The sequence below is a fragment of the Paenibacillus alkalitolerans genome (genome assembly GCF_016482785.1).
Lineage (GTDB): Bacteria > Bacillota > Bacilli > Paenibacillales > YIM-B00363 > Paenibacillus_AE > Paenibacillus_AE alkalitolerans.
On record NZ_JAEMXM010000003.1, the window covers coordinates 172,750 to 230,420 of the forward strand.

Genomic DNA, 57,671 nt, shown 5'->3' on the forward strand with positions numbered 1-57,671 from the left:
ACGTCGTTAGTCGGAAATGAAGTTTCGTCCTATCGTAAGCTTCCTCTGGTATTGTATCAGATCCAAACGAAATTCCGCGACGAGAGACGGCCTCGATTCGGATTGCTTCGGGGGCGCGAGTTCCTTATGAAGGACGCTTATTCTTTCCATGCGGATTGGGAAAGTCTCGATCATTCGTACTGGCGCATGTATGAGGCGTATACCAAAATCTTTACCCGATGCGGATTGAACTTTCGGGCCGTACAAGCGGATCCCGGAGCGATCGGCGGGGAAGGTGGTACTCACGAATTTATGGCGTTGGCGGACATCGGCGAAGATACGGTCGTCACATGCACGGATTGCGACTATGCCGCTAACTTGGAGAAGGCGGAAGCCGGTTACCGAAATTCGTCCGAAACGTTCGCCGATATTGAAGCACCATATGAAATGTTCAGCACGCCGAATATTAAGACCATTAATGAGTTGGTTGGCTTCACGGGCGTTGACGCCAAACACATTGTAAAGACACTTATTTATATGTCGGACGGAAACCCGGTTGCCGTATTGGTCCGTGGAGACCGCGAGGTTAACGAGATTAAATTAAAAAATGCCCTCGGCGCCGAACAACTCGAATTGGCCGATACTGCGACAACGGAACAGGTTATAGGCGCGCCGGTCGGTTTTGCGGGACCGGTCGGTCTATCCGTCCCAATATTGGCGGACAAAGAAGTGACAGCGATAGGTGCGGTTATTGCCGGGGCCAACAAGAAGGACCACCACCTGAAAAATGTCGTGCCCGGACGGGATTTTCAAGCAGACGCAGCGCACGATATTCGAAATGCCGCGCAAGGCGACCCCTGTCCGCAATGTTCCGGAACGCTGCAGTTTCATCGGGGAATTGAAATCGGGCACGTATTTAAGCTGGGAACGAAGTACAGCGGCAAGCTGGGAGCGGCGGTATTAGACGATTCCGGGCACAACCGAAGCATGATCATGGGATGTTACGGAATAGGGATTTCACGCATTTTGTCCGCGATTGTGGAACAAAACCGTGATCCGGACGGAATTGTTTGGACGGCTTCGATTGCGCCGTTTCATGTCCATATGATTGTCGTGGCGGTTGCCGACAATGGACAAATGCAGCTGGCGGAAGACATGTATGTGCGGCTCAAGCAAAGAGGAGTCGAGGTGCTGCTCGACGATCGGGAGGAACGTCCGGGCGTTAAGTTCAAAGACGCCGATCTGATCGGCATTCCTGTCCGAATAACGATCGGCAAGCGGGCAGGCGAAGGAATGGTCGAGTATAAGGAGCGCAGGAGCGGCGAACAGACGGTTATAAGTGTGGAAGAGGCCGTTTCGCGAGTTTGCGGGTATGTTTTGTAAAAAGGGGAGTGGAACCGGAATGAGAAATTTTTTGATCGGCCAATACTGTGACGGATAAAGTTGAATACAACCATCACCCCGTACTGCCGGAACAGAAGCCGAAAGACGGCTGGGCGCCGATAGAAGAGTATTTGGAGATCATTAGAGAAGAAAATCCCGGCATTAAAGTTATGTTCGAACACAGATCGGATGCTATAAGCGACGAAGAGCTGGAGCGGTGTTATAGTTGGGTGGAGAGTGTGTTGTGTTACCGTGAAAATTTTTAATTAACCAGCGCTCTTGGTCTTTCCAACTCGGCATTCTTAACCGTGCAGCAAACGGGCTACGGATTCGACGTCGTCTTCAAGCAAGACGCGAACAATGTATGGTGCGTGAGCATGAGTATTAGGGGCGTTATAATACCTAGGGTAGTTTGCGATATAGTCTTGTGAATATTCAACCAACTGACGTGCCAATTCGAAACGAAGTTCTTCAATGGTCTCTGAGTCCGCAACGATAAAATCGATCTCTTTGATGCTGCCCGCATACCGCCCGTCTTCATCCTGCTCATATTCGAAATTCAATTCATAGACGGAAAGAAAAAAACGCATATGTTCCCTAGATGCAGCGAAAATGATGTCACGGTTCCGGCGCACGGCTTGCGGCTTTTCGCGTACGACGGTATCAATAAAACTGCTCATATTCGCTCTAACTTCCGTCGCTAAAAGAGCTTCCATAATCATCCCTCCTACACCTCCAAAAAAACTCCTGATTTTTCAGTGAAATCAGGAGCCAATGTAGATAAAGTTACTTCAACACAAGAAGCCGGTCGTCCCCTTCCGATGGATTTCCTCTGCCGTCAGTATTGTTGGTGATCACGTAGATTTTTCCGTTGTGTATCTTTACATCGCGAAGCCTTCCTTCATGTTCGAGCAGCGCTTCCATCGTCTTGTCTTTCGGATCGTACCGGAACAGCTTTTGGCCCCGCAACGCGGCGACGAGAATACGGTTTTCCGAATCGATCGCGATCCCCGAAGGCGCAATGGCTTCGTCACCGGTATGGTATATGGGCGTTGTCATTCCCTCGCCTTGTTCGTCCCCGATAATGTTCGGCCATCCGTAGTTGCCGCCCGGTTCGATGACGTTCAATTCGTCATGACCGCCCGGAGTGCCGGAAGGGCCGTGTTCGGAACTGTACATGATCCCTTCGTCATTCCAATCGATTCCCTGAGAATTGCGGTGGCCGTACGAATATACGTAGGAATTCGGAAATGGGTTGTCCGCCGGTATTTTCCCGTCTAACGTCATACGGAGTATTTTGCCTGCCAAGCTGTTCCGATCCTGCGGCAATTCCCTAATCCCGGCATCCCCCGTTGTGATATAGAGGTGGTTGTCCGGCCCGATCGCCATTCTGCCCCCATCATGGATGTAGGAGCCGGGAATGTTTTCGATATATGCTTTGACCTCTTCCCATCCGTCGTCCTTTTCTTCTAACAGCACGATACGGTTGAGTATGCTTGCCGATTCCTCGTAGGAATGGTAAGCGTAGGCCTGCCTTGTCTTCGCAAAATCGGGAGCAAGCACAAACCCGAGAAAACCGCCTTCTCCTTCGTTTTTCGTGTTTTTCTTAAGACGCACCGGCTGCCGAGTCACAGCGCCTTCTTCGATTTTGACGATGCTTCCTGCCCGTTCACTGATATAGACCGTGTCCCCGTCAAAAGCAATGGCCCATGGAATGAGCAATTTTTCCGCTAACACGGTATATCCCCGACTTTCGGAACCGGTTTGTTCAGTCCCGTCCCCCGACTCGGCCCCGGTATCTGCTTCGGCTTTGCCATCGGTTTGAGTTTCGGCTTCGACATCGGCGTTGACGCCGGATGTGTCGTTCTGTTTCGAGCATGCAACCGATGCAACCATTGAGATGATCAAGATTAGAGAAAGAATATTGATTTTCATAGTACCGCTCATCCCCCCGCCGGAAATTATTACACAAAATTTTACACTAAATAATCGGCGACTTCGAGTGAAGTTCACCTTTTTCCCTTTCCAGAGTCGAAAGCGGTTGCAGGAAAATGCGGCATGCTCCAAGAAACTATATAGTGATCGGAGGCGGTGCGCGAATCATGTTACTTGAAAAATTGTTTCTTAACGTTCTGATCGTTCTTTCTCCCGTGTTAGTGAAAACCGCCTTCGCGGACAGATGGCCTCATGCTCAATCTCCGTATGCGATCGGATTGCTTCAAGGGGCCGCTTCCTCGCTTTGTTTGATTTTTTCCTTTTATGCTCTCGATTTATATTGGGACTTGCGGTACATACCGCTTATCATTTCTACCATATATGGGGGGATCATTGCCGGTGTCATTAACTTCGTCATGATATTGGCCACCCGGACGTATCTGGGCGGAAACGCGCTTTTGTTCGGATATGTCAGTATTTCATTGGCATTCCTCGGACCATTGTTGCTTGCCAAGAAAATACGCGCGTTAACGGGAGGGTCGAGAATAAGGTCCACGGTGCTGGTCTCACTTCTTCCTTCTGTAGTGATGTTAACCATTCTGGTTTCATACACGTTCTTAAATCAAGTCCAAGAAGCGGACGAACGCTTTCAAGTTATACCGGCGGTATTAATGTTTGCAGTGGTGCAAGTACTGGCCGTATGGCTGTCGTCGATGCTGGAAGAGTTGAATTATGAAAGATCCAAGATGAAAGCCGACATTCTAAGAGCCGAAAAAATGAAAACATTAGGAGAATTGGCCGCTTCCATTGCGCACGAGATTCGTAATCCGTTGACGGTTGTGCGGGGCTTTCTTCAACTTATGCGTCCGAACGAGGTCGGGAAAAATCAACAATACTTGGATCTCGCAATGGGGGAGCTTACGAGAGCGGAGTCCATCATTACCGATTATTTGAATTTTTCCAAACCAAACTTGACGAGAGTGGAATCGTTCGCTCTGTCGGATGTCTTGCATCACATCGTTACGCTGTTAACGCCGATGGCAGGCAACAACAATGTGAAGCTCGAGGGCAACTTTGAGGAAGGCTTATATTTATACACGGATCGAGGTCAATTACAACAAGCTTTGGTAAATGTAATAAAGAATGCTATTGAGGCTACCGAGTCAAGGGGCGAAGTCAAAGTCAATTCAACATGTGCGGGCGGTAAGGTCAAAATCACAATCTCAGATAACGGCAAAGGCATGACCGCCGAGCAGCTTTCCCGGATCGGAACCTTGTTTTTCTCGACGAAGGAAGTAGGCACAGGTTTAGGTACGGCCGTGGCAACACGCATAATTGAAACTATGAACGGCAAGATAGTCTATGAAAGCAAGGCGGGAACCGGTACGACGGTCACCATCACATTGCCGCTGCAAGCGAAGACGCATGACGGTTGATTCCGGAACGCAAATAGGACTGCTGGATGCCGACGGAAATAAGTATTGGATCACTTGGTATATTGGCGGCAAGGACTACCTTGGCGGAGAAATTCCGCCGGGCGGGAAAGTTCGTGGTGAGGTGGCTTTTGATGTCAAGAAATCTACGGAATATAAAGTTCTATTCGAAGTACCTCATAGCGGTCAAATCAGCTGGACGTTCAGACCTTAGGATTTGCTTGTGTACGCTTTGTACGGACGTTGGCGGCATAGACCTGAAAAAACGCAGCTTACTTGTGGTTGAGTTGAAAATCGAAGGAAACATGAGATAACTAAAGAAATTGTCAGACCGTGCACAACGCACCTCGGCCGCAACTCCGTTTTCAGGATTTTTCAAGCAAAGGCCGAGGAAAGGAGCCTTTACACCTTCGGATTTGAGGAGTAATATTCAATTCATGATTCGAACGAATCCGAAGTGAATAGCATCTTGATCGCTGAGTTTCCGCAATTGGAAAACGGGGGACCCAACCGCAAACCGCACCTCGATGTGAGAGTCGAGCGCTGCGGCAGGCATGGGGTGAATCGCTTGCGACCGACGACATCGGCTTGAGCAAGCGTAGGGCGACTCTCACCGCCCGAATCCGGCAGCTAACCTCGTAAGCGTGGATGGAGAGGATGTGTGAACTTGTGATCTTTCGTGACCGCAGGGCTGCATGCCTCTGCGGTTTTTTGTTGTCCAAAATGGCAGGCGATCCGGTGTATGCATGATGGAGGAAAGAATTTCAAAATGAAAACGTGGGCAAGTTACTATGTAAAGTACAGAGATCAGGCGATGGGAGGCTTACGGTTGGCGGCGATTACAAAATTTTTCACTCCGCCTCGAATATTGGTCTTTGGCTTCGCTTCGATCATATTGATTGGCGCTTTCCTGCTGTCGCTTCCGATGGCGTCGGCCACCGGGCAGCCTCTTTCGTTTATTGACGCGCTGTTTACGGCCACTTCCGCTACATGCGTAACCGGGCTGGTTGTGGTCGATACGGGGTCGTTCTTCACGACATTCGGACAGATCGTCATTATGCTGCTCATTCAAGTAGGCGGACTCGGTTTCATGACCATGGCGACGCTGTTTGCCTTCGCATTCAAAAGAAAAATCTCGCTTCGCGAGCGGTTAATCCTGCAGGAAGCGATGAATCAAGGGTCCATGGAAGGCATTGTAAGGCTCATACAGAAAGTTATCGTATATTCTCTCGTTATTGAGTTGACCGCGGCTATCATCTTTTCGATTCGGCTTTCTTTCGACCTGGGTTGGAAAGAGGGGATGTATTTCGGCATGTTTCACGCCGTCTCGTTGTTCAATAACGCAGGTTTCGATCTGTTCGGAGATTTTCGAAGCTTGACCGTTTACGCCGACGATGCGGTGATGAATATTGTCGCAATGTCGTTGATCATCCTTGGCGGCCTCGGATTTGTAGTCCTTTCAGACATTATCGACGTTAAAAGAAACCGCAGGCTGTCGCTCCATTCCAAAGTGGTTCTAAGCACGTCCGCCGTATTGATCATAGTCGGAGCGGTGGTTATTTTTATATTTGAATATACTAATCCCAGAACTCTCGGCTCATTGAACGGGTTGGGGAAAGTATTGGCTTCTTTCTTCCAGTCCGTTACTCCAAGAACGGCCGGCGCCAATACGTTGGATATAGCGGGACTCCGGCAGGCAACGCAATTTTTCATTATCATATTGATGTTTATCGGCGCATCGCCGGGTTCTACAGGCGGGGGAATCAAGACAACGACCTTCGCGACTCTTATCGGCGCATTGATAACAATGACAAGGGGAAAGGAAGACGTCGTGTTTTTCGAATTCCGCTTGGCGAAAGAGAGGGTTTATAAAGCGATTACCCTCACCATGATGGCGCTATTATTGGTTATTGGCGTGACGATGATTTTATCGACGACGGAAGATGTGCAGTTTCTGGTGATATTGTTTGAAGCGACTTCCGCATTCGGTACGGTCGGTCTCTCCATGGGGTTGACTCCGCATTTGACGACATTCGGGAAAATCATGATTGTATTGACCATGTTTGCGGGACGTCTCGGTCCGCTTACACTCGCTTACGCACTGGGCCCTAAGAAAGAAAAAGAATTGTACCAGCATCCGGAAGGAAAAATTATTATCGGATAGATAAGGAGTAAATGTAAGATGAAAATGAAACAATTTGCCGTCATCGGCCTTGGCAGGTTCGGTTCAAGCTTGGCGTTGACCTTGATGAAAGAAGGATATGAGGTACTGGGCATAGACAAAGATGAAGATATTATCAACGACGTAGCCCGCAGTCTCACGCATGCCATCGTGGCTGATACGACGGACGAAGAAGTGCTGCGTTCGATAGGGATCCGCAATTTCGATTGCGTAGTCGTTGCGATCGGAAACGACATCCAGGCGAGCATTATGACCGCTATTTTGTTGAAGGATCTCGGTGTGAAGATGGTTGTAGCCAAAGCGTTATCGCAATTGCACGGTAAGGTTCTTGACCGTCTGGGCGCCGACAGGGTTATTTTTCCGGAGAGGGATATGGGGGAGCGTGTGGCGCACCAGCTTATTTCGCCTAATTTGCTCGATTATATCGAATTATCCAAGGATTACAACATTGCGGAACTATCCGTGCCGGGAAAGCTGTCGGGGCACTCGTTGAAGGAAATGAACCTGCGCGCCAAATACGGATTCAGCGTGGTGGCGATCAACAGGAAAGAAGGCGTCACTGTCGCCCCTACAGCCGACGATAAAGTTCACGAGAAGGATATCATGGTGATCATCGGCACCAAGGAACAAATAGACCGATTCGAAAAAGAAGTTTACTAACATATGGAAAACCAAAGCATCCTTATTCATCATGTGTTTTTCTTACTGATATTTATCATCTCAGTCGGAATGGCGTCCGGTCGAATAGCCGGTTGGCTGAAGATCCCGGATGTTGCCGTCTTTTTGCTTGCGGGCATTATCGTCGGCCAAGGATTGCATTTGGTCCATGAAACCAGCACTTCATTTACGAATCAGTTTATTTTGATCCTGGGTTCGACATTGATTTTGTTTGACGGCGGCCGAAATATCCGTTTAAGCGGATTGCGGAAAGTATGGATGACGGTGGCGCTGCTGAGCGTTCCGGGTGTGTTGATTACAGCGGCGGTCGTTGGATTTGCGGCATATTACATCTTAGGTTTGCCGCTGCTATATGCCTTTTTATTGGCTGCCGTCATCTCGTCGACAGATCCGGCCACCCTTATTCCCGTGTTCAAACACGTAAAAATCGTTCCTAAAGTAAGAGAGACAGTTGAGAGCGAGTCCGCTTTCAACGATGCGACCGGTTCGATCTTAACTTTTACGATTTTGGCTGTCATCATGGGAGGGGCCAGCATTAATGTTGCAGGAAGTATCCGTGATTTTATGGTTGCTGCGGGCGGCGGCATTTTCACAGGGATCATTGTCGGTGCCGCCGCTGCGATCTTGGTGGGGCATAAAAAATTCGGTTTCTTAAGGGATTACGCAACGATCTCAATTATTGTTGCGGCACTGGGATCGTACTTATTGGGAGATGTGCTTCACGTCAGCGGGTTTATGGCGACTTTTGTGGCGGGATTAATGTTCGGAAACTCTCGTCTGTTCGGATTGCATGTGAAAGAAGAGCGGGAGGCGTCGCATTTCTCGGACAACATTACGACCATCATGCGGATGCTTATCTTCGTATTGCTGGGAAGCCAGGTGAATTTCCAAGCCATAGTCGAATATTTTTGGGCGAGCTTGGCTGTAATCGCGGTGTTTATGTTTATTGCGCGCCCGTTAACGGTGTTTGCTTCGGCCTTGCCCGACAGAAAAGCCAAGTGGACGTGGCGGGAAATGTTATTTATGTGCTGGGTGCGGGAAACGGGAGTTATTCCTGCGGCATTGTCCGGGATGATTGCCGCTTCGGGCGTTAAGTATGCTGACGTGATTTCATCCGTGACGTTTATGGCCATACTGTTGACGATCTTAGTCCAGGCAAGCACGACGGCATTTGTCGCAAAAAAGTTAGGGCTGGAAGCCGGCTGACTGAAAATAAAGGAAGTACAGGGTGCTATTTGCGCATTTTCTGCTCCACTAAAAATATTAAGGAACTACAGTCTCTTATTTCGGCGATTTCACCTGCCAGATCCCTATTTTCGCCGCAATAGCGTCCCCTAGTTCCTTTATTTCTTGGAGAGCTGCGAAATAACGCATATAGCGCCCTCTACTTCCGCTATTTTTATTGCCGCTCGTTTCCCCGTTTAAAATTGCCGGTCGCTTTGGCCAAAATCAATTGCACTTCCTTGGCGTTTTCCACCGAGTCAACCTTCTGCAGAAATTTTTCCGCATCTTTGCCTCTCAAGATTTTCACTTGCATACCCTCATTCTCAAGAAAAATTGTGCCGTCTTTAGTGACTCTATAGCTGAAAGGCTCCTCATCCAAACGATTTCTTTTATCTATATTACTCACAATAATCCCCCGAATGAAATATGTAATAGTCCGACTCTTTTTTATCATATCAGAACCGCGAGTCGCCTTTCCTGACTATTTGCCACGGAATAAGTTGCTTATTTCTGCAATCTGTACGCCAAAATCGTCCATTAGTCAGCGAATCCGTATAATTAGTCGGGTTAAGTATGATTAACAGTCGGGAAAGGCGACAAAACTGAAACGAGAATTGAACCACAGTGCAGCGCACATCGAACCGCATGAACAGGTTATCAAAACTGCTGAAATGTTTCATTCATAACATATAGCCCGGAAATCTAAACGCTTACAATGGAGGGGAGCGATTACACAGAGGGGGAATACGGTTTGAGGAAAGTAATAAGCGTATTGGCGGTATTCATCGTTCTATTATCGCAGATTTCCTATCACCCCGCCGCGGAGGTTCAAGCTGCCAATCCGGCGATTCCGGCGACATTCATCAGAGGTGCGGACATATCGACGCTTCAAGCAGTCGAAGATCACGGCGGCAAATTTTACGATAACGGCGTGGAAAGAGATCTGCTCGATATTTTGAAAGACCGCGGCGTGAACTACATACGCCTCCGATTGTGGAACGACCCGCGGGAGGCGGACGGCTACAACGATAAAGCGCATGTGATCGAACTTGCGAAGCGGGTGAAAGCGAAGGGCTTCAAGCTGCTGCTCGATTTCCACTATTCGGATTTCTGGGCCGATCCGGGCAAGCAGACGAAGCCGGAAGCATGGGCGAATCTTACGTATGATGAACTAAAGCAAGCGGTGTACGACTATACGAAGGAAGTGATAACCGAACTGAAGCAGGAGCGGGCGCTTCCCGATATGGTTCAGATCGGCAACGAAATCAACAGCGGCATACTTTGGCCGGACGGCAAATCCTGGGGTCAGGACAACGCCTTCGACAAATTGGTGCCACTGCTCGACAGCGGCGTTCAAGGCGTGAAAGACAGTCTCGATCCGGACGAAGACGTGAAGATTATGATTCATCTGGCCGAAGGAGGCAAAAACGGCACGTTCCGTTGGTTCTTTGACGAATTGACGAAGCGGCATCTGGAATACGACGTGATCGGATTGTCATACTATCCGTACTGGCACGGTACGCTCGACGAGCTTCAATATAATATGAACGACATCTCCGTCAGGTATGACAAACAAGTGGTGGTCGCCGAAACCGCTTATCCGCATACGCTTGACAACGGTGACAACCATGGAAACATTATCGGGCTTCCGAGCCAAATCGAGACGGGCGGCTTTCCGGCAACGGTGCAAGGTCAGGCGGCGGCGGTGAAAGCGGTGATGAACGCCGTGCTGCAAGTCCCGGAAGGGAAGGGAGCGGGCATATTCTACTGGGAGCCTGCATGGATTCCTGTGGAAGGCGCCGGTTGGAAATCGGGCGAAGGGAATGCATGGGAAAATCAAGCGATGTTCGACTTCCAAGGCAATGCGCTGCCGTCACTCGACGTATTCAGGCCTGCTCCGCCGGCCGCGCCCGAACAATTGACGGCGGAACCGAGCGGGAGAGCGGCGATCGATCTTCAATGGACGCAGGTCGAAGGCGCAACGGGATACAACGTCTATCGGGCCGACTCGAAGAACGAAGAGTATGTTCGGGTCAATGAATCGGCGCTAACCGAAGCCTCTTTCCATGATTCAAGATTGAACGCGGGCAGGGTGTATTATTACCGCGTCTCAGCCGTGAATGCGGGCGGCGAGTCGGAGCGCAGCGGCGCCGTCTCCGTGACGACCAACCCCGGCAAAGGAAACTAAAAAGTCGAAGCGGCGGATCCCCGTTCATAAATGAAGAACCGGGGGTCCGTTTCATTGCCATGAAAAACTAGTTTCTTAACTTGTCGCTAATATCCTACAATGGAGGTGTTATCGACATTTTCCGACAAGGCGTGGATGCCATGATGCCAAGAAACAATTTGTTCACGAAAATTCTTATACTGATCGTCATCATGCTCGTGCCGATTGTGGGCCTCTATTTTTATTCGAATAAAACCGGCACCGATGTGCTGAGGGACGAGCTCAACAAATCGAACATAAATCAACTGATCTTCTTCCAGGACCAAGTTAATACGGATATCGACCTGTTGGCGATGTGGACGAATTTGCTCATTCAAGATCCCGACATATCGAGTTTCAAGAATATATTCGAGTACAGCGAATATATGGACTTGGACAAGATCGAGCTTATTAAGCGGATCCAGACCAAAATCAGGATTCAAGAGAGCTCGTCCGACTGGAACAGCAAGGTATATATTTATTCTCCCAAATTACAAAGAGTCGTATCCGTAAACGATGTGAAGACGTATGACGACACCGATTTAAAGCAGGAGCTCGAACAAGGCTGGCAGGTGAAGAAGACGGGCGGCGATCCGGAATGGTTTCTGTTTTCCTGGTTTACCGTGACCCCGTACTCCTCGTTCAACACTCCAGAGAAAGCGAACTTGGTCATTGAAGTACAATTCGACAGCGTCAATATAACGAAAATGCTCGATAAATTTAAGAGCGACGGACGCAGGGATCCTTTGTACTATAAGAAAGAAACCGGCGTTATCTATAACCGAACGGCTGACCGGACGCTCGCCGGTCAATTGATCCAGAAATTGGAAGAACAAGAGCTGCAGAACATTGAGAACCGGACGGTGGAGATCGGCGCGGAGAAATATTTGGTCAATATCGTCCAATCCAACCGTACCGGCTGGTATTTAATCGATTACATGCCGTTATCCGATATCGTTCTGCCGATCGAAAAATCGAACCGCCTGTTCTATACTTCCGTTGCATGCTTGCTGTTGATGAGCAGTTTGGCCGCATATTTGTTATACGCGCAAGTACAGGTGCCGATAAAGAAAATGGTCGTCGCCTTCCAAAAGCTGAAGAACGCGGATTATTCGGTCCGGCTCGTTCCTAAGGGAAGCAGCGAATTCAGCTTTGTTTTTGCCAGATTTAACTCGATGGTGGCGCAAATTCAAGAGCTGTTCGAAAAGGTGTACATGGAGAAAATCCACGTGCGGGAAGCGAAGTTGAAGCAGCTGCAGTCGCAAATCAATCCGCATTTTTTCTACAATTGTTTCTCGTTCGTTTCAAGCATGGCCAAGCTGCAAAATCATCAAGCTGTTATCGCCATGTCCGAAAATTTGTCGAAGTATTACAGGTACACGACCCGGCAAGAACGGGATTTGGTGCACTTATCGGAGGAACTCGACTTCGTAACCAGTTACCTGGAAATTCAGAAGATGCGCATGAACCGGCTGCATTATTCGATCGAGCTGCCTTTCCAGATGAGAAAGCTGCCGATTCCGCCGTTAATGATACAGCCTCTGGTGGAGAACGCCGTCATACACGGGATTGAATCTCATGCCGAATCCGGCCGGGTTGCGATTACGGGCGAATGGGACGACGGCGAGGCCAGGCTGATCGTCGAAGATAACGGCAAAGGCATGAACGAAGATCAATTGCTGTCTTTGCAGCAAAAGCTGGAGCAGCCTATGGATGAACAAATGGGCTGCGGACTTTGGAATGTGCATCAACGAATGCAGCTTCGTTTCGGCGAAGGAGCGGGCATTACATTGACAACGTCGGCGTTGGGCGGAGTGAAGGCGGTTTTGCGATGGCCCAGAGATGCGGCTGATGCCGGTTAGTCAGGAGGCAACCGAAGGTTGTCCGCAAAGGCAACACCGAAGCTAGGAGGGATGAGCTTGATCGAAATATTGCTGGTGGACGATGAAACTTATGTCACGGAAAGCTTGGCCCGAACGATTCCTTGGGAGCAGATGGATATTCACAAGGTATACCAAGCAAGCTCGGCTGCCGATGCTTTACTAATATTGGAAGAGCAGTCCGTCGACATTGTCGTAACCGATATAAGGATGCCTGTAATGGACGGTTTGAAGCTGATCGAGACGATCGGACAGCGTTGGCCGCATATTCGCTGCATTTTGCTTACCGGACATTCGGATTTCGATTACGCCAAGAAGGCGATCCAATTGCAAGCGTTCGACTATATATTGAAGCCTGTGAACGACGACGAATTTATCGGCTGCGTGTCGAACGCGATCGAATCGTTGAAGGATGAGTGGAGCGAATCGGACAAATACCATCAATTGCTTTATAGCCGCAAATCCGATTTCACCGTGCTGCGCGCCAACTTGTTGAACGAACTTCTTCTCGGCCGCCGGCTATCCTCCAAGACCATAAAGGATAAGCTGAATCAGTATGAAATTCCTTTAAAAATGGAAGAAGAAGCGGTGATGATGCTGATCCTGCACGGCAAGCATTTCGCCGCCATGGATCACCACTCGGTTTCTTTGATGGAGTTCGCTGTCGGTAATATCGCGGAAGAGGTGTTTACGGACGATTTTCATGTGTGGCACAGCAAAGCTCCCCACGACTGTCTCGTGTTGATCGCGCAGGCCAAAGATCAGTTCATCCAGGAGCGCGTGCGGAAAGAGAAGCTGCAGGAGAATGTCCGCGAGCTGCAAAAGCATGTCGGCAACTATTTGAAAGGCGATATTTCCGTCATTATTACAAATTGGTTTCAGTTTCCGGACGAGCTCCCCTCGGCATACAGGTCCGGTTTGAGTTCCATGTTTGGAAACATGTTTGGGGACGAAGCGGTGGTTCCGGTGAAATCGATTGAAAGCTTATACAAGCCTCCGACGCTCATCCATCTGTTGGAATCGAAACAATGGGAGGCAGCCCGGCAAAAAATCAACGATGTATTGTCCGATATGGAGCAAACGGCATATTCGAGAGAACATTTATATGAAGTGCTGCTGTCGGTCACCAACGCGTTCATGTATATCGCTCACAAGCAGGGCCATTTCATCCATGAAATCGACCATGCCGGGATGGACTTTCTTATGGACCGGAGCATCATCCGTTCGCCGGATTCATTAAGGAACTGGGCCCTTAGCATGTTGGACAAGCTGAAAACCGAGCTGTCCGCCAACGACGAGCATACGAGAAGCTATATTATCAAGCAGGTGCAAGAGATCGTTTCCAACGATCTTGGTCACGAAACATCCGTCAAGACGATTGCCGACCGCGTATACCTGCACCCCGTGTACTTGTCTAAAATTTATAAAGCGGCAACCGGGGAAAGCCTGGGCGATTATATCATTCGGATCCGAATGGAAAGAGCTTTATACTTGCTGAAAAACACCAACAAAAAAATTTACGAGATCACCTCCGAGCTCGGATACCAAAATCCTCAATATTTTAGCAAAATGTTCAAAAAGCATTACGGGCTCACTCCTAACGAATTCCGGGACAACTAAGTGATTGCGAAAGGTGCAGAAATGTTCGATTAATGTCATAGGCCGCCGGTCCCATTCGTCCTATAATGAGCACGTAGACAAATTATTGGCGGGGGGTAATACGATTTGAAAGCCTTGACTAGAAAAGGACTGCTGCTCGCGCTCAGTATGATTATGGTGTTGACCGTGCTTGCCGCGTGCTCCGGCAAGACGGCCGAATCCGGCGGCGAAGCTCCTTCGGGGGAGACGCAAGCGGGAACGGAGACGGAAACGGAAACGGCAGGCGGCGAATTAAAAGAGAAATACGACCCGCCGGTTACGATTACGACGGTTTGGGGCATCGACCCGGCGCTGAAATTCAAGAACGGCGAAACGATTGAAAACAACGTAGCGACCAAGTGGGCATCGGACACGTTCGGCATCAATATCAAGTCGCTGTGGTCCGTAACCGACACGAACGGCGCGTTCGCGACGAAGATGAGGCTGTCGATGTCGTCGGTGCAAGAGATGCCGGATGTCGTCACGATCGGCGACGCGCAGCTGGCGCAAGACTTGATCGACTCGGGCCTCTTTATGGAAGTCGGCCCGTTGTTCGACAAGTACGCGTCGGACAAGTGGAAAGCGGCGATGGACTTGGATCCGAACGTATGGAATCCGTACATCCGCGACGGAAAGAAGATGGGTATTCCGGTATTGGATTACGCTTACAACCACGACTACTTGTTGTGGATCCGCCAGGACTGGCTGGACAAGCTCGGAATGCAGGCGCCGAAGACGCTTGACGAGCTGGAAGCGTTGATGGACGCGTTCAAAAACAAAAATCCGGACGGATTGGCTCCGGACAAAGTCGTTCCGCTGAGCATCGGCTTTAAGGACACGATGAATACTTGGATGGGCGATCCGTCTTGGGTGTTCGGCGCGTTCGGCACCATTCCGAACCAATGGAACTTGGGCGCCGACGGCAAATTGGAATACGGCTCGATCAATCCGGGCATGAAGCAAGGTTTGCAGAAATTGAACGAGTGGCACGGCAAAGGGTACATCCCGCAAGAGGCGGCGCTTTGGGACGCGAACAAGACGGCCGAACCGGCGGTCGCCGGCACGGCGGGCATTATCCCCGGTCCGTACTGGATGAGCGGCTGGCCGCTGCAGGACACGGCGAAGAATGTTGAGCATGCGGTATGGAAGCCGTACGCCATTCCGGCGGGTCCGGACGGAAAAGCGGGACGCCACGGAACGCATTTCACCAATGGCGTCACGTTGATCAACAAAAACATGAAAAATCCGGAAGCGCTGTTTACGTACCAAAACTACTTGTTTGAGAATATGGCGGATCCGCAGCCGGGCGGCCCGTTCGATCTCGGGTTGTTCAAGGGATACGATTACGATCTCGACGCGGACGGCAAACCGGTATACGGCGACAACGTTCCCGGCGGTTCCGTCAATGCGGTGCGCTACTTGTTGATCCGCGACGGCGCACGTATTCCCGATGCGCAGATGAAAGCGCTGATGAATTTGGCCGACGGCAAAGAGCCGGTAACGAAGCTGGAGAAAGAAGTGAAAAATAACTACGGTCCGGAAACTCCGGCCGCGGCGAAGGTCGTGCTTGAACAAGACGATATTTCGATGAAAAACTTGTTCACCGGTCCGCCTACGGAGACGATGAAGTCGAAGATGGATTACTTGAACAAGCTGGAAAACCAGACGTTCAATGAAATCATTTACGGCCAAAAGAACGCGGATGCATTCGATCAGTTCGTTCAGACGTGGAAATCGTCCGGCGGCGAGCAAATTACGAATGAAGCGAATGAATGGTACGCGAATTTGAAATGATGATCCGATGGGAGCGGCCTGTACGTCAGGCCGCTCCTGCTACTACAGGGGGAACAGCGAATGAGACAGTTGCGTAGAAATTGGCCTTTCCACCTTATGATATTGCCTTCCCTATTGTTTTTGGTTGTGTTCAATTATATCCCTATGGCGGGCATCGTCATGGCGTTTCAAGATTATAAGCCGTGGTTCGGCATTGCGGGCTCGGAATGGGTCGGATTCGACAATTTCCGATATTTATTTGAAAGGCAAGACAGCCTTCAGGTCATTATGAACACGCTGATCATCGCCGTATTGAAAATCGTGTTCAACCTGATCGTTCCCTTCACGTTCGCCATATTCTTGAATGAAGTCCGCAAGCGGTTTTTCAAAAGCTTCGTGCAGACGCTGGTATATTTGCCGCACTTTCTTTCGTGGGTCATCCTCGGCGGAATATTGTTGAACATTCTCTCGACCGACGGCGGCTTCGTCAACCGGGTATTGGTGTCGCTGTTCGGAATCGAGCCGATCTTCTTCTTGGGCGACGGCGATTGGTTCCGGTTCACGGTCGTCGTATCGGATATATGGAAGGAGTTCGGATACGGCGCTATCGTATTTTTGGCGGCGCTCGCCAATGTGAACCCTTCGTTGTACGAAGCGGCGGAGGTGGACGGCGCGAGCCGGTTGAAGCAGACGCTTCACATCACCGTTCCGTCCATGATTCCGATAGCGGTCGTCGTCGGCACTTTGTCTTTGGGGAACATTTTGAATGCGGGCTTCGACCAGATTTTCAACTTGTATAACCCTCTCGTGTACCAGAAAGGCGACATCATCGACACGTTCGTGTACCGTACCGCGATACTCAACGGGGAAATGGGCTTCGGTACGGCGATCGGCCTCTTTAAATCGGTGATCGGCATGATACTGATCGTCATCTCGTACAGGTTCGCATACAAGCTGGCGAACTATCGGATTTTCTAAAGAAAGGAGAGGGATTCGATGTATCACAAGACATTGTCCTACCGTGTGTTCACCGTGTTCAATACATGCTCTTTGTTAGCGTTGTCGCTGATCTGCATCATTCCGCTGCTCCACGTGCTGGCCGTCTCGTTAAGCGCCAAATCGGCGGCGGATGCGAACCTGGTCGCGCTATGGCCGGTGAACTTCACGCTGGAAGCTTACAACAAGACCATCTCGAACCCGATCTTCTTGAATTCGATATGGGTATCGGTCAAGCGGACGGTGCTGGGTACGGGTCTTACGCTGCTGTTGGCGTTTCTCGCCGCTTATCCGTTATCTAAAGAAGAGTCGGCGTTCAAGGGAAGAACGGTTTACGCTTGGATATTCGTATTTACGATGATTTTTAACGGAGGCCTTGTTCCGTTCTACACGGTCATCCGGGAGCTTGGTCTCGTCGATAATTTCTGGGTGCTGGTGCTGCCGGGGGCGGTCAACGTCTGGTTAACGATCCTGCTGTTGAATTTCTTTCGCGGGGTGCCGAAGGAGCTTGAGGAAGCGGCGCTGATTGACGGCGCCGGCCACTTGCGGACGCTGTTCAGCATATATCTTCCCGTGTCGCTGCCGGCAATCGCCACGCTGGCGCTGTTCAGCATGGTGTTCCATTGGAACTCTTGGTTCGACGGACTTCTGTATTTGAGCAAGCCGCAGGATTATCCGTTGGCTACGTATTTGCAGACCGTAATTATCGCGAAGGACATGAGCTCGATGAGCATCAATCCGCAGGAGATGGAGCTGCTTTCGCAGAAAACGATTAACGCGGCGCAAATTTTCATCGGGGCGCTGCCGATATTGCTCGTATATCCGTTCTTGCAAAAGTTTTTCGTCAAAGGCTTGGTGCTCGGTTCGGTGAAAGAGTGATTGTTGCGTGGAGAAGGGAGTGGGGTTTAGATGGCATTTTTCAAAGGGATGGACGTATCGTTCCTCGATGAAATAGAGCAGACGAGCGGCGCCGTGTTTTCCGATGGCGGTGGGCAGGCCGACTGCTTGGAAATTATGAAGCGAAACGGAGTGAACTCGATCCGGCTGCGGATTTGGAACGAGCCTCCCCGCATGTTCTGCAATTTGGACCGAACGGTCGCGATGGCGAAGCGCATCAAGGCGCACGGCTTTCATTTCCTGCTCGATTTTCATTATTCGGATATGTGGGCCGATCCCGGTAAGCAGAACAAACCTCGCGCTTGGGAGAATCTCGGTTTCGAGGAATTGAAGGATGCGGTTTATAAGTATACCGGGCAGGTCATGACCGCGTTGAAAGAGGCGGACGCGCAGCCGGATATGGTGCAGATCGGCAACGAGATTACTCCCGGCATGCTGTGGAACGACGGCAAGGTGGACGGCGAATTCGATACGGACGGGCAGTGGGGGAAATTGTCCGCGCTTGTGAAGTCCGGCATTGAGGCGGCGAAAGCGGTGCATCCGGATGTTAATATTATGATCCATATCGACCGGGGCGGAGACAATGCGTCGAGCGTGAAGTTTTACGACCAATTTGAGCGGCTCGGTGTGGATTTCGACACGATCGGTCTCTCTTTCTATCCGTGGTGGCACGGGACGCTGGAAGACTTGCGGATGAATCTGGCGGACTTGGCAATCCGGTACGGGAAAGATATTATCGTAGTAGAAACCGCTTACCCTTGGACGATCGAGCCGAAGGAAGGCTTGGGCTTTATCGTTGCCGCCGAAGATCAGCTGCATGCGGGCTATCCGGCTACTGTGGAGGGACAAGCGAACTACTTGAGAGATTTTATTGCCGTCGTTCAAGAGACGCCGGAAGGGAGAGGGATCGGTTTCCATTGGTGGGAGCCGTGTTGGGTTCCGGCGAAAGAGGATTGGTCGGTAGGGCATGCCAATAACTGGTCCAATCTCACGCTGTTTGATTTTGAAGGGCGAAAACTGAAATCGCTAGAGGCACTTAAGGAGTAAAAGGGGAGCAGCATACTATGACAGTGAAACGTTATCCGCCGATCAGCGGCAAACTGCCTGTATTTATGCACGGCGCGGACTATAACCCGGATCAATGGCAGCACAGACCGGATGTGCTGGAGGAAGATATCCGGCTCATGAAGCTGGCCAAGACGAACGTCATGGCGGTCGGCATATTTGCATGGGCGGCGCTCGAGCCGGAAGAAGGCGTGTTTACGTTCGATTGGCTGGATCGGACGCTTGACCGGTTTGCGGCGAACGGGCTTTATGCGTGGCTCGCGACTCCAAGCGGCGCAAGGCCGGCTTGGATGTCGGAGAAGTATCCGGAGGTGCTTCGCGTCGGCGCGAACCGCGTCCGCAATTTGCACGGCGCAAGGCACAACCATTGCTATACATCGCCGGTATACCGCGAGAAGACGGCGGTCATGAACGGCAAGCTGGCCGAACGATACGCGCATCATCCCGCGGTTGTCGGCTGGCACATCTCCAACGAATACGGCGGAGAATGCCATTGCCCGTACTGCCAGGACGCGTTCCGCGATTGGCTGAAGCGGAAATACGGCACTTTGGACGCGCTGAATCACGCTTGGTGGGCGGCGTTCTGGAGCCATACGTATACGTCCTGGGAGCAAATCGAATCCCCGGCTCCGCACGGCGAGAAGATGGTGCACGCGATGAATTTGGATTGGAGACGGTTCGTCACCGATCAGACGGTCGACTTCTGCCGCCACGAAATCGCCCCGCTGAGAGCAGCGAATCCGGAACTCCCGGTTACGACGAATATGATGGATTTGTTCGATGGGCTTGATTATAGGCGGTTCGCCGATGTAGTGGATGTCGTGTCTTGGGACGCGTATCCGATGTGGCATGATGCGGGTGGTGAAGGCGAGGGGAAGACGGCGGCATGGTTCTCGTTCAATCATGATTTGTTCCGCTCGTTGAAAGGCGGGCAGCCTTTCATGCTGATGGAGAGCACGCCCAGCTTGACGAACTGGCAGGCGGTGAGCAAGCTGAAGCGGCCGGGAATGCACAAGCTTTCTTCTTTACACGCCGTGGCCCACGGGTCCGATACGGTACAATATTTTCAATGGCGCAAGAGCCGCGGCTCGAGCGAGAAGTTCCACGGCGCGGTCGTCGACCATGCCGGCCATGAGCATACGCGGGTGTTTCGGGACGTAACGGAAGTCGGGGACACGTTGGAACGGTTGCGCGACGTGTTGGGTACGTCGGTGGATGCGCAAGTCGCGATCATATTCGACTGGGACAACCGCTGGGCGGTGAAAGACGCGCAAGGGCCGCGCAACATGGGCGTACATTTCGAGGATACCGTTGTGCAGCATTACAAAGCGTTCTGGGAACTCGGCGTTCCGGTGGATGTTATCGGTCGGCATGATGATTTGTCGAAATATAAGCTGCTGGTCGCGCCCATGATGTACATGGTGGATGAGGCGGCGGGGAAGCGGATCGAGCAATTTGTCGGCGGAGGCGGAACGTTCGTAACAACATATTGGTCCGGCATTGTCGACGAGAACGACTTATGCCATCTCGCTGGTTTCCCGGGGCCGCTTCGCAAGACGCTCGGCATCTGGTCAGAAGAGATCGACGGGCTGCACGATCATGACAAGAACGGTTTGGTATTCTTGGATGGGAATGCGCTCGGGTTAACCGGCGAGTTCGCGTCGCATGAGCTTTGCGACTTGATTCATCTTGAAGGGGCGGAAGCTCTGGCCGTTTATGCGGACGATTTCTACGCAGGCCGGCCCGCGCTGACCGTTCATTCGTTCGGGAGAGGGAAGGCGTACTATCTTACGACGAGAGCGAAAGAGCCGTTCTATGATTTGTTTTACAAGAGGCTTGTCGCGGAAGCGGGTATCAAGCGGGCGGTGGACGCGGATCTGCCTGCGGGCGTAACGGCTCAAGTGCGCACGGACGGAACGAACGATTATGTGTTCTGGCTGAACTTCAGCGGCAAAGAACAGAAGATTGCGCTGGATAATCTTCGGTACACCGATATGGAATCCGGCGAGGCCGTCGGCCCGGAAGTGACGATTCCGCTGCACGGGGTCCGGATTTTGAGACGGACGGCGTTATGATGCTGCGCTTCAACTGAAAAAAAGAAGGCTGTCGATTACATTCATTACGGTAGAAGTGTGAATGGTTCGAGAGCCTTTTTTGTTGATCAATCCCGCCGTGACATCCGTTTCGAACTCCTTTATGAGCACTATACCTATGGTTCAGATAAACCGATTGAGCGATTTGCTATGACCTCTATTTCGACTCCTCTTTGCAGGTCCTATCCCTATGTTCCAAATAAAGCACCGTGATTTCCCTCCAATAGTAACACTCTTGCGGGCACTATCCCTGACGTTCAGAAAATGGCAAAGGCCGCGGCCGAGATGCAGGAAGTGTGAAAAAATAACAGGATCTAGGTTCTCTCCGCATGGAAGACAATGCCAAACTAATGTTCGCATCATAACATATGTTAGGGATAAATTTACAACTTATGAGCTACGGGGAGAGTGTGCGCAAGAGGATACGAAACGTGAAGTCGGAACCGCTGCATTCGACGGATGGCGTGTGAAGGGTGGTTAGGTAAATGTACAGCGGTAAAAGATGACGCTCTGCATTCGGGATGGCTAAGCATGCTGACGCAGCCGCCTATCATCCTTGAACTGACTTAGACGTAGTCTCCTCCGATTTTGAAGCGGAGTCGCTTCTGAACAACATATCGAGAAAAGGATTCGAAACCCCATACCAACCGTCCGGATTCTTTGAATGGTGGCGAAGGTGCCATTTGCGCATGAATTTCCCCCAAGGAGTTAACGGTTTGACCGGGCTGTGCGCGGCGTAATGCTGCCACTGGTAAAACATCTGGCATACGCTCGCCCCAAAGACGACAGCCGAAGCCGTATATGCGTCTTGCGCGGCAACATAACTAACCCCGAACAGGATTGCATAACCGGCCAAGTCATACCGGACGGGACCGAACAAATATTTAGCGTCGTTGGGATAACGGTGATGCAAAATATGCCCTTCATAAGCGGAAGGCCAAACACCGGGAAACTCATGCAGCAGGAAGCGGTGGACGATATATTCAAGAGTCAAGAAAATTGAACCGCCCACGATGGCGCCGATCCATACGGAAGCTGTCGAGATCGAGCCGTACATACCGCAAAAGCTTACAAGCATGACAAAAGCCAGGAAAACAATTAAACGATGCCCAAAAAAATGTCGAACCCGGCCCATTATTCCCCACCTCATAAACATTAAAGATCGCTCATATTTAATGGTATGAAATGTAAGTCGCTTTGTCGAGAAAAAAATGAGCTGTTAGTTGGATTTTTTTAGTAGAATAGATGTAGAAGGAGGCGGCTTGCCAATGAGAAATCTTCTGGGCGCCATCCGCAAAGATTACGGCAAAAAGCTCGCGTCTCTCCATGCTTGGAACGGCTGGATCGTCGTTGTTCTTTCTTTGACCGGATTAGTGCTGCTGGCGGGGTTTTGGCGGGGAGTGCTCGGAGAGGGAAGAGTTTGGATCAAATGGCTGCACATCGCCGTCGGGCTCGTATCGATAGTGCCTGTAGTATACTATTTGTTCCTCGCGGGAAAGCATTGGAAGCAGCTCAAAGGCAAGCCTTGGCAGCGTTTCAATGTGCTCGTCGTGCTGGCGCTTTTGACGGGCTGGTTTGTCTCGGGCGTCGTCTTGTGGCAATACAAAGCTGCGGGACCGGCGCTGTCGAATTCCGCTCTCCTGATTCATGACTTGCTTACGTGGTTCGGTCTTCCTTATATCATATATCATGCCGTTACCCGCACGAAGTGGCTGAAAGAGCCGCACCGCCGGACCGTTGAATACGTTCGAAAAAAAGAGGAGCTTCATCCGGCGGCAGGAGCGCAACCGCTGTACACACGGAGAGCATTCATCCGTTGGATGGTCGGCGCAGGGCTGGCTGTCACGCTCGGCCCATCGTTCCTGAAATGGCTTGGAGGCATCATCGGCGGTGCGGTCGGGAGCGCCCCGACGATGGACGAACTGGTGCGCAACGACGCCAACAAACTCATTCCCGCTCCCGAACCGCTGCCGGCATCTTTGCCTCCGGCAGGAGGAGGCGCCAAAGGGTACTTCCGAGTATATACGGTTACTAAAATTCCTGCGTTCACGAATGAAAACTGGTCGTTTACAATCGACGGGCTGGTGGACCGCAAGCTCCAATGGGATTGGACGCAATTTGTCGAATTGAAGCGGAAGGTTCAGGTCAGCGATTTTCACTGCATCACAGGCTGGTCGGTATATAACAATACTTGGGAAGGGATTCCGCTGCGGGAGCTGCTCGAGCAAGCCGGTGTGCAGCCGAACGCAAAGACAGTCAAGCTTTATTCCGGCGACGGGGTTTATACGGATTCGTTAACGCTGGAGCAAGCGCATATGGAAGATGTTATGGTTGCCGTGATGCACGACGGCAAGCCGATTCCAAGCGATCTAGGCGGACCTGTCCGTCTCATCGTCCCGCAGATGTATGCGTACAAATCGGTCAAATGGTTGAACCGGATCGAGCTGATCGAAGACGATCACACGGGCTATTGGGAGCTGAGGGGTTACTCCAAGGATGCTTGGATTTAGAAATGTGTCGGGATTTTGATCAAAAATTGAATATTTAGTGAACAAACCGCCGGTTTTATGGTAATATAGGAGTAACAGTTGACGTTTTTGCAAAGGGAGTGCGGAATATGAGCAAAATGATGACCGGCGGGCAGTACCATTACGACGGAAGCGAAGAGAAACGGCTGTTTGCGGTAATGAACTTGATGGCTTGGATCGCGCTCTGTGTCGGGATCGTGATGAGCTTATGGAACGTAGGTCACTTCAGCGATGAGAATTTGACGCTGATGCTGGGTATCGGGTTTATGGTGGGCAGCGTGTTCATCTATACGATCGGTACGGCCATACGTTTGGCTCACAACAGGAAATAAGAAAAACTTTTATCGAAGTACATTCAAGGTAGCGGATACGTCCTTAAGCGGAAGTTTTTCTTGCAACATCAGAAAGATGTTTTCTCGTTAAAACTTATACTTTCTGATGTTATAAACAATCGAAAACACAATCCCTTCCAAGATCAATCGATTTTGGAAGGGATTTTTTTTGTTTGGCCGGAATATCGTCTAAACGGTTAACTTTATTTTACGGAAAATCGAACTTACATTGACTTCTTTGTTAACTGTACGGAAGATGAAGCGAACTTCTGCTATGGTTAAGTCAGAAGCGGTTTTTGTGAAGTACAAAGACCTCGGGGAGATGAGACCGTTGAAGAAATTACCTTATATGCGCCGCGCAGCCGCACTGCTCACATTGCTGTTGACGGTTGTCTTAACGTCCGGTTGCAGCGGACAGTTTGTCGTGCTCGACCCGAAAGGACCGATCGGCGATGCGCAAAGAGATTTGATCGTATTCGCTACGCTGCTTTGCGCTGTAGTCATCGTTCCCGTACTGATTCTAACTGCGATTATCGTGTGGCGTTACCGCGATAAGCCCGGCAGTAAAGCGTCATATAAGCCGGAATGGGAGCACAGCGCGAAGCTTGAAACGATATGGTGGGGTATCCCGGTTGTAATCATCATCATACTGGCGGCCGTTACCGTCAAATACACATACGCGCTCGAGCCGTCCAAACCGATCGTGTCGGAGAAAGATCCGATCACGATACAGGTGACGTCGCTCGACTGGAAATGGCTGTTTATGTATCCGGAGCAGGGAATCGCAACGGTTAATTACCTCAGCATTCCCGAAGACGTCCCGGTCCGGTTCGAGCTGACGTCGGACGCGCCGATGAACTCGTTCTGGATTCCGCAGCTCGGCGGCCAGATCTATACGATGTCCGGGATGGCGATGACGCTGTATTTGCAGGCGGACGAAGCCGGCGACTATTTCGGATCCGGCGCGAACTTCAGCGGGGAGCATTACGCGAAGATGAGGTTCGACGTAAAAGCCATGCCGCAAGAACAGTTTGACGCGTGGGTGAGGGAAGTGAAGGCGACTTCATCGGAGCTGACGAAGGACGGGTACGAGGCGTTGGCCGAACCCGGCGTCTCCGAACAGCAGTCGTTCTCCGCTTTCCCGGAGCAATTATTTCGCGAAATCGTGACCAAATATGCGCCTTCGGGCTCGCATCATCACGGCGGCGCACACGTAGAACCGCAGCCGCAAACGCAAGAGGAGCAGCATAGTCATCATTCGGCTCATTAATAGGCAGGAAGGGAGGGGACAGCATGTGGGAAAACATTAAACAATTCGCCTCGGAATTTTTCGTTACGGGCGATCCGTTAATTTACGGCGCGGACGTCAGCATCGCGCTGGCGACGATCTCGATCGTCTTCGTGCTTACTTATTTCAAGAAGTGGGGCTGGCTGTGGCGCGAATGGCTCACCACGGTCGATCATAAACGAATCGGCATCATGTATATCATCGCATCGATTCTGATGCTGTTCCGCGGCGGAGTCGACGCGCTCCTGATGCGGACGCAGCTTGCGCTTCCGAATATGGAGTTTTTGTCCCCGGAACACTATAACCAAATCTTTACGACGCACGGCGTTATTATGATATTGTTCATGGCGATGCCGCTCATGTTCGGTCTGTTCAATGTCGTCGTGCCGCTGCAGATCGGCGCGCGCGACGTCGCTTTCCCGTTCTTGAACGCACTCAGCTTCTGGCTGTTTTTCTGGGGAGCGATGCTGTTTAACATGTCGTTCGTTATCGGCGGTTCGCCGGATGCGGGGTGGCTCGCATATCCGCCGTTATCCGGACTGTCGCACAGCCCCGGCGTCGGACAGAACTTCTATATTTGGGGCATTCAAATATCCGGGATCGGCAGCTTGATGACCGGCATCAACTTTATCGTGACGATTTTGAAGATGCGCGCTCCAGGCATGAAATTGATGAAAATGCCGATGTTTACATGGTCGGTGCTTTCCAGCTGCATCGCGATCATCTTCGCGTTCCCGATCTTGACGGTGACGCTGGCGCTGCTGTTCATGGACCGGTTCTTCGGCGCTCATTTCTTCACGCTCGACGGCGGCGGCAATCCGATGATGTATATCAACTTGATTTGGATGTGGGGACACCCTGAAGTTTATATCGTCATTTTGCCCGCATTCGGTGTGTTTTCGGAAATTGTATCGACGTTTGCAAAGAAGAAGCTGTTCGGTTACAAATCGATGGTATTCGCGATGATGACCATCAGCATACTGTCGTTCTTTACATGGCTGCACCACTTCTTCACGATGGGCTCCGGCGCGGACGTGAATGCGTTCTTCGCGTTGACGACGATGGCGATCGCCATACCGACCGGTGTGAAGGTATTCAATTGGCTGTTTACGATGTTCCGTGGGCGCATCTCGTTCCAGACGCCGATGCTTTGGACGCTCGGCTTCATTCCTTGCTTTATCGTCGGCGGCATGACCGGCGTGCTTCTATCGGTTGCGCCGGCGGACTTCCAGTTCCATAACAGCTACTTCCTGATCGCGCACTTCCACCAGGTACTGATCGGCGGCGTCGCGTTCGGTTACTTCGCTGGATTGTATTACTGGTGGCCGAAAATATTCGGCTTCAAGCTGCACGAAGGGCTTGGCAAATGGGCGTTCTGGCTGTGGAACATCGGTTTTTATGTGTGTTTCATGCCGCAGTATGCTCTCGGTCTGATGGGCATGACGCGGCGGATCAATACGTACGGCTGGGATACGGGCTGGGCGCCGCTCAACCTCGTTTCCACCGTCGGCGGATTCTTGATGGGGATCGGATTCATTTTTCAAGTATGGCAAATCGCCCACAGCATTAAGTTTATGAAGCGGGACACCACCGGCGATCCGTGGGACGGCCGCACGCTCGAATGGTCCATTCCGTCGCCGGCGCCGTTGTATAATTTCGCGACGACGCCGCAGGTGGAAAGCCAAGACGAGTGGTGGGAGGAGAAGCGGCGCAGGGCTGCGGGCGAAGAGCCGAAGCGGCGGCCGCCGTTGGAGCCGATTCATATGCCGAAAAACTCCGCCATTCCTTTCATCATGTCGGCATGTTGGTTTTTCGCAGGGTTCGGCTTCGTCTTCAATTGGTTGTGGCTTGCGATCCCCGGCTTGACCGGCGTCGCCATCTGCATGTTGGTTCATTCGTTCAACTACGACAATGATTATTATATCCCGGTGGAGGAAATTAGACGCACCGAAGCCGCGGCAAGGGGGTCGGTATAATGGCATCGCTTCAGGCACACGCGCACTTGGACGCTCACGGTCATTCCGAATCTCACGCAGAGCATCATGACCAAGAATCGCTGCGGACGTTCGGCTTCTGGATATTTCTGATCACGGACTGTATTTTGTTCGCGACTTTGTTTGCGACGTATGCGGTGCTGCGGCTCAACACGAACGGCGGTCCCGGGCCGCATGAACTGTTCGAGATGCCCGGCGTGATCGCGGAGACGTTCATCTTGCTCACAAGCAGCTTTACCAGCGGGTTGGCGGTGCTTTCGATGAACAGGGGCAGCCGCGGCGGATTGATCGGCTGGCTTGCCGTGACCGCTCTGCTCGGCGCCGCCTTTATAACTCTCGAGGTTACCGAGTTCGTGCATATGGTGCATGAAGGGGCGACGATAAGCACAAGCGCGTTCCTGTCGGCCTTCTACACGCTTGTCGGGACGCACGGTCTTCACGTCTCGCTCGGCCTTGTCTGGATGACGGCGCTCATGATCCAGATCGCCCGCCGCGGCATCACGTCCGTAACTCGGCGCAAGGTGAACGTGATCAGCTTGTATTGGCACTTTCTTGACGTCGTATGGATCTTCGTGTTTTCGATCGTATATTTGATGGGGGTGATGTGATATGGCGGGCGGGCATTCGCAAACGCAATCGCATTCGCACGGTTCGCTGAAATCTTATATCGCAGGATTTTTGCTCTCAATCGTACTCACGATCATTCCGCTTGTCATTGTGTTGAACGGCGTATTGGAAGGCACGGCCGCCGTTGTCGTCATACTCGGCACGGCCGTTCTGCAGTTCGCCGTGCAGCTCCTCTTCTTCATGCATTTGCGCGAGGAGGAGAAGCCGCGTTACAATTTGTTGACGCTCATACTTGGACTCGTCATCGTCGTGACGGTGGTCGTCGGCTCGATCTGGATTATGACGTATAATCAGGTGGCTCACTGACGGACACGTGAAATGTTGAATAAGGGATTATGAAGGTCTTATTCATGATTGGATAAGCATTTTCATAACAGCTTAAGGGATTTTGGCGTACTTATATGACAGGAAATCGACCTGTTCACCCGCAAATACGGGAAAATAAGTACTCCAAAATCCCTTATCCATTTCATCCGCCGGGAGCAATGAACAAATAAGTACTCGAAAACCCCTTAACCCTCGGATTATGCCGTTTTCGATCGGAGGGATAAGGCTGCAAGTCGTACCCGCGGCAACGGCGCAAGGGACTCGCCGTAAAAGACTTTTGTCAGCAGCCCCGCAAGAATACCGCTACTCCAGCTTTCTCACGTCCACAACAACCGATAGCCGCTGCTCGCCTGTGCCGCGATATACGCCTTTGACCGGCACGATATCTTTATAATCCCGGCCGTGGCCTAATTTCACGTATCTTTCGCCGATCGATTCGTCGTTCGTGGGATCGAAGCCGACCCAGCCCGCGCCTGGAACGAAAGCTTCAACCCAAGCATGCGAAGCCTGTTCGAAATCGGCATTGCCGCCCTGCAAATCTCCGACAAAATGATAGCCGCTTACATACCTGACGGGAATGCCGCGGCTTCTTCCGGCCGTGATCATCAGATGGGCGAAATCCTGGCATACGCCGCGCTTCCTCATTATCATATCGGATACCTTCGTTTGCACATCGGTAGCGCTAGGATCATAAACGAATTCTTCCCGGATGCGTCCGGACAGCCGTTTCAACCATTCGTAGACGCCAAGGCCGTCCGAAGAGCCGTCCCCGTTCACAAATCCGAACACCTCCGGCGTTAGAGTCGTATACGAGGTGGGGAGCAAATATTCCGCAAACCGGTTCTGCGTTTCTTCGCCTTCCAACCAACGCCAAGCTTTATCGGCAGGAAGCTGATTTCCTTTCGCTTCGCCAACGTCTGCCGCCTTAGTCACGACCGTCATCTGCGTTCTTATCGCCAGCTGTTGATGGGGAGAGTTTACGGAGAAACAATGCACCCGGTTGCCGAAATAATCCTCGTAACTGAATAGGGAAGTGTTAGGCTCGATCATAATCGCGTGATGGTAACAGGACTGTCTTTCATTCGTGCATGGTGTCAATCTAATTTCATTGACACTGTCCGTAACCGGGCTCCCGTACCGGTATTCCGTTGCGTGCGAAATCCAAAGCTTCATGCGCTGACTTCCCCGATCCGAAAAAATGTGTTCGCAACGGCAATCCCGAGTTCTTCACAGGAGCGAAGCAGATGCGCAATTATATTTCCCTCGCGGTCAAGAAGCAGCTCTTCGCGTTCCATGCATGACAATTCCGCGAGCAGCTTGGCGGCTTGCCGTATGACCTTATTGTGGGCAGGTTTCAATGAAGCTTCCAGAAGCTCGATTCCTTTCAAATGCTCTCCCAGCTGATTCAGCGCAAATTGTACCGATCGCGGGAACAACCCGTGCAGGACAAGAAACTCCGCAATCGACTCTATGGTTACGCTGTCGGCGTAATACCGCCGAAACGCATGATAAGCGCCGACCGATTTCAGAACCGCCTGCAGATACATATAAGAATTCGCTTGTCCGTCCTCCGCAACGACGCTAACGTTCGATTGCAGTATGCGTAACGTATTTTCCGCCCGCTCCAAATATCGCCCGCATTCCATAAAGTGCCATTCATTCTCCCTCGGCATAACGGACTGAGCCGATCCGAGAAACAAGGCCGCCCATTCTTTCACCTGCAGAAAAAACCGGTGCGGGGAATCGCGCAGCAGTTCTTCCGGCCGCTTATCCCGAAGCCACAAATAAAAAGCGTTCATGACATCCCATAATTCCGCGGGCAGTTTTTCGCGAAGCGTCCGCAAATTGCTTCGAGCATGATTAACGCAGGAAAGTAAAGAGTTTTCATTGTCGGGATCGAGAGTTACGTAGTATGCGACATCGTTCTCCTTGTAAGATTCGTACCGCTGCTCGAAGACCGTTCTGCTGCCAAGCGCATCGACGATACGAACCCACTTGGCTGTAACGTCCGCGCCGCCCGCAGCAAGGAGGTCGCCGAGTTCTTCCTGCTGATGGTAATGGACATCGATCAATCTCGCATGGTTCTCCGCTCTTTCCATGTAACGGCCCACCCAAAACAGAGCTTCCGCATTACGGTTCAGCATGCGCTGTGCCTCCCATCTAATGTGATAATACCCAGGTATCTTTCACGCCGCCGCCCTGCGAGGAATTTACGACCAAGGATCCTTCCGTCAGGGCCACCCGGGTCAATCCTCCCGGAATGACCCTGATGTCGCGGCCCGTCAAGACGAACGCCCTAAGGTCTATATGCCGCGGCGCCATGACTCCGTTCAGCATGACCGGGGCGCGGGAAAGCTTCATCGTCGTCTGCGCAATGTACCGGTCCGGATTCGCCCGGATCGCATCGGCGAATGCGGCAATTTCCTTCGGAGCCGCCAGAGGACCGATCAGCATGCCGTATCCGCCCGACAAAGACGTTTCTTTAACCACAAGCTGCTCCAGGTGATCAAGCGCATATTCCCGGTCTTCTTTGCGCGATAAAATATACGTCGGCACATTGTTCAGCACCGGCTCTTCGCCCAAATAATACCGGATCATGTCCGGAACGTACGCATAAATCGCCTTGTCGTCGGCGACGCCCGTACCCGGAGCGTTCGCAATAGCTATGTTGCCGGCACGGTATGCATTCATCAGGCCCGGAACGCCGAGTATCGAATCGGGATTGAAAGCGAGCGGGTCCAAATAATCGTCGTCGATCCGGCGGTATATGACGTCCACCTGACGAAGTCCGTGCAAATCTCGAATATAAATTTTATGGTCTCTATATACCAGGTCCCGTCCTTCCACCAGATGGATGCCCATCTGCTGCGCCAAAAACGTATGCTCGTAATAAGCGGAGTTGTAAGGTCCCGGCGTCAATAGGACGATCAGGGGATTGCGTTTGCCGGAAGGGGCCAAGCTTTTCAACGAGCTCAAGAAAATATTCAAGCTTTGTTCCACGTCCCGAACCGCGCATGAAAAGTATAAATCGTGAAACACTTCGCTCATCAGGGTTCTCCCTTTATACAGGTAAGAAAATCCTGAAGGCGAGCGCAGGTTGTCTTCCAATACAAAATAACGGCCGTTCTCATCACGAATCAGATCGATACCCGAGGTGGTCATGTATGCGTTCTGCGGAACGTCAAGTCCCATCATTTCGATACGAAAATATTTGTTGCTTAAGATCATGCGGCGCGGAATGATGCCGTCCTTGACAATATGCTGAGAATGATAGATGTCACGGGTAAATTCGTTTAACGCCCTCACCCGCTGCACAAGCCCTTTCTCCACCGTGTCCCATTCATGCCGGGGAATGACTCTGGGCACATAATCGAAGGGGATCGTTCTTTCAAGCGGGTTGTTCTGCTCCTTCGTGTACAGCGTGAACGTAATGCCTTCTTCCATCATTCGTTGATCGAGAGCTTTCTGGCGCGAAACGAGATCGTAAGTCTTCAAGCGCGACAAAACACGATATATCGGCTCGTAGTGGGGCCGTACCGTTGAATTGTTGTCAAACATTTCGTCATAAAAGGATTGAGAATCATAATGCTTGAGGAGCGGGGGTGATTTTTCGGCGCTCGACACGTCAACCGCCTCCTTTTGTTTGCAGGAAATAGAAGTAAATTATATGTAAGTTTAATGTTAATTAATATTACATAATTATCAATATACGTGACGGATATATGCTATATCATACTTTGAACTCGGATATTGTGTCAATTTATACTACACAAAATTAACATATTGAATTGGACTTTGGGCTCTTATTGGGGTGCTTCGGTTTTGATATACTTACCTTACCGGACACATCAAAATACGAAGGCAGGTAAAAACGTTGAAGCTTAACAAAATCCATCACACTGCAATCATCTGCTCCGATTACGGGATTTCGAAAGATTTTTATGTGAATAAGCTTGGACTGGCCGTCGTTAATGAAACGTACAGGGAAGAAAGGGATTCCTGGAAGCTGGATTTGGCGGTTGGCGGGGATTATCAAATCGAGCTCTTTTCGTTTCCGGGCGCTCCGGAGCGTCCGAGCTACCCTGAAGCGCGCGGATTGAGACACTTGGCGTTCGAAGTTGACGAAGTGCACGCGGCGGCGGCGGAGCTGCGGGGCAAAGGTGTACAAGTGGAGCCGGTTCGAACCGATCCGGTAACGGGGAAGAAGTTTACGTTCTTCTCGGATCCGGACGGCTTGCCGCTGGAATTGTACGAAAAATAAACATGCTCCAGATTCCCTAGCCTCTCCGAAAATATGACTCCATCTATACAACAAGATATATTAAGAGAAAATTGTTTCCAATTAATAATTATTTACTTGACACAATTTAGCTATCAAAATATACTAAGTTACGAAAAGTAACAATAAGTTGAGAAGAGAGGATGAGTTATATAGTGAGTAAGAAAGCGGAAGTTGGTTTGTTGATAGTGTGAATTGTGCTGGGCGTTACCTTTTTGATGCACGGGATCGTAAAATTCCAAAGCGGGATCGGCAATATCGCGGGTTGGTTCGAAAGTATCGGCTTGCCGGGCTTTCTCGCTTATGCTGTCGCCGTCATCGAGCTTGCCGGCGGCATCGCGTTGATCATCGGCCTCGGAACACGCATAGTTTCAGTATTAATTGCTTTGATAATGATAGGAGCTATATTGAAAGTAAAGCTTGCCGCCGGTTTTCTGGGCAGCCAGCAGGCGGCGGGGTACGAGCTGGATTTGATGCTGTTGGCGGTCTCGATTCTTCTGGCGCTAAGCGGGAGCAAATTATTCGCGTTGGATAAATTGTTTGTTTCCTCTAATAAAACGTCGGTAAAAATGTAACGCGTGAAACGGCATGCCGCACGCGGCGAAGCACTCCGGATTCGGGGTGTTTTTTTGTTGCTTACAAGGCACATAATTTTGCAATTCTGAAAAATAATAACGAAATGACCTACCTTGATCAGGAGGATTTGAGTATGGAGAAGAAAAGGTACTACGTTTCCGTTCAGGCAAGAACCATCATGCAAAATAAAGGCGACTCCGCTTACGAATTGGAAATCGAAGCCACGCCGGAGCAGGTGGAGTATCTGCACGAGCTGTTTCACGCAGTGGAGGAAGAAGATAACGATACGTACATCAGATTGCACAATCCCGCGACGGTTTATGCGGAGGACGACGTCCTCGAACCGTTCGACAAATATATGAAAGAGGTATATCAGATGCTTTACGATCTGGGCACGCAGGAGACGAAAAAGCACATCAAGTCGATGAATATATTGGATTCACTTTAGGGGGCGGCTGCCTTCGGGCATGGAGCAACAATAGTTTCAATTTTTGAAGTTAAACGGTCGATGGAGGCGAATAACTTCAAAAATTGAAATTGTTATGGCCGGTTTACCCGTTTGGAACAAAATAACTTCAAAATTTGAAATTAATTAGCCGAAACAACTTATTCTCCGGGTTCTTTCTGAACCGACTTCGCTTGAAGCACGGAGGTTCTTCGCAACACAATAAAACACATTCTTGCTCGCAGTCATTTTGCACCTCTGTATTACATGATTTCCTCTCAATATACCCTCATCTTGGGCTAAAAAACAACAATCGAACAGAATCAGACAAACCGCCGGCCGAATATACTGGTTAAAAATGGCGGTGGTAGCATGGAGTTTCTAAAAAGTTGGGATTGGAGCTTGATCTCGTTCGTCGGAACAAGCCTGCTCAACGAATACATGTCGCATCCGCTCCCCAGCATCCACTATTGGAACGGCGAAAGGGAATACCGGAACAAAATGCGCGAACGGCAAAACGGAGGCGAGTTTAAGAAGTAGGCTGGATGCATCCGGGCACATAATCGGCGCTGCCGCATAGGCTAATGTAACAAAGCGGCAGGAGGAATGCGCTATGGCGGCGGAGCCGACGAAATTTCCCGTATCGATCCAAACCGTTTCACACGTCGTTCCCAATGCGGAGATTTATTTTCCCAGAGTGTGGGGAATGCGGAACACGGGCGTGCAGGAACAAATCAACCGGACGATCGTCGGGCAGGTCAATGCGTTAATGGCGGAACAGAGGAAATATCAGGTGCCAGGCCAAACGACGATGACGGGGTACTATGAAATGAAGACAAACGAACGCGGAGTGTTGAGCCTGACTCAGAACAATTACGCATACACGCCGCCGATGGCGCACGGCATGACGCTGCTTAAATCGCTCACCTTCGATGTCCAAACCGGCAAAACCTACGCATTAAGCGAGTTGTTTCGTCCGGGAACCAATTACGCCGCGAGAATTTCAGACACCGTTCGCGCGCAAATCAAGGAAAGAGATATTCCGCTGCTGGGTGAATTCACGGGCATTTCTCCGGATCAAGATTACTATATCGCGGATAAAGCGTTGGTCGTATATTTCCAATTGTATGAGATCACCCCGTACGTATACGGGTTTCCGATGTTCCCGATATCCGTTTATTCGCTGCAGGATATTGTGGACGAGGAAGGTCCTCTGGGAAAAATGCTGCCCGGTCTGTAATTAACTATTGACGTCTTCTCTCCATCGGTGTTATCATCGTAAAAATTTAGCTAAATATTCGAATAGGAGGACAGAGGAGAGTGGCTCATTATTACTTGGAACCGTCACGTACGTTCAGCGAATTTCTATTGCTGCCGAATTTGACAACGAAGGACTGCACGCCGGACAATGTCAATCTAAGAACGCCGATCGTTAAATTCAATAAGGGCGAAGAGCCTGCGATTTCACTGAACATACCGTTCTCATCCGCGGTCATGCAAGCGGTGTCCGACCATAACATGGCGGTCGCTTTGGCGCGGTGCGGCGGTATTTCGTTTATTTTCGGTTCGCAGCCGGTGGAAGAACAAGCGTTGATGGTAAGCAAAGTGAAAGGGTATAAAGCGGGTTTTGTCGTCAGCCGCTCGAATCTTACTCCAAGTCATACGCTGAAAGACATTCTGGAATTGAAAGTGAAGACCGGGCATTCCACGGTGGCCGTCACGCATGACGGAACTCCGGGAGGCAAGCTGCTCGGCATCGTGACAAGCAGAGATTACCGGACGAGCCGCGATCCGTCGGACAAGCCGGTCAGTGAATTTATGACGCCGTTCTCTTCGCTTATTTACGGCCGGTCGGGGATTACGCTGCCGGAAGCCAATGACTTAATATGGGAGCACAAGTTGAACTGCCTCCCGATCGTGGACGAGCAGCAAAATCTCGAGTACTTGGTGTTCCGCAAAGACTACGACGCGCATAAAGAAAATCCGCTCGAGCTGCTCGATGCCAAAAAGAGCTATATCGTCGGCGCGGGCATCAACACGAAGGATTACAGGGACAGGGTTCCCGCCTTGGTGGACGCGGGAGCGGACGTTCTGGTCATCGACTCGTCCGACGGGTTCAGCGAATGGCAGCGCGAGACGATCCAATACGTGAAATCGAACTTCGACGTCAAGATCGGCGCGGGGAACGTCGTCGACCGCGAAGGCTTCATGTATTTGGTGGAGTCCGGAGCCGACTTCGTGAAAGTGGGCATCGGAGGCGGTTCCATCTGTATTACCCGGGAGCAAAAAGGGATCGGCAGAGGACAAGCGTCGGCAGTTATGGAAGTTGCGGAAGCAAGGGACGAATATTATAAAAAGACGGGCGTCTACGTGCCGATCTGCTCCGACGGCGGCATCGTGCACGATTACCACATCACGCTCGCGCTCGCCATGGGGGCTGATTTCGTCATGATGGGCCGGTATTTTGCCAGGTTTGACGAGAGTCCGACGAAGAAGCTTAAGCTCGGAAGCAACTTTGTGAAGGAGTTCTGGGGGGAAGGCTCCAATCGCGCCCGCAATTGGCAGCGGTACGATTCGGGAGGCAAGCAGAGTCTCGTGTTCGAGGAAGGGGTCGACTCCTACGTGCCGTATGCGGGAACCCTGCGGGAGAACCTCGACAAGACGATAAGCAAAATCAAATCCACGATGTGCAACTGCGGCGCGTTATCGATCGCGGAGCTGCAGAGCAAAGCGCGAATTACGGTCGTATCCGCTACCAGCCTTGTCGAAGGCGGGGCGCACGACGTTATATTGAAGGAAAGCACGTTGTCAGGGGAATAATACGAAATATTTAATCATAAAGCGGCTGCCTCGAAAGTCATCGAAGATGACTGAAGGCAGCTTTTTATTTGCGCTAAAACACTGAGGCATTGAACTTCCTTATGAACTGTACCGGTACAGATTGCGTTACTTACAGCCGGTTAGGAATGTTTCTCGGCATCTGTGCCGGTACAGTTATAGCGAAATATGTCGAATAATATGATTAAATTGAGATCTGTACCTGTACAGTTTGAAAGGGGAGTACAAAGTAACCGGTGGAAATCGGAGTAAAGCGGGAAATACATTCAAATATTCATTTGAACATTTAAGCCGGAAGCTGTATATTATATTCAAACGAATGTTAGAATGAATGGGGCGGTTTATGCATGGATCAAGATACTTGCGAGATATTTTGCTACGACGAGGCTAAGGTCAACCGGCTGAAGAAACAGCTTTGGGATGACAGCACGGAATATATGGCGAAGATTTTTAAGGCTTTGGCCGACGACACCCGCGCGAAAATCGCTTATTCGCTCTGTCTCGAAGAGGAGCTCTGCGTATGCGACGTTGCGAACGTGATCGGCACGACGGTGGCGAACGTCTCGCACCATCTGCGGTTGTTAAAAAACTTGGGATTAGCCAAGTATAGGAAGAGCGGGAAGCTCGTGTTCTATTCTCTTGACGATGAACACGTCAAGCAGCTCATTCTGCTTGCCATGGAGCACGGAAGCGAAGGCAAGCATGCGGAGGCGGCGCACGATGAGTGAAACTCAAACGTACCGGATTGAAGGGATGGATTGCGGTTCCTGCGCTTTGACGATCGAAAAGCATCTGCAAAATCATCCGGATGTTCGCAACGTCAGCGTGAACTTCTCCACCGGAAAGATGAGAATCGAACATGCGGGCAGCGTGCAAGATATTGTGAAAGAAGTCGGCAAAGCGGGGTACAAAGCATCTTTATTATCCGGAGCAACGGGCAAGCGGGTGGCGGCGGAACCCCGTCCCGGATATTATTTGCTCGTCTTATCCGGGGTGTTCCTCGTTCTCGGCATGATAGGCGGTTATTCGGGGATGGCGGGACATTTTACAAATTCGTTGTACGCTTTGTCCGTCTTCATCGGGGGATATAGACCGGCCAAAAGCGCGTTCTACGCGATTCGAAGCCGGACGCTGGATATGAACGTGCTGATGACCGCGGCTGTAATCGGCGCAGCCGCCATCGGGGAATGGCTCGAAGGAGCGGCGGTCGTCTGGCTGTTTGCGCTGGGGAATGTGCTGCAGGGCAGATCCATCGAACGCACGCGCAGCTCCATCCGCCGGCTGCTCGACCTGGCTCCGCCCGAAGCGTGGGTGAAGAAGGGGGAGGAGCTCGTCCGCAAACCTGTGGAGGATGTTGCTGTCGGCGCAACGATCGTCGTAAGGCCGGGCGATAAAGTTCCGCTCGACGGCACAGTCGTTCAAGGCGAATCGAGCGTAAACCAGGCTCCCATTACCGGGGAATCGATACCCGTCGACAAGAAGGCCGGGGATCCTGTGTTTGCGGGGACGTTGAACGGGCACGGCTCGCTCGAAATTAGAGTGACCAAGCATGCGGAAGAGACGACGATCTCCAAGATCATACATTTGGTGGAGGAAGCGCAAGAACAGAAAGCGCCAGCGCAAGCGTTCGTCGACAAGTTCGCCAGGGTGTATACTCCAATTGTGTTTGCGGCAGGGCTGCTCGTCATGCTCCTGCCCCCGGTTGCGGGATTCGGGACATGGGGGGAATGGTTTTACAAAGGATTGCAGCTTCTGGTCGTTGCATGTCCTTGCGCATTGGTGATTTCTACGCCGGTGGCGGTCGTTTCGGCGATCGGCAATGCCGCCAAGCACGGGGTATTGATTAAAGGCGGCGCTTTTCTCGAAACGGCCGGCAAGCTTCAAGCCGTCGCATTCGACAAGACGGGTACGTTGACCGAAGGGAAGCCGAAAGTGTCCCGCGTCGTTCCTTTGGCGGCGGCGGAAGAAGAAGTTATCTCTATGGCCCGCGCATTGGAGGAGCAGTCCGCTCACCCGATCGCTCAGGCAGTTGTGGAGTATGCGAAGAATAACGATGTCGCTCCCAAAGAAGCAAGATTGCGGAGAAGCTTGGTCGGTATGGGGGTTCAAGCGGAAATCGAAGGCGAGCAAGTTTTTGCCGGCAATTTCAGATTGTTTCAGACGATGGGCGCTGCAATGGATGAGAAGCTGCTGTCGGAGCTGCAAAAGATGAATAACGAGGGAAATACGGTTGTTCTGGTAGGCACGAAGGAAAAGCTGTTCGGCTTGATTGCCGTTGCCGACGCTTTAAGAGAGACGGCGAATCAAACGGTGAACGGTCTGAAGCAAGCCGGGATCTCCGACATCGTCATGCTGACGGGCGACAACTTGGGTACGGCGAAGAAGATCGCAGCCGAAGCCGGAATCACCCGCTATATTGCGGAGCTGATGCCCGAAGACAAGGTGAAAGCGGTCAAACAAATCCAAGAGGAGCGGAAGCTTGTCGCCATGGTCGGCGACGGGGTGAACGATGCGCCCGCGCTCGCAACGGCCGATTTGGGAATCGCGATGGGCGGCGCCGGAACGGATACCGCGATGGAAACCGCCGACGTCGTGTTTATGGCCGATCATATTGAACGGCTGCCCTATACGGTTGCTCTCAGCCGGAAGGCTCTCCGCATTATCAAGCAAAACATTTGGTTTTCGCTCGTTGTGAAATTTGCGGCGCTCGCGTTCATTTTTCCGGGCTGGTTGAGTTTGTGGATTGCCGTGCTTAGCGATACGGGGGCGGCGTTGCTTGTGATTCTTAACAGCATGAGGTTGATGAAAATAAACAAAATGGAGTGAGTCAACGCTATGATGCGACCGCTTTTCTTGTCCCACGGCTCTCCGATGATCGCCGTCGAACAAACCGGGTATACGAGTTTTTTACGCGAGTACGGCCGGACGTTGAAACCGAAAGCCGTCGTAATGTTTACGGCCCATTGGGAGAGCGACGTTCTTACTGTGTCATCGACCGACGGGGAATATAAGACGATTTACGACTTCGGCGGCTTCCCTCCGGAGCTTTACCGGGTGAAATACCCGGCGAAAGGCTCCGTCGAAGCCGCATCCGAACTGGCGAATATGCTGGAAAGCGGCGGAATCCCGGTAAGGAAGGACACTTCCAGAGGTTTGGACCACGGAGTATGGACGCTGCTGGTTCATCTGTTCCCCGACGCCGATATCCCGGTTGTTCAAGCGTCGGTCAACCCGTTCCTGCCGATGGAAGAACAATACGGCATCGGGCAAGCTGTGCGAAGTTTGGGTGAACAGGGAGTCTTGGTGATCGGAAGCGGCGCCACCGTGCACAATTTCCGGACGATGAATATGAGCGCGACGGAAGCGGATCCGCGGGCTGTTGAATTCGACGATTGGCTGATCGAGCATATGCGGAGCAACGACTTGGAGTCGCTGTTTCATGTTATGGAGAAAGCGCCGCATGCGAGTATGGCGGTTCCGAGGGCGGAGCATTTCGTTCCTCTGTATATTGCCATGGGAAGCGGGAAGGCGGAGGACGTTAAGGTGCTCCACCAATCGTACGAGTTCGGTTCTTTAAGTTATTTGGCGCTGCAATTTTAGGCTCGGGCGCCGGGCGAAAATATAATTTTTCCAATGTATTATCGTTAACTGTCAGGATAATTAAACTTCAATTAGCCTGACAATATAAGTGATTGAATATCCCTAATTCGGAACGGCCAATCTTTGTCCACCTTAAACGGGGAAGGCAGGTGGAAAGGTCGGAGCTAGCCCAGCTCGCTCCCGGTTGTCCGGCTTTACATTGCAGGCTTCGTGGTTTGTCTGTGCCATGGGGTCGAATCACCAAATTGGCACCTAATCCGCCACCCACTTAAACCCCAAGCGACGAGGAGAAAACCTCTTCTGCTCCCGAGATGGCGGGGCTTTTTGAGTGCGTTGACCGATCCAATGAATGGCAAAAATTGTAGCGCTTCATACCGGAATGCCATGGTTAAATTTGTATATTGGAGTTTTTCATTTTAACTAATATTCCGGCTCTATGTATATGCGCAAAATGGAGTGCTGAACCGTATTCGGCTCGCACTCCATTTTTTTCGATAGATGCTCTTCTTACGCTTGTTTGTATTTATTCACCCTTCTTACCAAAGTTGCTTTCCATGCTTCCGCGAGCTCCGGTATTTCCATAAGCTCTTGTACGGCCGAATCGTTGCCCAGATCCCTAAAGAGTACTTCATTCGCTGCTTCAATCGTTACTTGTTTTGGATGCTTCTCCAACAACTCGATTTCGGAATCCCGGCGCACCCATCCTTCTTCTAGGACACGGAAGAAGAAACCTGTATAGCCTGTCTCGATGATCTTTGACAGCAGCGGGTCGTACTCGTTTCTTCTGGAGATCGTGTAGCACGGGTCCCGGCCTTGCGATACTTGCAGGACGGCATCCCCGATTTTGTATATGTCCCCGATGCAGACGTCCTTCTCCAACATTCCGGCGGCCGTCAAGTTTTCTCCGAAAGCCCCGGGAGGAAGCTGCCTGCCGCACACGTTTGCCCAATAACCGTAATGCTCTGAGGAGTACACGCAGAGCACGCGCTCCGGGCCACCGTGAAACTTGGGATTGGCCACGCCATCTCCCGCAATGCCCTCTTTCGCCAAATATATCTCGGACACGGGATCTTTCCATATGCCTGAAACGAAGCTCCCGCTTTCATTAGTAATTTTCCTTGGCAAACCTATGTACAATCCTTCAATGGCAGGTTTCATCCGTCGTCTCTCCTCCATATACACAACTAATGAAAATTATGCCTCATTGCCGGAACGGTTACAATGCTTATTCGCGTCCTTCGTCGGCGTTGTCGGAAATATCGTTAACCGGTTAGGGGATTTAGAGGTACTTATTTGCTGCTGACATAGCCAGTTATTGATAGCATAAGGGCTTATCGAGTACTTATTTCACCGGCTGTCATTGATTTTGGCCACAAATCCGGAAAAATAAGCACCGCATAATCCCTTATCACATTTACACGTTTGCCCGGACCCAACATATAAGTACTCGAAAATGCCTTATACCATAATTCGTGAAATGTAAGGGGAGAAATGTCCGATTGTAAATGTAGAAGAAAACTCTTGACGGAACCTTTGGAAGCGCTTAATATAAAGGAAAACGATTACGTAAACGATTAAATGAGGCAGAAACCTATGAGAAGCATTAAAGATGTGGCGAAGAAAGCGAATGTGTCGACCGCTACCGTCTCCCATGTGATTAACAATACCCGATTCGTTGCCGAAGAGACGAAGGCTAGAGTATTCCAGGCGATGAAAGAACTCAATTACCGGCCCAACTCGGTAGCAAGAAGCCTGCGGAGCAGAAGATCGAATATCATCGGCTTGCTCGTCCCGATTATGCCGCACGATACGTCCAACTTCTTCTTCATGTCGGTCGCTCAAGGCATTGAAGAGGTGCTGAAGGAAAGCGGATACAATTTGATTCTTAGCAACTCAAGAGAGGACATTACGACCGAGCAGGACCAAATCAGAGTGTTCAATTCACAGCTTATCGACGGCTTGATTATGGCCCCTACATTCGAGGACCATTCTTATTTGCACGAAGTGATCGACGGGGATTACCCGGTTGTGTTCATCGACCGGAAGCCGAAGGATTTCCAAGGAGATTGCGTATTGACCGACGGCGAGAAGGGCACTTACGACGCAGTCGTTCATCTGATCAGATCCGGACACCGCCGTATCGGCTTCATTACCGGTTCTCTTGGCTTGACGACGAGCGACGAAAGATTGGCCGGGTACAAGAAAGCGTTAAGCGATCACGGAATACAGATAGACGAAAATTTCATCAAGGTGGCGGCATCCAGTTATTCCAGCTTCGAGAGCGGATACATTTTAGCGGAAAATTTGGTTACGGAACAACGCACTACGGCGCTTTTTGTAGCGAATAACGTGATGACGATGGGGGCGCTTCATTATTTGCAGCAGAAAAAAATTCGCATCCCCGGCGAAATTTCGATTATCGGATTCGACGACTACGAGTGGGCGAAAATCACCCAGCCTCCGTTATCGATGGTGCAGCAGCCGTCGTTCGAGCTGGGCAAGACGGCGGCTAATATGCTGCTAAAGAGAATCGAGCAGCCGGGCATCCACCATGGAGAGATCCGCTTGCCGACCAAAGTGGTCTTGCGAGATTCCTGCTAATTTTTTTTAACGGTTACGTAATCGTTTACGCAAACGTTTGCGAAACAAACTTCTGTGGAGGGGATCGCATGAAAACATGGGTGAGGATGAAGCAAAATTACGAATTGTACATATTTATGCTTCCCGCAGTGATTGTTTATTTGGTTTTCAAATATTACCCGATGTACGGCGTGCAGATCGCTTTTAAAGATTTCAACGCCGGCAAAGGGATTTGGGGCAGCGAATGGGTCGGCTTCGAGCATTTCATCCGGTTTTTCGAATCGTACAATTTCTGGTCCATTATGGAAAACACGCTGTCATTAAGCGTTCTGTCGCTTGTGTTCGGCTTCCCGATGCCGATCTTCGTCGCGTTGATGCTGAATCAGATGTTGGCCAAGCGCTACAAGAAGTTCGTCCAGACCGTCATTTACGCGCCGCATTTTATATCCACCGTCGTTCTTGTGGGCATGCTTCATGTGTTCTTGTCACCCAACAGCGGCATCGTAAACCACATGATCGCCTTCTTCGGAGGCGAACCGGTCCTCTTCATGTCGGATGAAGATTGGTTCAGACCGTTGTATGTGCTGTCCGGCATTTGGCAAGAGACCGGTTTTGCCGCCATCATCTATCTCGCCGCGCTGGCCGGCGTCAATCCCGAGCTGCACGAAGCGGCCGTAATGGACGGGGCAAGCAAGTGGAAACGGGTGCTGCATGTCGATATTCCCGGCATTTTGCCGACCATTATCATTCTTCTCGTCCTGGCACTGGGAAACATTATGAGCGTCGGGTTTGAGAAGGCTTTCCTGATGCAAAGCGACCTCAACTATGCGACATCGAACATCATACCTACTTACGTGTATGAGCAAGGCATTCAGAAGGCGCAATACAGCTTCTCCGCGGCGGTCGGGTTGTTTAACTCCGTGATCAATGTCGTTTTGTTGGTTGCGGTGAACCGTATCGCCAAGAGGTTGACGGAAACGAGCTTATGGTAGGAGGACCGGCTATGAAAACAGTGATGTTGCATCGAAAAACCAAAGGAGATCTAATATTTGACGCTATCAATTACTCCTTGCTGACGGCCGGCATGCTGCTTATCCTGTACCCGCTGTACTTCGTTGTGATCGCGTCAATCAGCGACCCGAACCGGATTTACTCGGGCGAAGTGTGGCTGTATCCGCTAGGGGTTACGTTCGACGGTTATCAGCGCATCTTTAACGACGGCACGATCTGGATCGGATACGGCAATTCGCTGCTGTATGCCGCCGTCGGCACCGCGGTCAGCGTTGCGTTGACGCTGTTAGCCGCTTACCCGTTGTCGAGGAAAGACTTCGTCGGAAGAAACATATTTATGTGGTTTTTCATGTTCACCATGTTCTTCAACGGGGGATTGATTCCGACATACTTGTTGATTAAAGACCTCGGCATGATCAATACGATTTGGGCGCTTGTCATTCCGGGCGCGGCGGGCGTGTTCAACATCATTATCGTGCGGACGTTCTATCAGAGCGCGATTCCCGACGAAATGCGGGAGGCCGCTTTCATTGACGGTTGTTCGAACACGAAATTTTTCTTGATGATTGTGCTTCCGTTATCCAAACCGATTATCGCCGTTATGGTATTGTTTCATGTCGTCGGATTTTGGAACGGGTTTTTCGACGCGTTGATTTATCTCAATGAAGAATCCAAGTATCCGCTGCAATTGGTGCTCAGAAATATACTCGTGCAAAACCAAGTCAGCTCCAACATGATGATCGACGTCGATTCTTACGCGGCCAAGCTTAAGGTGACCGAATTGATCAAATACGGCGTCATCATCGTTGCCAGCCTGCCGCTGCTCATTCTATATCCGTTCCTTCAGCGGTATTTCGTGAAAGGCGTCATGATCGGCTCTATTAAAGGTTAGCGGTTCTCTTCGCGGTAATCCCCCGGGCAAGGCCTCTCGGGTGATTATATACAAATCATGCACATTAAAAAAAGGAGGGCGCACGAAATATGAAAAAGGCGCTGTCAATTGCTTTATGTCTCGCGATGGCGACGACTCTCGTCTTGGCGGGGTGTTCCAAGGAGAGCGGAAAGGAAGGTACGGCCGAGGACACGGGCAAACCCGCCGGCGAAACGGCACAGGAGTCTTCTTTCAACAAAGAGGGACTGCCGATTGTGAACGACAAGGTTACCTTGAAGCTGGTGGCGCCGAAAGCCCATCTCGCTCCGGAGTATGGGGAAATGGAAATATTCAAGCGGTTGGAGCAAGCGACGAACGTTCATATTGAATGGAACAACATCCCGGATACCGACTATCAGGAGAAGAAAAACTTGCTTCTGGCAAGCGGCGATTTGCCGGACGCGTTCTACGGAGCGGGCTTTTCCGACTATGAACTGATTACTTTCGGGAAAGACGGCACCATTATTCCGTTGGAGGATCTGATCGACCGATACGCTCCGAACTTGAAAGGGCTGCTTGAGCAAAGACCGGACCTGAAGGCGGCGATCACCGCTCCGGACGGACATATTTACGGCTTGCCCACATGGGAAGAGAACGAGCTTGGCACGAATCCGTTCTTCCATGTCATCAATACGGCTTGGCTCGATAAGCTCGGCCTGAAATTTCCGGAGACGTTGGACGAATATACGGAAGCGCTCGTCGCTTTCAAGACGAAGGATCCGAACGGCAACGGCAAAGCGGACGAAATTCCGCTCAGTTTTATGCACATGGAATGGTGCATGGACATCGGCGGTTTGTTCGGCGCGTTCGGCATGCCGGACAATCTGGAGCATCGCATTGTAAGAGACGGTAAAGTGATCTTCACGGCGATTCAGCCGGAATATAAGTCGGCTCTTACGTATTTCCACGAAAAATGGTATAAGCAAGGACTTATCGATCCGGAATCGTTCACGCAAGAGGCTCCTCAATATTTGGCGAAAGGCAAGACGCCGGATGTGACGCTCGGCTCCTACATCTGGTGGGAAATCGAAGAAGTCGTCGGGTCGGAGCGCGCGAAGGATTATGCGCTCGTTCCGCCGCTTACCGGACCGGGCGGACACAAGACGATCGGCAGAGGCAACGGCGGCGGACCGGGCAGAGGCACATTCGTCATCACGAATGTCAATGAGCATCCGGAAATTACGATGCGCTGGATCGACCAGCAATATGAGCCGTATATGGCGGCGCAAATTCACTGGGGGCCGATCGGCATTGTCTATGAGAAAGATGCTGCCGGCAAGCTTGTGAATCTACCTCTTCCCGAAGGCGTGTCCATGGGCGAATACCGCCAGCAGGTGGCTCCGAACGGTGCGGGCGTCATTACGAAAGAGCACTTCGAGACGATCGTCGATATGGAGCCGCGCGCAAAGCAGCGCAAGCTCGACCTGGAGAAATATTACGAACCGTATATGGAAGATGAAAATTATCCGAGCATATTCTTCCTTCCGGAAGAGTTGGAAGTCATTAACCGCATAGAAACGGATTTGTTGAAGTTCGTTGACACGCAAAGAGCGAAGTTCCTTGTCGACGGCAATATCGACCAGGAATGGGACAGATACGTGAAACAAGTGAAGGATATGGGACTGGACGAATTGATGGAGCTTTACCAGAAAGGCCTCGACCGTTACAAAGCGGCACAAAAATAACGTTTCAACGGACGGAGCGGGACAATCCCGTTCCGTTCCGGTTCCGAAAGGTGTGGAGTGGATGATGAGAATAACAACATACGACGAGAAATACCGGCCGCAATTTCATTTCAGTCCCGCGGCGCATTGGTTGAACGATCCGAACGGGATGGTTTACTACGAGGGCGAGTATCACCTGTTCTATCAGCACCATCCGAACGGCACGACATGGGGTCCGATGCACTGGGGTCATGCCGTAAGCCGCGATTTGGTTCATTGGGAGCACCTGCCGATCGCGCTTGCTCCGGATCATAACGGATTTATTTTTTCGGGAAGCGCGGTTGTCGACTGGAACGATACGAGCGGATTTTTCTCCGGCGGTTCTGGGTTGGTGGCTGTTTTTACCCATACCGACACGTATCCGGGCACGGAGCGTTCAAGACAGCGGCAAAGCTTGGCGTACAGCTTGGATAAAGGAAGAACATGGAATATGTACGAGGGTAACCCCGTGCTCGCGGAAGAACATATAGACGATTTCCGCGATCCGAAAGTGTTTTGGGATGAGCGGATCAACCGGTGGGTTATGGTGCTTGCGGCCGGGGACCGCGTCAGATTTTACTCCTCGCCGGATTTGAAGGAATGGACGTTCTCCAGTGAATTCGGAGCTGAAGACGGCTCGCATGACGGAGTCTGGGAGTGCCCCGATTTGTTCGAATTGCCTATCGACGGGGATGAAGGGAATAAGAAATGGGTGCTCATCGTCAGCATCGGAGATAACCCCGGTACGCCGGAAGGCTCCAGAACGCAATATTTTGTCGGCGAATTCGACGGTATGGCGTTTAGGAACGGCAATCGTTCGGATACAGTGCTATGGCTCGATTACGGAAGGGATAATTACGCCGGAGTTACGTGGTCGGACGTATCCGCCGAAGACGGCCGGAGATTGCTTATCGGATGGATGAACAACTGGAAGTACGCCAACTCCACGGCTAGCGGCGTATGGCGCGGCGCAATGACACTCCCGCGCGTATTGTCGTTGCGGAGCGGACCTGACGGTATCCGGTTAGTCCAGATTCCCGTGAAAGAACTCCAGCGTCTCCGCCTTTGGAGCGACCGTTGGGACGGCTTGCGGATCGAACCGGGCCAAAACCCGCTGCAGGGCTTAAGGGGAAATCAATTGGAAATTGAAGCCGATTTCGAAATCGGCGATGCCGGGCAATTCGGATTTAAGCTGAGAAAGTCGGAGCGCGAGCAAACCGTTGTCGGTTACGATGTTCGCAGCAGCACGTTGTTTATCGACCGCACGAAATCGGGAACCGCCGATTTTCACCATGAATTCGCATGCAGGCATGGAGCGCCGCTGCCGCCGGAGAACGGGCGCATTAAGCTGCACATATTCGTGGATTGGTCATCCGTGGAAGTGTTTGCCAACGGCGGCAAGGTAGTTATGACGGATCAAATTTTCCCCGAACCGGCGAGCACGGGTTTGGAATTATATGCGGCCGAAGGCGCCGTAAAGCTAGTCTCAATGAAAGTGCATACCTTAAAGTCTATATATTCGAGCCGCGACCCGGCTGCCGTGGCGCGGTAATTGAGGATGTGAGAGGGAGGGACATTTTTCATGGGGCAAAAGGATTCGACAGAAGAGGCAGGTTTGATCGCCCATTGGACGTTTGACGAGGGAGCGGGGAAAGGCGCGAAGGATATTGCCGGCGGTTTCGTCGATCCGGTCGAATACGTGTTTAACGACGCCCGGTTTACAACGCCTTGCGATCCTCAATGGAGGAAAGGCGTTCGAGGCGGAGCTCTGCTGTTCGACGGATATTCCACATGGGTAACGCGCCGGGCCGGTCAAGTGGAAGCGCCTCGCGACGCTCTCTCCGTTACCGCCTGGGTCGCTCCGCGATCCTACGAGTCGGGAGAAGGGCAAAGACTCTCCGCAATAGTGAATCAACATGACCGGGAGAACAAGGAAGGTTACATTCTCGGGATGTACCGTCACGGCTCGTGGTCGCTGCAGCTCGGGCTGGACGGCGCGTGGGAGGAGGTTTGGGCGACGGACGATCCGTTGGCCAAACATCAATGGTCCTTCATCGCCGCAACGTTCGATAAAAGCACGGGACTCATGAAGCTGTACTTAAACGGTAAGGAAGCCGCGTCGAAAGCCGTGTCGAAGCATGCGGGAATTACGCCTGCCCGGACGGATTTGCTCTTGGGCAAAAACAATCGAAGCACCGTGATTGCCGAAGCGTTCCACTTAAACATGTTCAACGGCATGATGGACGATGTCAAGATTTACAACCGTGCTCTCAGCGCTGAACAAATCGCGCATGCTTACGCGGTTCACCTGTCACCGTACGGAGGTAAAATTCCGCCGATTCCGTGCGACGATATCAAGCTGGACAGAAGCTTGCTGCTCAATGACAGGCATCGCCCGCAATACCACGTAAGCCCGCCGGCGCATTGGATGAACGAGCCTCATGCCCCGATCTATTTCAACGGTCAATACCATCTGTTTTACCAGCACAATCCGCAGGGACCGTACTGGCACCATATTCATTGGGGACATTGGGTGAGCGGCGACATGGTTCACTGGAGAGACGTCCCTGTCGCTTTGGCTCCGGAAAAGGATGCGGTCGATCCGGACGGAGTTTGGTCCGGCAGCGCGGCTTACGACGAGAACGGCGTGCCTGCGCTGTTCTTTACCGCCGGCGACGACAACGCAAAGCCGAACCAAAGTGTGGGTCTGGCGAGGAGCGCTTTCTCGGAGGACGGAGATAACGATTTGGTACGCTGGGTGAAGCATCCGGAACCGGTTATCGAGCAGCCGCAAGGCATCGGCTTGACGGCCGATTTCCGCGATCCTTTCGTATGGAAAGAAGGCGACACGTGGTATCTGTTGATCGGATCCGGGTTCGAAACTGAAGGAGGGACGGCGCTTGCCTACACTTCGACGAATATAACCGATTGGGAGTACAAAGGTCCGTTCTATGTCGGCAATATAAATAAGTATCCTTACTTGGGGCCAGTGTGGGAGCTTCCCGTGCTGCTCCCTCTCGGCAAGGATAAAGCCGGTAACGAGAAGCATCTGTTCTTAATCAGCCCGGTCGGTCCTGGAGCGGATGTAGAGGTGTTTTATTGGATCGGCGCGTTCGATAAGCGGAATTTCAAGTTTATTCCCGAACGGAACGAACCTCAGCTGATCGATGTCGGGGATTTCCACTTCACGGGACCGAGCGGCATGGTCGATCCGAAGACGGGGCGAAACATCTTGTTTACGATAGCGCAAGGCGAAAGAACGCCGCATCTGGATTACATCTCCGGTTGGGCGCATAACGGCGGGCTCCCGGTGAGTGTGTACCTCCGGGAGGACGGACGGCTCGGCGTTGAACCGATCGAAGAGCTCCAAGCTTTACGCGGCGAAAAGCTTGTCTCTTTCGAAAACAAACCGTTGGAAGAAGCGAACGGTTTGTTGAAGGACGTGAAAGGCGACATGTTGGAAATTCGGCTGGAGCTGGAAGCGCAAGACGCGGATCAAGCGGGGATCAAGGTTCGCTGTTCTCCCGGCGGTGAAGAGGAGACGCTTGTTTATTACGATTATCGCGAAGAGATGCTGAAGGTAAACCGGACGAAAACGACGTTGGACCGCTTTGAAAGAAGCAATGGCGTTCAAGGCGGCAAATTGGAGCTTGGCGGGGAACATTTGAAGCTGCGAATATATTTGGACCGCTCGATGATTGAAGCATACGCCAACGGGTTGAAAAGCTTGACAACACGAGCGTATCCGAGCCGGGAGGATGCAATGGGAATGCAGATTTGGGCGAGCGGAAGCAGAAGCGCTACGGTCAAATCGATGGAAGTTTGGCGGATGAAGCCGGCGTGGTAAAGGCTGACCCGGCGAAAAGAAAACCGTGCGGAACGCGTTGTTCCGCACGGTTTTTTCAGGTCGGCTTTCTTAAGTGCGCTCTCTGTTCCGATTGCGGCCGAACAAGCCGGCAAGGCCCAAGAGTCCCAACAAACCGAGCCAGTTTGCCCCGCCATTGTTGTCGCCTGCCGCGTAACCTCTAACTGTGTCGCGGTTCCGGAAGTTGTCGGTCCGGTTAACCCCGGTAGTCCGGCCGTTCCACATATCGTCGGTTCCCACCGCACCGCCGCGCGTATCCGTGGCATAGCCGCGAGTCGTTCCATCAGCTCCCGCAGCTTGTCCGGTAGTGCCTGTAATGCCTGTGTTTCCGTTTGCTTCAGTGTGCGCAGGCAGCACAAGCGTAATGGACACAATGGATACAATGGTGGCAATCAGTAAAACCTTGATGATTTTCATGTTTTTTGCCTCCTTATGTTAGTCCGCTAAGCGAACACCAGTATTTATTTCCCCCAAAAAAGAAAAAATTATGCAAAAAATAATGAGAATAAGTTCTTCTCGCCGACAACGATATAATTAAGGCGCCCAGGCGGCGGGATCGTCGAACGAATAGGGTCAAAAATGACCCTATTCGCATTCATAAGGTCAGTTCTTGAGCTTACAGACCAGGTGGCGGGCTGCGTCGAGCACAGATAGGGTCAAAAATTGACCCTATCTGCATAAATAAGGTCATTTTTTGAGTTTACGCATCCATGCGCCAACTACGATAGGGTCAAAAACTCATCCTATTTGCTTAGATAAGGTCAGTTTTTGACCCTATAGACCAGTACACGGGGAAGGATGCATCGTTTTGACAGCGTATAAAAAAAGGCCTCGCCAAAAGGCGCAGCCCCTTGTTCCATATGCTTTTATAATTGCTTCATCCTGAGAGTACGCGTCAAATAAATGAGATGGTCCAGTGCGCGATCCACACGCGTACGCACCGCTTCCGCTTCAGGCTCGCCTTCTTCAGTGAATCTCCTGTGTTCGCCGCCGATGGACACCCACTCGGAACAATTGATTCCGTGCATGTTCCGCACCATAGCCTGCATATGCGTCAAAGAACTGACGCCGACCGCGCCGCCGGAGGAGCTTACGCACAGTACGGGCTTGCCGGAGAACTCGTCACTCCCCATATAATCGAGCGCATTCTTGAGAACACCGGAGACGGATCCGTGATACTCGGGCGTGCCGAGTACGATCCCGTCCGCATTGGCAACGCTCCGAATCATGTGAGCCGTGTTGGCGTCCGTTTGCTCCGAATAGGGCATATACAGCGGCACCGGCATTTCCCGCAAATCTACGATGGAAGCCTCAACGCCCTTCTTTTGCAGCACTTTGGCCATATACCGAAGTAATTTTGTGCTTGTGGAATCTTGGCGGTAGCTTCCCGCGATCAATACGATGTTCATGTCGAAAAATGACCTCCTGGCTGCATCATTGATTAATTGCATATCTTTGACATTATCATACATCGATCAAAAGAGAGCAAGACAGGAGTCCGTAAGCGGCTATCGAATATATAGGGAATGTTGTTTATTTGGAAATGAAAGGAGCTAACAACATAGTGCAAAGAATGACAAGAGCGGAGCTGCCGCAGGAAGCGACATGGAACCTTACTGATCTTTTCCCGTCGGCGGAGGCTTGGGACGCGGAGCTAAGCTCTGTATTATCGGAATTAAAGAAGATCACGGCATATAAAGGGCGCGTAGGAGAGAGTGCCGCAATTCTGTCAGCGTGCCTGCAAGAGGAAGAAGCGATCAAGGTGCGGATGATGCGGATCTACACCTATGCAAGCCTGCGCAACTCGGAGGACTGTACGAATCCGGACAATCAAGCGAACATGGAACGAGCGGGCGATGCGCTGACGCAGCTGAACGCGGCGTTGTCGTTCATCGATTCCGAAATATTGGCGCTTCCGGACGGGACGGTCGAACGGTATATCGAAGAAGAACCGGGGCTGCGCGTGTACGCCAGGAGCTTGAACGTGCTGTTAGATTCCAAACCGCACCGTCTCTCGCCGGAAACGGAATCCGTGCTTGCTTCGCTGGGAGAAGTGTTCAGCGCTCCGTACTTCATCTATCAACGGAGCAAGCTGACCGACATGACGTTCGCGCCGGTTAAGGACGAAGAAGGAACGGAGTGGCCCGTTTCCTTCGCTTTGTATGAGAAGAAGTATGAACTATCACCGAATACCCAGCTGCGCCGGGCGGCGAACCGTTCTTTCGTCAACACGCTGAAGACGTATCAAAATACGTTTGCAACCGTGTACGCAACTGAGGTTAAGAAGCAAGTCGCAATGTCGCGTCTAAGAGGGTACGAATCGGTTACGGATATGCTTTTGGAGCCGCAGCAAGTGAGCAAGGACATGTACAACAATATACTTAACATTATACAAGCAGAGCTGGCTCCGCATATGCGGCGCTTGGCCGGGTTGAAGAAACGCTCGCTCGGTTTGGACCGGATGTTGTTTTGCGACTTGCAAGTTTCGCTTGATCCCGAATACAGCCCTAAGACCACTTATGAAGAAGCTTCCCGCGTGGTCGCGGAAGCGTTGAAGGTATTGGGTTCGGAATACGGCGCAATGGTGGAGACCGCGTTGTCTCGGCGCTGGGTGGACTACATGGATAATGTGGGCAAATCAACGGGAGCGTTTTGCTCAAGTCCATACGGTGTCCATCCTTATATTCTCATGACTTGGACGGATACGATGAGAGGCGCATTCACGCTGGCACATGAGCTCGGACATGCCGGGCACTTCTATTTGGCCGGCCGCAGCCAGAGCTACGTAAACGTCAGGCCGTCTTTGTATTTTATCGAAGCGCCCTCCACGTTAAACGAGCTGCTGCTGTTCGATTATATGATGGCGAAAGCCGGAAGCCCGCGTATGAGACGCTGGTTAATCGGACAATTTCTCAACACGTATTACCATAATTTCGTTACACATCTGTTGGAAGGCGAGCTGCAGCGGAGAGTTTATGCGCTGGCGGAAGCGGATCAACCGATTACGGCGAAAATATTAAATGAGCAAAAAGGCGAGCTGCTTGCAAAATTTTGGGGAGATGCGGTGGAGTTGGATGAAGGCGCGCGGTTGACTTGGATGCGCCAGCCGCACTATTATAAAGGACTTTACCCGTATACGTATGCCGCAGGTTTGACCGCTTCGACCGCCGTTGCCCGTCTTATCCGGGAGGAGGGACAGCCTGCCGTCGACCGTTGGTTGGAGGTGCTGAAATCGGGCGGCACGATGAAGCCTCTTGAATTGATGCGGATGGCAGGAGTCGATATGTCATCGCCGGAACCGATTCGCGGCGCGGTCTCCTACGTCGGTTCCTTGATCGACGAGTTGGAGAGGTTGATGCAGGGGGAATTGAACGAGCCCTTCCCGTAACTAAGGGGGAAGGGCATTGCCGGTTAAAACACTTTTTTCGCCTCTTGATCGGCTTTCAATATTTCTACGCACTCGCGGAACCGCAGCGAATGAACGATTTCCCGTTCCCGCAAAAATTTCAATCCATCCTGCAAGTCTACATCATCCGTCATGTCGATCAGCCACTGGTATGTGGCGCGCGCCTTTTCTTCCGCCGCAATATCCTCATAGAGGTCCGTGATCGGATCTCCTTTAGCCTGTATGTAAGCGGCCGTCCACGGTACTCCCGCCGCATTTTCATAAAACAACGCTTTATCGTGATTTGCATAATGGGCTCCAAGTCCCGCCGCCCTGAGCTGTTCGGGGGTCGCGTCTTTGGTCAGTTTGTAGACCATTGTTGCAATAATTTCCAAATGGGCGAATTCTTCGGTGCCGATATCGGTCAGTACTCCGATCACTTGATCGGGTATCGAATATCTCTGATTCAAATACCGGAGCGCGGCCGCCAATTCGCCGTCCGCACCTCCGTATTGCTCAAGCAAAAATTTGGCCATCTGCGGATCGCACTTGCTCACTCTGACGGGATACTGCAGCTTTTTTTCATAAATCCACATTTCGAATCCCCCTCATACGGCTCCATAGTATTCGGTCAAACCTGCCAAGGCCATGGACCTTGATTCCACTGGAAAGGGCTTCGGGTAAGGCTTTGTCCGTAGTTTCTCAGCGGACCGTACAGCGCTTCGAATTGCTGCGCCAATTGAGCCCGTTGGATCGCGGTTTGATTGTACTGCTCGATTGCGCTCTGATCGTAAGGGTGGGTGTCCAAGTACAGGTTTAATTCGACAAGGACGAAATCAACGGTTTGAAGCTCGTACAGCATCTTGTAGTAACGCTCGTCGATGGGAGCCTTCATTTCATCAAACCTCCTTTCGGCCCGCCTTCATAAGGGCTGTAATAAGCAGGCCACAGCGTCCCGTGCTTTAACGCTTCCGCCGGAGAAAATTGCGGAAGCCCGGGCGGCTGAAACGGCGCGTACACTTGAGGGGGAACGACAAAGGTCCGATATCGTTGAGGGGGGCAAGGATCGAACGGACTGGCAAATACCTCGTACGTTTTATATTGATTCAGCACTGGGAAAACCTCCTTCCCGATTTTTAACTTTTCAAGAAAAACTTTAAACGACATAAATAATTCGCTACATTGAATATATGCACAAACGTCTCGTACGAATGACGAAACATTTATTGCGTATTGGAGAATGAATTACTACAATGGAGTTAATAAAGCGAAGTGAAAGGGAGGAAAAAAGTTCATGCAAAGACCGAACAGCAGTGAGTATCCGTCCTACTTTGCGGGTTATATCAATGCCGTGCCGGAAGGGGATCTGCCGGATCTGCTTGAGGAGCAAAAACGCGCCGCCATTGAATTGTTCCGATCGTTAACGGAAGAAGACAGCGGGTTCCGGTATCTCCCGGAGAAGTGGAGTATTAAAGAAACGCTCGGACATGTGATCGATACCGAGCGTGTAATGAGCTATCGTCTGCTGCGAATCGGCAGGGGCGACACGACTCCGCTCCCGGGCTTCGACCAGGACGAGTTGATGAAAGGCGCGTCATTCGATCGCCGCAGCTTGGAAAGTTTAATTAAGGAATACGGAGCGGTCCGCGATTCCTCGTTGGAGCTGTTCTCGGGTTTGCCGGAGGAGTCATGGACGCGGCAGGGTACCGTCGCCGACAACGGTATTACTGCTCGCGCATTGGCCTATATTATCGCCGGGCACGAAAGACACCATGTTAGAATATTGAAGGAACGATATTTGACCGAATTACATACTGCTGAATAAATTGCGAATGAGTTTCGATTTTTCAGAATTGAAAGAAAATTCTATCATTTTAGGACTTCAGTAGGTTGAGGTATCTATAAATCTATTTTAGACTAGTAGAACCAGGCACAGTAAGAATCCGTTAAAGGAGGACATGAGATGAAGGTTCATTGGACACCTGTGCTCAATATGCCCTTTTCTGCGATTCATAATGTATTCAGCCACCAAGGCTTCAGACGGATTAGATTTAAGCAGCATTCTGCGTATCGCACGAGATTTGAAGACGCTTCCACGAAAAAGTCGTATTGTTTCATGATTCCGGTTCAGGACGACGATGACAGCAATTGTTCAGTTCGTATTGCCGATGCATTTTTTCAACATTCGGGCTCGGTTCCCCGCGAGGTTGTTCATGCGGCGGAATCAATTTTAAGCGAAGTAAATGAGTATTTACAGGATGAGAAGGAGAAACAAGATCGTCAAAAGTTGGAGGAAACCCGACAAAACGGCGGCATGTCGCCGAATATGAAGGAGATGATCAGGTTAGGGAAAGAGATGGCGGCAATGAAAACCAATAAAGAGCTGCTGGAAGCCGGACAAATCCCCGACCCCACTCAGTAATGTAGTACGTTGGGGAAACAAGAGTGCCTGGTAGTGTATGGCAGCATTGAAAGAACATAAGGATCTGTACGGAAAAGAGCTTAGTCGGATGCCGCGGCGCGGATTCGGCTAAGTTCTTTTTGTTTTTTCCGCAAATTACCTCTAAAGGCCGCGCACATATCCGGGAATCATATTTTTTGTATGGATTAATTCATTCAAGGAGGATTCTCATTATGCGGAAAGTGCTTTCTTTGGCCTGTGCGATTGGTTTAAGCGCGACACTGTTTGCAGGCTGCGGAGTAAACAACGCCGCCGACGACACGACCAGGGCGAACAACGCCACACGCTTCGGTACAACCGTAGACCGGAACAATGTGGATCGAGGAACCTTGATCGGACGAGGAGTTCCGACCCATGATTACGGTACAGACATGCTAGGCGGTCGAACCGGAACCGGTGCCGGGATGACGGGTTACGGAGCGACAGGGCTGAACGGCCGAGGCATGACAGGCACTGCGGGCAGAGCCGGAGGTTTCGGCATGACGGACATGCTCCAGGACGAGAACACGTTGGTGATCGGCAACATGGTGATTGTAGCCGCTAACCAACATCATGGAGCAAGAGGAACAAGAGGAGCAAATGGTACGGACGGAATCATGGGAGGTACCGCTGGAACGAACGGAATCATGGGAGGAACGACTGGAACGGCTGGAATGACAGGTGCGGGAAGAACGGCGGGAACAACCGGTAACGGCGGGAACATGGGACAATATTTCGGCGCCGGCACCAATGTGTTACAAGTCACTGACCGAAAAGCGGTTAATGCGATGAAACGCGTCAAGGCAAGATTGAACAACACAAACGGCAAAATCACGAACGCCGATCAGATCTCATCCGATATTGAACTTATTCTCAAGCAGGCCAAACCGATGAACCGAGGCGCGAACGCCGGAAACAGAACGAACAACCGTTAGGAAAACTTCGGAAAACTCCCTTGTTCCTGCACGGAACCGGGGAGTTTTTTCGTAACATTGCTGTTAAAGGTAAAATACCCTCCGTCCGGCGAATACTTTAATATAGGCATTCATTGAGCGGGAGGGGACATTTTATCGTGAAATTAAAAGAAATCGTCGAGCTTCTTACGATCGCGGAAGTGAGCGGGGATTTAGACGCAGACATAACGGGCATAAAAATGCATTCCCAGCAAGTAGAACCCGGCGATTTATTTGTTTGTGTGCCCGGGATAGCCGGATTTCAGGAAGACCGGCACCGTTTTGCCGAAGACGCCGTCAAGGCAGGGGCGGCTGCCGTTGTCGTGGAGCGAGACCTCAACCTGGCGATACCTACGGTTAGGGTACCGGATGCCCGGTACGCGATGGGCGTGATTTGTTGTCACTTCTACGGTTATCCTAGTCATGAGTTAAAGCTGATTGGCGTTACAGGAACGAATGGGAAGACCACAACATGCCATATGATTGAATCGATTATGGCGGAAGCGGGATTTCGAACCGGATTAATGGGCAACATCGGTACAAAGATCGGTTCGAAATTGATGGAAACGGATATCAATACCCAAGAACCTCCCGTCCTGCAGGCCAA

Annotated in this window: 54 protein-coding genes and 1 riboswitch (2 of these 55 only partly in view); of the genes, 41 read left to right on the forward strand and 13 right to left on the reverse strand. The window is 51.3% G+C overall.

Features of this window, described 5'->3' with window-relative positions; all coding sequences use genetic code 11:
• Both JET16_RS07490 and JET16_RS07495 read left to right on the forward strand, forming a co-directional pair.
• Positions 1-1,362 carry the 3' portion of a proline--tRNA ligase gene (locus JET16_RS07490; protein ID WP_199615191.1) on the forward strand. Its footprint begins 342 nt before the window's first position, so the window shows 1,362 of its 1,704 coding nt (coding positions 343-1,704); its start codon lies beyond the left edge, outside the window; it ends in the stop codon at positions 1,360-1,362.
• 47 nt (positions 1,363-1,409) lie between these two features.
• On the forward strand, positions 1,410-1,628 hold the full coding sequence (locus JET16_RS07495) for a hypothetical protein (protein WP_199615192.1): 219 nt from the start codon (positions 1,410-1,412) through the stop codon (positions 1,626-1,628).
• A 36-nt stretch (positions 1,629-1,664) separates the two neighbouring features.
• Here the strand turns inward: JET16_RS07495 and JET16_RS07500 are convergent, their stop codons facing one another.
• Both JET16_RS07500 and JET16_RS07505 read right to left on the reverse strand, forming a co-directional pair.
• Entirely contained in the window at positions 1,665-2,078 is a 414-nt protein-coding gene (locus JET16_RS07500) for a hypothetical protein (RefSeq protein ID WP_233531214.1), read from the reverse strand.
• Between the two features lie 70 nt (positions 2,079-2,148).
• Positions 2,149-3,297, reverse strand: a complete 1,149-nt coding sequence (locus tag JET16_RS07505; RefSeq protein WP_233531215.1) for a PQQ-dependent sugar dehydrogenase — start codon at positions 3,295-3,297, stop codon at positions 2,149-2,151.
• 167 nt (positions 3,298-3,464) lie between these two features.
• On the opposite strand from JET16_RS07505, the gene JET16_RS07510 reads away from it, so the two are divergent.
• From JET16_RS07510 to JET16_RS07530, 5 genes are all read left to right on the forward strand, one after another.
• Positions 3,465-4,733 carry an ATP-binding protein gene (locus JET16_RS07510; RefSeq protein WP_199615194.1) on the forward strand — a complete coding sequence of 423 codons (1,269 nt, stop codon included), beginning with the start codon at positions 3,465-3,467 and terminating at the stop codon, positions 4,731-4,733.
• Positions 4,723-4,944, forward strand: coding sequence for a DUF4352 domain-containing protein (locus tag JET16_RS07515; protein ID WP_199615195.1), 222 nt, complete (start codon positions 4,723-4,725; stop codon positions 4,942-4,944). Before JET16_RS07510 ends, JET16_RS07515 begins: the two co-directional genes overlap by 11 nt.
• Positions 4,945-5,194: 250 nt before the next feature.
• Positions 5,195-5,391: riboswitch (cyclic di-AMP (ydaO/yuaA leader) on the forward strand.
• Between the two features lie 153 nt (positions 5,392-5,544).
• The gene (locus JET16_RS07520; protein ID WP_199615383.1) at positions 5,545-6,894 is read left to right on the forward strand and encodes a TrkH family potassium uptake protein; all 1,350 of its coding nucleotides are present in this window, start codon (positions 5,545-5,547) and stop codon (positions 6,892-6,894) included.
• 18 nt (positions 6,895-6,912) lie between these two features.
• The gene (locus JET16_RS07525; RefSeq protein WP_199615196.1) at positions 6,913-7,572 is read left to right on the forward strand and encodes a potassium channel family protein; all 660 of its coding nucleotides are present in this window, start codon (positions 6,913-6,915) and stop codon (positions 7,570-7,572) included.
• 3 nt (positions 7,573-7,575) lie between these two features.
• Complete coding sequence (locus tag JET16_RS07530) at positions 7,576-8,796, forward strand: cation:proton antiporter (protein ID WP_199615197.1); 1,221 nt, start codon at positions 7,576-7,578, stop codon at positions 8,794-8,796.
• A 193-nt stretch (positions 8,797-8,989) separates the two neighbouring features.
• On the opposite strand, the gene JET16_RS07535 is transcribed toward JET16_RS07530, so the two are convergent.
• Entirely contained in the window at positions 8,990-9,220 is a 231-nt protein-coding gene (locus JET16_RS07535; protein WP_199615198.1) for a hypothetical protein, read from the reverse strand.
• Positions 9,221-9,565: 345 nt separating this feature from the next.
• On the opposite strand from JET16_RS07535, the gene JET16_RS07540 reads away from it, so the two are divergent.
• From JET16_RS07540 to JET16_RS07575, 8 genes are all read left to right on the forward strand, one after another.
• Positions 9,566-11,002, forward strand: a complete 1,437-nt coding sequence (locus JET16_RS07540; protein WP_233531217.1) for a glycosyl hydrolase 53 family protein — start codon at positions 9,566-9,568, stop codon at positions 11,000-11,002.
• Positions 11,003-11,142: 140 nt separating this feature from the next.
• A complete protein-coding gene (locus JET16_RS07545; protein ID WP_325176632.1) occupies positions 11,143-12,882 on the forward strand; it encodes a sensor histidine kinase in 1,740 nt (579 codons plus the stop codon).
• A 57-nt stretch (positions 12,883-12,939) separates the two neighbouring features.
• A complete protein-coding gene (locus JET16_RS07550) occupies positions 12,940-14,520 on the forward strand; it encodes a response regulator (RefSeq protein ID WP_199615385.1) in 1,581 nt (526 codons plus the stop codon).
• A gap of 105 nt (positions 14,521-14,625) precedes the next feature.
• Positions 14,626-16,332: a type 2 periplasmic-binding domain-containing protein gene (locus JET16_RS07555; protein WP_199615200.1), complete on the forward strand. Its 1,707-nt coding sequence runs from the start codon at positions 14,626-14,628 to the stop codon at positions 16,330-16,332.
• Positions 16,333-16,392: 60 nt separating this feature from the next.
• Positions 16,393-17,289: an ABC transporter permease gene (locus JET16_RS07560; RefSeq protein WP_199615201.1), complete on the forward strand. Its 897-nt coding sequence runs from the start codon at positions 16,393-16,395 to the stop codon at positions 17,287-17,289.
• 18 nt (positions 17,290-17,307) lie between these two features.
• The gene (locus JET16_RS07565; protein WP_199615202.1) at positions 17,308-18,186 is read left to right on the forward strand and encodes a carbohydrate ABC transporter permease; all 879 of its coding nucleotides are present in this window, start codon (positions 17,308-17,310) and stop codon (positions 18,184-18,186) included.
• Positions 18,187-18,216: 30 nt separating this feature from the next.
• The gene (locus JET16_RS07570; RefSeq protein WP_199615203.1) at positions 18,217-19,251 is read left to right on the forward strand and encodes a glycoside hydrolase family 53 protein; all 1,035 of its coding nucleotides are present in this window, start codon (positions 18,217-18,219) and stop codon (positions 19,249-19,251) included.
• Between the two features lie 17 nt (positions 19,252-19,268).
• Positions 19,269-21,344 (forward strand): beta-galactosidase, encoded by a 2,076-nt coding sequence (locus JET16_RS07575; RefSeq protein WP_199615204.1) that lies wholly within the window; start codon positions 19,269-19,271, stop codon positions 21,342-21,344.
• A gap of 568 nt (positions 21,345-21,912) precedes the next feature.
• On the opposite strand, the gene JET16_RS07580 is transcribed toward JET16_RS07575, so the two are convergent.
• Complete coding sequence (locus tag JET16_RS07580; protein ID WP_199615205.1) at positions 21,913-22,497, reverse strand: sterol desaturase family protein; 585 nt, start codon at positions 22,495-22,497, stop codon at positions 21,913-21,915.
• A 133-nt stretch (positions 22,498-22,630) separates the two neighbouring features.
• On the opposite strand from JET16_RS07580, the gene JET16_RS07585 reads away from it, so the two are divergent.
• From JET16_RS07585 to cyoD, 6 genes are all read left to right on the forward strand, one after another.
• Entirely contained in the window at positions 22,631-23,872 is a 1,242-nt protein-coding gene (locus JET16_RS07585; protein WP_199615206.1) for a molybdopterin-dependent oxidoreductase, read from the forward strand.
• A gap of 107 nt (positions 23,873-23,979) precedes the next feature.
• On the forward strand, positions 23,980-24,222 hold the full coding sequence (locus JET16_RS07590) for a hypothetical protein (RefSeq protein WP_199615207.1): 243 nt from the start codon (positions 23,980-23,982) through the stop codon (positions 24,220-24,222).
• Positions 24,223-24,544: 322 nt separating this feature from the next.
• The gene (gene cyoA / locus JET16_RS07595) at positions 24,545-25,492 is read left to right on the forward strand and encodes a ubiquinol oxidase subunit II (protein WP_199615386.1); all 948 of its coding nucleotides are present in this window, start codon (positions 24,545-24,547) and stop codon (positions 25,490-25,492) included.
• A 23-nt stretch (positions 25,493-25,515) separates the two neighbouring features.
• Positions 25,516-27,486 (forward strand): cbb3-type cytochrome c oxidase subunit I, encoded by a 1,971-nt coding sequence (locus tag JET16_RS07600; RefSeq protein WP_199615208.1) that lies wholly within the window; start codon positions 25,516-25,518, stop codon positions 27,484-27,486.
• A complete protein-coding gene (gene cyoC, locus JET16_RS07605) occupies positions 27,486-28,112 on the forward strand; it encodes a cytochrome o ubiquinol oxidase subunit III (protein ID WP_199615209.1) in 627 nt (208 codons plus the stop codon). Before JET16_RS07600 ends, cyoC begins: the two co-directional genes overlap by 1 nt.
• Position 28,113: 1 nt before the next feature.
• Positions 28,114-28,437, forward strand: a complete 324-nt coding sequence (gene cyoD, locus JET16_RS07610) for a cytochrome o ubiquinol oxidase subunit IV (protein WP_199615210.1) — start codon at positions 28,114-28,116, stop codon at positions 28,435-28,437.
• Between the two features lie 324 nt (positions 28,438-28,761).
• Here cyoD and JET16_RS07615 read toward each other — a convergent pair whose 3' ends face one another.
• From JET16_RS07615 to JET16_RS07625, 3 genes are read right to left on the reverse strand one after another with little or no spacing between them, the layout of a single operon-like run.
• Positions 28,762-29,631, reverse strand: a complete 870-nt coding sequence (locus JET16_RS07615; RefSeq protein ID WP_199615211.1) for a transglutaminase family protein — start codon at positions 29,629-29,631, stop codon at positions 28,762-28,764.
• Entirely contained in the window at positions 29,628-30,602 is a 975-nt protein-coding gene (locus JET16_RS07620; RefSeq protein ID WP_199615212.1) for an alpha-E domain-containing protein, read from the reverse strand. The genes JET16_RS07615 and JET16_RS07620 overlap by 4 nt, the downstream gene beginning before the upstream one ends.
• A gap of 16 nt (positions 30,603-30,618) precedes the next feature.
• Positions 30,619-32,016, reverse strand: coding sequence for a circularly permuted type 2 ATP-grasp protein (locus JET16_RS07625; RefSeq protein ID WP_199615387.1), 1,398 nt, complete (start codon positions 32,014-32,016; stop codon positions 30,619-30,621).
• Between the two features lie 316 nt (positions 32,017-32,332).
• Between JET16_RS07625 and gloA2 the strand changes: the two genes are divergently transcribed.
• From gloA2 to JET16_RS07670, 9 genes are all read left to right on the forward strand, one after another.
• Positions 32,333-32,719, forward strand: a complete 387-nt coding sequence (gene gloA2 / locus JET16_RS07630) for an SMU1112c/YaeR family gloxylase I-like metalloprotein (protein WP_199615213.1) — start codon at positions 32,333-32,335, stop codon at positions 32,717-32,719.
• Positions 32,720-32,931: 212 nt separating this feature from the next.
• Positions 32,932-33,312 carry a DoxX family protein gene (locus tag JET16_RS07635; protein WP_325176644.1) on the forward strand — a complete coding sequence of 127 codons (381 nt, stop codon included), beginning with the start codon at positions 32,932-32,934 and terminating at the stop codon, positions 33,310-33,312.
• A gap of 134 nt (positions 33,313-33,446) precedes the next feature.
• Positions 33,447-33,761 (forward strand): hypothetical protein, encoded by a 315-nt coding sequence (locus tag JET16_RS07640; protein ID WP_199615214.1) that lies wholly within the window; start codon positions 33,447-33,449, stop codon positions 33,759-33,761.
• Between the two features lie 369 nt (positions 33,762-34,130).
• The gene (locus tag JET16_RS07645; protein ID WP_199615215.1) at positions 34,131-34,298 is read left to right on the forward strand and encodes a hypothetical protein; all 168 of its coding nucleotides are present in this window, start codon (positions 34,131-34,133) and stop codon (positions 34,296-34,298) included.
• Between the two features lie 73 nt (positions 34,299-34,371).
• Positions 34,372-34,998, forward strand: coding sequence for a DUF3298 and DUF4163 domain-containing protein (locus tag JET16_RS07650; RefSeq protein ID WP_199615216.1), 627 nt, complete (start codon positions 34,372-34,374; stop codon positions 34,996-34,998).
• 80 nt (positions 34,999-35,078) lie between these two features.
• Positions 35,079-36,578 carry an IMP dehydrogenase gene (locus JET16_RS07655; protein WP_199615217.1) on the forward strand — a complete coding sequence of 500 codons (1,500 nt, stop codon included), beginning with the start codon at positions 35,079-35,081 and terminating at the stop codon, positions 36,576-36,578.
• Between the two features lie 365 nt (positions 36,579-36,943).
• Positions 36,944-37,324, forward strand: coding sequence for an ArsR/SmtB family transcription factor (locus JET16_RS07660; protein WP_199615218.1), 381 nt, complete (start codon positions 36,944-36,946; stop codon positions 37,322-37,324).
• A complete protein-coding gene (locus JET16_RS07665; protein ID WP_199615388.1) occupies positions 37,242-39,422 on the forward strand; it encodes a heavy metal translocating P-type ATPase in 2,181 nt (726 codons plus the stop codon). The genes JET16_RS07660 and JET16_RS07665 overlap by 83 nt, the downstream gene beginning before the upstream one ends.
• Before the next feature lie 9 nt (positions 39,423-39,431).
• Positions 39,432-40,196, forward strand: coding sequence for a DODA-type extradiol aromatic ring-opening family dioxygenase (locus JET16_RS07670; RefSeq protein ID WP_199615219.1), 765 nt, complete (start codon positions 39,432-39,434; stop codon positions 40,194-40,196).
• A gap of 507 nt (positions 40,197-40,703) precedes the next feature.
• Here the strand turns inward: JET16_RS07670 and JET16_RS07675 are convergent.
• The gene (locus JET16_RS07675) at positions 40,704-41,354 is read right to left on the reverse strand and encodes an MOSC domain-containing protein (RefSeq protein WP_233531220.1); all 651 of its coding nucleotides are present in this window, start codon (positions 41,352-41,354) and stop codon (positions 40,704-40,706) included.
• Between the two features lie 435 nt (positions 41,355-41,789).
• On the opposite strand from JET16_RS07675, the gene JET16_RS07680 reads away from it, so the two are divergent.
• The 6 genes from JET16_RS07680 to JET16_RS07705 all read left to right on the forward strand — a co-directional run bounded on the left by JET16_RS07680 (position 41,790) and on the right by JET16_RS07705 (position 50,268).
• A complete protein-coding gene (locus JET16_RS07680) occupies positions 41,790-42,797 on the forward strand; it encodes a LacI family DNA-binding transcriptional regulator (RefSeq protein WP_233531221.1) in 1,008 nt (335 codons plus the stop codon).
• Between the two features lie 68 nt (positions 42,798-42,865).
• Positions 42,866-43,768: an ABC transporter permease gene (locus JET16_RS07685; protein ID WP_199615221.1), complete on the forward strand. Its 903-nt coding sequence runs from the start codon at positions 42,866-42,868 to the stop codon at positions 43,766-43,768.
• Positions 43,769-43,779: 11 nt separating this feature from the next.
• Complete coding sequence (locus tag JET16_RS07690) at positions 43,780-44,679, forward strand: carbohydrate ABC transporter permease (RefSeq protein ID WP_233531224.1); 900 nt, start codon at positions 43,780-43,782, stop codon at positions 44,677-44,679.
• 89 nt (positions 44,680-44,768) lie between these two features.
• Positions 44,769-46,403 carry an ABC transporter substrate-binding protein gene (locus tag JET16_RS07695; protein WP_199615222.1) on the forward strand — a complete coding sequence of 545 codons (1,635 nt, stop codon included), beginning with the start codon at positions 44,769-44,771 and terminating at the stop codon, positions 46,401-46,403.
• Positions 46,404-46,464: 61 nt separating this feature from the next.
• Entirely contained in the window at positions 46,465-47,973 is a 1,509-nt protein-coding gene (locus JET16_RS07700; RefSeq protein WP_233531226.1) for a glycoside hydrolase family 32 protein, read from the forward strand.
• Between the two features lie 30 nt (positions 47,974-48,003).
• A complete protein-coding gene (locus tag JET16_RS07705; protein WP_199615223.1) occupies positions 48,004-50,268 on the forward strand; it encodes a GH32 C-terminal domain-containing protein in 2,265 nt (754 codons plus the stop codon).
• Positions 50,269-50,337: 69 nt separating this feature from the next.
• Here JET16_RS07705 and JET16_RS07710 read toward each other — a convergent pair whose 3' ends face one another.
• Positions 50,338-50,703 (reverse strand): LPXTG cell wall anchor domain-containing protein, encoded by a 366-nt coding sequence (locus JET16_RS07710; protein WP_199615224.1) that lies wholly within the window; start codon positions 50,701-50,703, stop codon positions 50,338-50,340.
• Between the two features lie 449 nt (positions 50,704-51,152).
• Entirely contained in the window at positions 51,153-51,695 is a 543-nt protein-coding gene (locus JET16_RS07715) for an NADPH-dependent FMN reductase (protein ID WP_199615225.1), read from the reverse strand.
• Between the two features lie 152 nt (positions 51,696-51,847).
• Here JET16_RS07715 and pepF point away from each other — a divergent pair, with 152 nt between their 5' ends.
• Positions 51,848-53,674: an oligoendopeptidase F gene (gene pepF / locus JET16_RS07720; RefSeq protein WP_199615392.1), complete on the forward strand. Its 1,827-nt coding sequence runs from the start codon at positions 51,848-51,850 to the stop codon at positions 53,672-53,674.
• Between the two features lie 23 nt (positions 53,675-53,697).
• Here pepF and JET16_RS07725 read toward each other — a convergent pair whose 3' ends face one another.
• The 3 genes from JET16_RS07725 to JET16_RS07735 are packed head-to-tail and all read right to left on the reverse strand — an operon-like array spanning position 53,698 to position 54,784.
• Entirely contained in the window at positions 53,698-54,267 is a 570-nt protein-coding gene (locus JET16_RS07725; RefSeq protein ID WP_199615226.1) for a manganese catalase family protein, read from the reverse strand.
• 35 nt (positions 54,268-54,302) lie between these two features.
• Positions 54,303-54,566, reverse strand: a complete 264-nt coding sequence (locus tag JET16_RS07730; RefSeq protein ID WP_199615227.1) for a spore coat protein CotJB — start codon at positions 54,564-54,566, stop codon at positions 54,303-54,305.
• Positions 54,563-54,784, reverse strand: a complete 222-nt coding sequence (locus JET16_RS07735; protein WP_325176634.1) for a spore coat associated protein CotJA — start codon at positions 54,782-54,784, stop codon at positions 54,563-54,565. The genes JET16_RS07730 and JET16_RS07735 overlap by 4 nt, the downstream gene beginning before the upstream one ends.
• A gap of 181 nt (positions 54,785-54,965) precedes the next feature.
• On the opposite strand from JET16_RS07735, the gene JET16_RS07740 reads away from it, so the two are divergent.
• The 4 genes from JET16_RS07740 to JET16_RS07755 all read left to right on the forward strand — a co-directional run.
• Positions 54,966-55,496: a DinB family protein gene (locus JET16_RS07740; RefSeq protein ID WP_199615229.1), complete on the forward strand. Its 531-nt coding sequence runs from the start codon at positions 54,966-54,968 to the stop codon at positions 55,494-55,496.
• Between the two features lie 138 nt (positions 55,497-55,634).
• Positions 55,635-56,093, forward strand: a complete 459-nt coding sequence (locus tag JET16_RS07745) for a hypothetical protein (protein ID WP_199615230.1) — start codon at positions 55,635-55,637, stop codon at positions 56,091-56,093.
• A gap of 212 nt (positions 56,094-56,305) precedes the next feature.
• Positions 56,306-57,046 (forward strand): hypothetical protein, encoded by a 741-nt coding sequence (locus JET16_RS07750; RefSeq protein ID WP_199615231.1) that lies wholly within the window; start codon positions 56,306-56,308, stop codon positions 57,044-57,046.
• Positions 57,047-57,183: 137 nt separating this feature from the next.
• Positions 57,184-57,671, forward strand: partial view of a UDP-N-acetylmuramoyl-L-alanyl-D-glutamate--2,6-diaminopimelate ligase gene (locus JET16_RS07755; RefSeq protein ID WP_199615232.1) — the 5' end (the start) only. The gene runs 1,012 nt beyond the window's last position; only the first 488 of its 1,500 coding nucleotides appear in the window; the start codon lies at positions 57,184-57,186; its stop codon lies off the right edge, out of view.

Excerpts from the sequence above, each read along its gene's own strand:
- JET16_RS07675 (WP_233531220.1), bottom strand. The coding sequence starts at position 41,354 with ATGAAACCTGCCATTGAAGGATTGTACATAGGTTTGCCAAGGAAAATT.
- JET16_RS07680 (WP_233531221.1), top strand. The coding sequence starts at position 41,790 with ATGAGAAGCATTAAAGATGTGGCGAAGAAAGCGAATGTGTCGACCGCT.
- cyoD (WP_199615210.1), top strand. The coding sequence starts at position 28,114 with ATGGCGGGCGGGCATTCGCAAACGCAATCGCATTCGCACGGTTCGCTG.
- JET16_RS07525 (WP_199615196.1), top strand. The coding sequence starts at position 6,913 with ATGAAAATGAAACAATTTGCCGTCATCGGCCTTGGCAGGTTCGGTTCA.
- JET16_RS07600 (WP_199615208.1), top strand. The coding sequence starts at position 25,516 with ATGTGGGAAAACATTAAACAATTCGCCTCGGAATTTTTCGTTACGGGC.
- JET16_RS07565 (WP_199615202.1), top strand. The coding sequence starts at position 17,308 with ATGTATCACAAGACATTGTCCTACCGTGTGTTCACCGTGTTCAATACA.
- JET16_RS07620 (WP_199615212.1), bottom strand. The coding sequence starts at position 30,602 with ATGCTGAACCGTAATGCGGAAGCTCTGTTTTGGGTGGGCCGTTACATG.
- cyoA (WP_199615386.1), top strand. The coding sequence starts at position 24,545 with ATGAGACCGTTGAAGAAATTACCTTATATGCGCCGCGCAGCCGCACTG.
- JET16_RS07700 (WP_233531226.1), top strand. The coding sequence starts at position 46,465 with ATGATGAGAATAACAACATACGACGAGAAATACCGGCCGCAATTTCAT.
- JET16_RS07690 (WP_233531224.1), top strand. The coding sequence starts at position 43,780 with ATGAAAACAGTGATGTTGCATCGAAAAACCAAAGGAGATCTAATATTT.
- JET16_RS07560 (WP_199615201.1), top strand. The coding sequence starts at position 16,393 with ATGAGACAGTTGCGTAGAAATTGGCCTTTCCACCTTATGATATTGCCT.
- JET16_RS07670 (WP_199615219.1), top strand. The coding sequence starts at position 39,432 with ATGATGCGACCGCTTTTCTTGTCCCACGGCTCTCCGATGATCGCCGTC.
- JET16_RS07650 (WP_199615216.1), top strand. The coding sequence starts at position 34,372 with ATGGCGGCGGAGCCGACGAAATTTCCCGTATCGATCCAAACCGTTTCA.
- JET16_RS07695 (WP_199615222.1), top strand. The coding sequence starts at position 44,769 with ATGAAAAAGGCGCTGTCAATTGCTTTATGTCTCGCGATGGCGACGACT.
- JET16_RS07715 (WP_199615225.1), bottom strand. The coding sequence starts at position 51,695 with ATGAACATCGTATTGATCGCGGGAAGCTACCGCCAAGATTCCACAAGC.
- JET16_RS07510 (WP_199615194.1), top strand. The coding sequence starts at position 3,465 with ATGTTACTTGAAAAATTGTTTCTTAACGTTCTGATCGTTCTTTCTCCC.
- JET16_RS07710 (WP_199615224.1), bottom strand. The coding sequence starts at position 50,703 with ATGAAAATCATCAAGGTTTTACTGATTGCCACCATTGTATCCATTGTG.
- JET16_RS07625 (WP_199615387.1), bottom strand. The coding sequence starts at position 32,016 with ATGTTTGACAACAATTCAACGGTACGGCCCCACTACGAGCCGATATAT.
- cyoC (WP_199615209.1), top strand. The coding sequence starts at position 27,486 with ATGGCATCGCTTCAGGCACACGCGCACTTGGACGCTCACGGTCATTCC.
- JET16_RS07730 (WP_199615227.1), bottom strand. The coding sequence starts at position 54,566 with ATGAAGGCTCCCATCGACGAGCGTTACTACAAGATGCTGTACGAGCTT.
- JET16_RS07590 (WP_199615207.1), top strand. The coding sequence starts at position 23,980 with ATGAGCAAAATGATGACCGGCGGGCAGTACCATTACGACGGAAGCGAA.
- JET16_RS07660 (WP_199615218.1), top strand. The coding sequence starts at position 36,944 with ATGGATCAAGATACTTGCGAGATATTTTGCTACGACGAGGCTAAGGTC.
- JET16_RS07615 (WP_199615211.1), bottom strand. The coding sequence starts at position 29,631 with ATGAAGCTTTGGATTTCGCACGCAACGGAATACCGGTACGGGAGCCCG.
- JET16_RS07500 (WP_233531214.1), bottom strand. The coding sequence starts at position 2,078 with ATGGAAGCTCTTTTAGCGACGGAAGTTAGAGCGAATATGAGCAGTTTT.
- JET16_RS07520 (WP_199615383.1), top strand. The coding sequence starts at position 5,545 with ATGGGAGGCTTACGGTTGGCGGCGATTACAAAATTTTTCACTCCGCCT.
- JET16_RS07685 (WP_199615221.1), top strand. The coding sequence starts at position 42,866 with ATGAAAACATGGGTGAGGATGAAGCAAAATTACGAATTGTACATATTT.
- JET16_RS07530 (WP_199615197.1), top strand. The coding sequence starts at position 7,576 with ATGGAAAACCAAAGCATCCTTATTCATCATGTGTTTTTCTTACTGATA.
- JET16_RS07585 (WP_199615206.1), top strand. The coding sequence starts at position 22,631 with ATGAGAAATCTTCTGGGCGCCATCCGCAAAGATTACGGCAAAAAGCTC.
- JET16_RS07705 (WP_199615223.1), top strand. The coding sequence starts at position 48,004 with ATGGGGCAAAAGGATTCGACAGAAGAGGCAGGTTTGATCGCCCATTGG.
- JET16_RS07575 (WP_199615204.1), top strand. The coding sequence starts at position 19,269 with ATGACAGTGAAACGTTATCCGCCGATCAGCGGCAAACTGCCTGTATTT.
- JET16_RS07640 (WP_199615214.1), top strand. The coding sequence starts at position 33,447 with ATGGAGAAGAAAAGGTACTACGTTTCCGTTCAGGCAAGAACCATCATG.
- JET16_RS07570 (WP_199615203.1), top strand. The coding sequence starts at position 18,217 with ATGGCATTTTTCAAAGGGATGGACGTATCGTTCCTCGATGAAATAGAG.
- JET16_RS07645 (WP_199615215.1), top strand. The coding sequence starts at position 34,131 with ATGGAGTTTCTAAAAAGTTGGGATTGGAGCTTGATCTCGTTCGTCGGA.
- JET16_RS07505 (WP_233531215.1), bottom strand. The coding sequence starts at position 3,297 with ATGAAAATCAATATTCTTTCTCTAATCTTGATCATCTCAATGGTTGCA.
- JET16_RS07665 (WP_199615388.1), top strand. The coding sequence starts at position 37,242 with ATGAACACGTCAAGCAGCTCATTCTGCTTGCCATGGAGCACGGAAGCG.
- JET16_RS07580 (WP_199615205.1), bottom strand. The coding sequence starts at position 22,497 with ATGGGCCGGGTTCGACATTTTTTTGGGCATCGTTTAATTGTTTTCCTG.
- JET16_RS07725 (WP_199615226.1), bottom strand. The coding sequence starts at position 54,267 with ATGTGGATTTATGAAAAAAAGCTGCAGTATCCCGTCAGAGTGAGCAAG.
- JET16_RS07750 (WP_199615231.1), top strand. The coding sequence starts at position 56,306 with ATGCGGAAAGTGCTTTCTTTGGCCTGTGCGATTGGTTTAAGCGCGACA.
- JET16_RS07745 (WP_199615230.1), top strand. The coding sequence starts at position 55,635 with ATGAAGGTTCATTGGACACCTGTGCTCAATATGCCCTTTTCTGCGATT.
- JET16_RS07515 (WP_199615195.1), top strand. The coding sequence starts at position 4,723 with ATGACGGTTGATTCCGGAACGCAAATAGGACTGCTGGATGCCGACGGA.
- JET16_RS07545 (WP_325176632.1), top strand. The coding sequence starts at position 11,143 with ATGATGCCAAGAAACAATTTGTTCACGAAAATTCTTATACTGATCGTC.
- JET16_RS07740 (WP_199615229.1), top strand. The coding sequence starts at position 54,966 with ATGCAAAGACCGAACAGCAGTGAGTATCCGTCCTACTTTGCGGGTTAT.